At 55.9% G+C, this 46,892-nt stretch carries 38 protein-coding genes and 1 pseudogene; 20 read left to right on the top strand and 19 right to left on the bottom strand.

The window, feature by feature from the left end:
* A pseudogene (locus tag KJI95_RS18960) lies at nucleotides 1–197 on the top strand (alpha-amylase family glycosyl hydrolase); the annotation flags it as partial.
* 45 nt (nucleotides 198–242) lie between these two features.
* Nucleotides 243–692 (top strand): HNH endonuclease, encoded by a 450-nt coding sequence (locus KJI95_RS18955; protein ID WP_214508776.1) that lies wholly within the window; start codon nucleotides 243–245, stop codon nucleotides 690–692.
* Nucleotides 693–787: 95 nt separating this feature from the next.
* Here the strand turns inward: KJI95_RS18955 and KJI95_RS18950 are convergent, their stop codons facing one another.
* The 6 genes from KJI95_RS18950 to KJI95_RS18925 all read right to left on the bottom strand — a co-directional run bounded on the left by KJI95_RS18950 (nucleotide 788) and on the right by KJI95_RS18925 (nucleotide 9,626).
* Nucleotides 788–1,198, bottom strand: coding sequence for a hypothetical protein (locus KJI95_RS18950; RefSeq protein WP_214508775.1), 411 nt, complete (start codon nucleotides 1,196–1,198; stop codon nucleotides 788–790).
* A gap of 279 nt (nucleotides 1,199–1,477) precedes the next feature.
* Nucleotides 1,478–4,510: an efflux RND transporter permease subunit gene (locus tag KJI95_RS18945; RefSeq protein ID WP_214508774.1), complete on the bottom strand. Its 3,033-nt coding sequence runs from the start codon at nucleotides 4,508–4,510 to the stop codon at nucleotides 1,478–1,480.
* Complete coding sequence (locus KJI95_RS18940; RefSeq protein ID WP_214508773.1) at nucleotides 4,510–5,586, bottom strand: efflux RND transporter periplasmic adaptor subunit; 1,077 nt, start codon at nucleotides 5,584–5,586, stop codon at nucleotides 4,510–4,512. The genes KJI95_RS18945 and KJI95_RS18940 overlap by 1 nt, the downstream gene beginning before the upstream one ends.
* Nucleotides 5,587–5,954: 368 nt before the next feature.
* Complete coding sequence (locus tag KJI95_RS18935) at nucleotides 5,955–7,118, bottom strand: glycerate kinase (protein WP_214508772.1); 1,164 nt, start codon at nucleotides 7,116–7,118, stop codon at nucleotides 5,955–5,957.
* Between the two features lie 9 nt (nucleotides 7,119–7,127).
* Entirely contained in the window at nucleotides 7,128–8,390 is a 1,263-nt protein-coding gene (locus tag KJI95_RS18930) for a GntP family permease (protein ID WP_126168406.1), read from the bottom strand.
* A gap of 120 nt (nucleotides 8,391–8,510) precedes the next feature.
* On the bottom strand, nucleotides 8,511–9,626 hold the full coding sequence (locus tag KJI95_RS18925; protein WP_214508771.1) for a sugar diacid recognition domain-containing protein: 1,116 nt from the start codon (nucleotides 9,624–9,626) through the stop codon (nucleotides 8,511–8,513).
* A gap of 553 nt (nucleotides 9,627–10,179) precedes the next feature.
* Between KJI95_RS18925 and KJI95_RS18920 the strand changes: the two genes are divergently transcribed.
* The gene (locus KJI95_RS18920; RefSeq protein ID WP_214508770.1) at nucleotides 10,180–11,775 is read left to right on the top strand and encodes an outer membrane protein assembly factor BamB family protein; all 1,596 of its coding nucleotides are present in this window, start codon (nucleotides 10,180–10,182) and stop codon (nucleotides 11,773–11,775) included.
* A 186-nt stretch (nucleotides 11,776–11,961) separates the two neighbouring features.
* On the opposite strand, the gene KJI95_RS18915 is transcribed toward KJI95_RS18920, so the two are convergent.
* Nucleotides 11,962–14,280: an immune inhibitor A domain-containing protein gene (locus KJI95_RS18915; RefSeq protein ID WP_214508769.1), complete on the bottom strand. Its 2,319-nt coding sequence runs from the start codon at nucleotides 14,278–14,280 to the stop codon at nucleotides 11,962–11,964.
* A 400-nt stretch (nucleotides 14,281–14,680) separates the two neighbouring features.
* Between KJI95_RS18915 and KJI95_RS18910 the strand changes: the two genes are divergently transcribed.
* From KJI95_RS18910 to ric, 6 genes are all read left to right on the top strand, one after another.
* Nucleotides 14,681–15,424 carry a hypothetical protein gene (locus KJI95_RS18910; RefSeq protein WP_214508768.1) on the top strand — a complete coding sequence of 248 codons (744 nt, stop codon included), beginning with the start codon at nucleotides 14,681–14,683 and terminating at the stop codon, nucleotides 15,422–15,424.
* A gap of 219 nt (nucleotides 15,425–15,643) precedes the next feature.
* Nucleotides 15,644–16,057 (top strand): DUF350 domain-containing protein, encoded by a 414-nt coding sequence (locus KJI95_RS18905; protein WP_214508767.1) that lies wholly within the window; start codon nucleotides 15,644–15,646, stop codon nucleotides 16,055–16,057.
* Nucleotides 16,058–16,067: 10 nt separating this feature from the next.
* On the top strand, nucleotides 16,068–16,628 hold the full coding sequence (locus KJI95_RS18900; RefSeq protein WP_214508766.1) for a DUF1190 domain-containing protein: 561 nt from the start codon (nucleotides 16,068–16,070) through the stop codon (nucleotides 16,626–16,628).
* Nucleotide 16,629: 1 nt separating this feature from the next.
* Complete coding sequence (locus KJI95_RS18895) at nucleotides 16,630–17,787, top strand: glutathionylspermidine synthase family protein (protein ID WP_214508765.1); 1,158 nt, start codon at nucleotides 16,630–16,632, stop codon at nucleotides 17,785–17,787.
* Nucleotides 17,788–18,269: 482 nt separating this feature from the next.
* Nucleotides 18,270–18,671, top strand: a complete 402-nt coding sequence (locus KJI95_RS18890; protein WP_214508764.1) for a DUF3718 domain-containing protein — start codon at nucleotides 18,270–18,272, stop codon at nucleotides 18,669–18,671.
* A 358-nt stretch (nucleotides 18,672–19,029) separates the two neighbouring features.
* Nucleotides 19,030–19,734 (top strand): iron-sulfur cluster repair di-iron protein, encoded by a 705-nt coding sequence (gene ric, locus KJI95_RS18885; protein WP_214508763.1) that lies wholly within the window; start codon nucleotides 19,030–19,032, stop codon nucleotides 19,732–19,734.
* A 28-nt stretch (nucleotides 19,735–19,762) separates the two neighbouring features.
* On the opposite strand, the gene KJI95_RS18880 is transcribed toward ric, so the two are convergent.
* Entirely contained in the window at nucleotides 19,763–20,653 is an 891-nt protein-coding gene (locus KJI95_RS18880) for a DUF72 domain-containing protein (protein WP_432653817.1), read from the bottom strand.
* 4 nt (nucleotides 20,654–20,657) lie between these two features.
* Here KJI95_RS18880 and KJI95_RS18875 point away from each other — a divergent pair, with 4 nt between their 5' ends.
* A complete protein-coding gene (locus KJI95_RS18875) occupies nucleotides 20,658–20,816 on the top strand; it encodes a hypothetical protein (RefSeq protein ID WP_214508761.1) in 159 nt (52 codons plus the stop codon).
* Nucleotides 20,817–21,116: 300 nt separating this feature from the next.
* Here KJI95_RS18875 and KJI95_RS18870 read toward each other — a convergent pair whose 3' ends face one another.
* Together KJI95_RS18870 and KJI95_RS18865 are read right to left on the bottom strand one after the other, a co-directional pair.
* The gene (locus tag KJI95_RS18870; RefSeq protein WP_214508760.1) at nucleotides 21,117–22,133 is read right to left on the bottom strand and encodes a porin; all 1,017 of its coding nucleotides are present in this window, start codon (nucleotides 22,131–22,133) and stop codon (nucleotides 21,117–21,119) included.
* Between the two features lie 72 nt (nucleotides 22,134–22,205).
* Nucleotides 22,206–23,504 (bottom strand): MFS transporter, encoded by a 1,299-nt coding sequence (locus KJI95_RS18865; RefSeq protein WP_250885963.1) that lies wholly within the window; start codon nucleotides 23,502–23,504, stop codon nucleotides 22,206–22,208.
* 298 nt (nucleotides 23,505–23,802) lie between these two features.
* Here KJI95_RS18865 and KJI95_RS18860 point away from each other — a divergent pair, with 298 nt between their 5' ends.
* The 4 genes from KJI95_RS18860 (at nucleotide 23,803) to KJI95_RS18845 (ending at nucleotide 29,275) form a co-directional block, all read left to right on the top strand.
* Nucleotides 23,803–25,062, top strand: a complete 1,260-nt coding sequence (locus KJI95_RS18860; RefSeq protein ID WP_214508758.1) for an ABC transporter substrate-binding protein — start codon at nucleotides 23,803–23,805, stop codon at nucleotides 25,060–25,062.
* Nucleotides 25,059–27,443, top strand: coding sequence for an ATP-binding protein (locus tag KJI95_RS18855; RefSeq protein ID WP_250885962.1), 2,385 nt, complete (start codon nucleotides 25,059–25,061; stop codon nucleotides 27,441–27,443). The genes KJI95_RS18860 and KJI95_RS18855 overlap by 4 nt, the downstream gene beginning before the upstream one ends.
* Nucleotides 27,415–28,704 carry a sigma-54-dependent transcriptional regulator gene (locus KJI95_RS18850; protein ID WP_214508757.1) on the top strand — a complete coding sequence of 430 codons (1,290 nt, stop codon included), beginning with the start codon at nucleotides 27,415–27,417 and terminating at the stop codon, nucleotides 28,702–28,704. The genes KJI95_RS18855 and KJI95_RS18850 overlap by 29 nt, the downstream gene beginning before the upstream one ends.
* 79 nt (nucleotides 28,705–28,783) lie before the next feature.
* On the top strand, nucleotides 28,784–29,275 hold the full coding sequence (locus KJI95_RS18845) for an AlbA family DNA-binding domain-containing protein (RefSeq protein WP_214508756.1): 492 nt from the start codon (nucleotides 28,784–28,786) through the stop codon (nucleotides 29,273–29,275).
* A gap of 16 nt (nucleotides 29,276–29,291) precedes the next feature.
* Here the strand turns inward: KJI95_RS18845 and KJI95_RS18840 are convergent, their stop codons facing one another.
* The 7 genes from KJI95_RS18840 to lptM all read right to left on the bottom strand — a co-directional run bounded on the left by KJI95_RS18840 (nucleotide 29,292) and on the right by lptM (nucleotide 34,613).
* A complete protein-coding gene (locus tag KJI95_RS18840) occupies nucleotides 29,292–29,864 on the bottom strand; it encodes a HupE/UreJ family protein (RefSeq protein WP_349356760.1) in 573 nt (190 codons plus the stop codon).
* 162 nt (nucleotides 29,865–30,026) lie between these two features.
* A complete protein-coding gene (locus KJI95_RS18835) occupies nucleotides 30,027–30,743 on the bottom strand; it encodes an HAD-IA family hydrolase (protein WP_214508754.1) in 717 nt (238 codons plus the stop codon).
* Nucleotides 30,743–31,633 carry a tyrosine recombinase XerC gene (gene xerC, locus KJI95_RS18830; RefSeq protein WP_214508777.1) on the bottom strand — a complete coding sequence of 297 codons (891 nt, stop codon included), beginning with the start codon at nucleotides 31,631–31,633 and terminating at the stop codon, nucleotides 30,743–30,745. Before xerC ends, KJI95_RS18835 begins: the two co-directional genes overlap by 1 nt.
* A 2-nt stretch (nucleotides 31,634–31,635) precedes the next feature.
* Nucleotides 31,636–32,271 carry a DUF484 family protein gene (locus tag KJI95_RS18825; RefSeq protein ID WP_214508753.1) on the bottom strand — a complete coding sequence of 212 codons (636 nt, stop codon included), beginning with the start codon at nucleotides 32,269–32,271 and terminating at the stop codon, nucleotides 31,636–31,638.
* Entirely contained in the window at nucleotides 32,268–33,095 is an 828-nt protein-coding gene (gene dapF / locus KJI95_RS18820; protein ID WP_214508752.1) for a diaminopimelate epimerase, read from the bottom strand. The genes KJI95_RS18825 and dapF overlap by 4 nt, the downstream gene beginning before the upstream one ends.
* Before the next feature lie 62 nt (nucleotides 33,096–33,157).
* Nucleotides 33,158–34,402: a diaminopimelate decarboxylase gene (gene lysA / locus KJI95_RS18815; RefSeq protein ID WP_214508751.1), complete on the bottom strand. Its 1,245-nt coding sequence runs from the start codon at nucleotides 34,400–34,402 to the stop codon at nucleotides 33,158–33,160.
* A 28-nt stretch (nucleotides 34,403–34,430) separates the two neighbouring features.
* A complete protein-coding gene (lptM, locus tag KJI95_RS18810) occupies nucleotides 34,431–34,613 on the bottom strand; it encodes an LPS translocon maturation chaperone LptM (protein WP_214508750.1) in 183 nt (60 codons plus the stop codon).
* A gap of 80 nt (nucleotides 34,614–34,693) precedes the next feature.
* On the opposite strand from lptM, the gene cyaY reads away from it, so the two are divergent.
* Complete coding sequence (cyaY, locus tag KJI95_RS18805) at nucleotides 34,694–35,026, top strand: iron donor protein CyaY (RefSeq protein WP_214508749.1); 333 nt, start codon at nucleotides 34,694–34,696, stop codon at nucleotides 35,024–35,026.
* 13 nt (nucleotides 35,027–35,039) lie between these two features.
* On the opposite strand, the gene KJI95_RS18800 is transcribed toward cyaY, so the two are convergent.
* The gene (locus KJI95_RS18800; RefSeq protein ID WP_214508748.1) at nucleotides 35,040–37,523 is read right to left on the bottom strand and encodes a class I adenylate cyclase; all 2,484 of its coding nucleotides are present in this window, start codon (nucleotides 37,521–37,523) and stop codon (nucleotides 35,040–35,042) included.
* Between the two features lie 207 nt (nucleotides 37,524–37,730).
* Here KJI95_RS18800 and hemC point away from each other — a divergent pair, with 207 nt between their 5' ends.
* Both hemC and KJI95_RS18790 read left to right on the top strand, forming a co-directional pair.
* The gene (gene hemC, locus KJI95_RS18795) at nucleotides 37,731–38,663 is read left to right on the top strand and encodes a hydroxymethylbilane synthase (protein WP_214508747.1); all 933 of its coding nucleotides are present in this window, start codon (nucleotides 37,731–37,733) and stop codon (nucleotides 38,661–38,663) included.
* Nucleotides 38,664–38,665: 2 nt separating this feature from the next.
* The gene (locus tag KJI95_RS18790) at nucleotides 38,666–39,397 is read left to right on the top strand and encodes a uroporphyrinogen-III synthase (RefSeq protein ID WP_214508746.1); all 732 of its coding nucleotides are present in this window, start codon (nucleotides 38,666–38,668) and stop codon (nucleotides 39,395–39,397) included.
* Nucleotides 39,398–39,500: 103 nt separating this feature from the next.
* Here the strand turns inward: KJI95_RS18790 and KJI95_RS18785 are convergent, their stop codons facing one another.
* Nucleotides 39,501–39,755 (bottom strand): hypothetical protein, encoded by a 255-nt coding sequence (locus KJI95_RS18785; RefSeq protein ID WP_214508745.1) that lies wholly within the window; start codon nucleotides 39,753–39,755, stop codon nucleotides 39,501–39,503.
* Here KJI95_RS18785 and KJI95_RS18780 point away from each other — a divergent pair.
* The 3 genes from KJI95_RS18780 to KJI95_RS18770 form a co-directional block, all read left to right on the top strand.
* The gene (locus KJI95_RS18780; protein WP_214508744.1) at nucleotides 39,754–41,007 is read left to right on the top strand and encodes a uroporphyrinogen-III C-methyltransferase; all 1,254 of its coding nucleotides are present in this window, start codon (nucleotides 39,754–39,756) and stop codon (nucleotides 41,005–41,007) included. The two genes, KJI95_RS18785 and KJI95_RS18780, sit on opposite strands and share 2 nt — an antisense overlap.
* A complete protein-coding gene (locus tag KJI95_RS18775; protein ID WP_214508743.1) occupies nucleotides 41,004–42,170 on the top strand; it encodes a heme biosynthesis HemY N-terminal domain-containing protein in 1,167 nt (388 codons plus the stop codon). Before KJI95_RS18780 ends, KJI95_RS18775 begins: the two co-directional genes overlap by 4 nt.
* A 317-nt stretch (nucleotides 42,171–42,487) precedes the next feature.
* A partial coding sequence (locus KJI95_RS18770; RefSeq protein WP_214508742.1) for a beta strand repeat-containing protein occupies nucleotides 42,488–46,892 on the top strand: 4,405 nt, incomplete at its 3' end.

The following is a 46,892-nucleotide window of genomic DNA, read 5'->3' as shown; positions in this document are numbered from 1 at the left end:
TTATTGCCTCTACCAGACCAAAGCTTTTGCAAGAACTCGGCATCGCTGATGATGCCTGGATAACCTCAGCGAAAGAATTTCGTCGCCAATACAGTGGCATCAGCGGCCGGTGGGATGCCATGTGCGCGATGAAAGCCAAATGCGGTGGTAGATGGTGCAGGGGAAAGTCGCATAGCGAAGCAATTCACCCTAGCTAAAACTAACTACTAAAAAGTCGGGTGTTTTATGGGGAGAGTTTTTACATGGAATGTTTAATCGAAGTCAGATATCGGATTGGTCAATCTAACCGCACAAAAGCATACAAATCTGAAATTCGCGCCAGAAAAGGCATTTGGAAATGGCTCAAGAAAAATGAACTTGAGCCGGATATTAATGCCAGCTATTTTTCGCCTGAGACTGGACATCATTCTTATCAAAGTCATGAGCAACTTACTGACTGTGAGCCTAAGCCTGTGAATAATTTCTATCTTTCTCAAGCTTGGCGATCATTGCGACATCAAATATTAACGAGCAGACCAAAGGTGTGTGCCATATGTGGGCGTTCTCCGGAAATACACGGGGTAGCAGTGGAAGTAGATCATATCCTTCCCCGCTCCAAATACCCTGAATTGGCACTTGAACCAAACAATCTGCAAATCCTCTGTTATGACTGTAATAGAGGTAAACGCGACAAAATAGTCCCACAAACCTAACGAAAATCGTCGAGCGTGGATAAACGCTATGTCAGCCCAAGCCGCTGCGGCTCTGTGACGCACCGACGCACCAATGCAACACCACGCGCCCAATATCATTCCTGCTTGAACAGCATATTGTCCAACCTATGTTGGCATTGAAGCTCGGCATAGGCGGCTTGTTTATCTGCCATGCTGTCGGCGATGCCAATACCATAACCCTTTAAATATAAAAGCAAATAAAACGCCCGCTGACTGCCGTTATCATAGGATTTAAGGGCCGAATTCAGCCTGGCGTTTACTGCAAAGTGATCCACCGGATAGCCGAGTTGCTTTGCCAATCGGACACAGCTGATCAGCCGCACCGGCTCACTGGTGGCTGCGAAGTTTTCGGATGCGCTGACAAAGCCCGCCATCCCCAATCCACCGCGAATACCAATAATCTGCGACGCCGCAACCCACATCAGCGCAGCGCCAAGCAGCACTCCGGCGCAGGTTGCCAAAATAAGTTTGCTGATGTTGCTCACAAGCCCTCCCCATTCACAAACCCGTCGATTTTAATAGCCGGTACGCCCTTTGTCTGTGAGCCTGAGCGGCTGTTATGACTGCCCCAGACCTAAGCCGGTTTCAGTGTTAGACGCAACCATCCCACCTGCCATAACCAGCCTTTGAAAGCCGGGATAAATCGCCAACCTTATGCCTTCTAAAATGCAGTGCCACTGATAAAAAAGCGCCCCTCGTTCAAAGGGGCGCTTTAGTCAGTTATTCCGCCAATATCAGCGAATATCAGCCAATATCAGCAAATATCAACGAATGCGGAACATGGCGGCATACAGCAGTGGGATCACCACCAGCGTCAGTATGGTGGCAAACAAAAGACCAAACATAATGGTCACCGCCATGCTCTTGAAGAAGGGGTCCATCACCAATGGGGCAACCCCCAGAATCGTGGTTAAAGCCCCCAGTACTACAGGCCGCGCCCGGCTGACCGACGCCTGGATAAGTCCTTCAAGGGCGGGTAAGCCGGCGCGAATTTCGTTGTCGGCCTGGTCCACCAGCACAATGGCATTTTTCACCATCATACCGATAAGGCTCAGGAACCCGAGGATAGCCATAAACTCAAACGGCGTGTTAAAGGCAACCAGCCCCACCACAACCCCGATGATGGCAAGTGGCACAGTAAGCCAAATCACCAGTGGCTGGCGAATGGCGTTAAACATAAACACCACCGCCAATATCATCGCGGCAAAACCGTAGGGTGCCGAGCCCACCAATCCCTCGTTGGCATCCTTTGAGGCCTTGTGTTCACCGTACCAGTTAAGGGAGTAGCCAGGTGGCAACTCAATCGACTCAATCGCCCCGCGGATTTGGTTAAAAGCATCGTTGGTCAAAATCCCCGGCGCCGGATCGGCCTGCACCATGATGGTAGGCTGGCGGTCGATACGGCGGATCATGGCATCCTGCCACTCAACCCGAATATCATCGGTCAGTTCACTGATGGGGATCTGGCGTCCGGCGACAGGGCTGTATACCTGCAGGCTTTCAATGGCTCGCTGATAATTACGCTCTTCCTGCGGTGCCCGCACCACCAGCGGAATGAGTGAGTCGCCTTCCCGATATGCGCCAATAGTGGTACCGGTTAACAACTGCGCCAGCGCCTGATTGAGCTCAACGCTGGTCAGGCCCATCTGCTGGGTCAATGCCGGATTGTACACAGGCACCAATACCGGCACCTGTTGCCGCCAGTCATCCTGCACCGCAATCAGATTGGCATCGTTTAACATGGCCACCTTGGCCTGCTCGGCAAGCTGTCGCAGCACCTTAGGATCTGGGCCACTGAATCCCGCCTCAATTTTTTTACCGCCGCCACGGCCAAGCATGAATTTCCACACTTTTATCGATGCATCGGGGTAATGCGCCGACAAACCGTTTTGCAGTTTCTCAACCAGGGCGGTGATTTGCTGATAATCACTCACGTCCACCAGCAGCTGACCATAGGCAGGATTGCGCGGCTCGGGCGCATAACTCAGCATAAACCTCAGCCCGCCACCGCCGGTAAACGAGGTAATGCCGGTCACCACCGGCTCTTTACGTATGTCAGCCGAGATATCGGCCACGACCTTGTGGGTGTAGTTAATGTCCGTTCCCTGAGGCAGATAAACATCCACCACAAACTGCGGCCGCTGCGACTCCGGCATAAAGCCCGGTGGCACCGCGCCCATACCCACCACAGACAATGCCAGCAAGCCCAGCAGGCCCACGCCGGTCAGCATACGATGGGACAATACCCACAGCAGCAACCCGCGATACCACTTGAGGGTGCGGGATTCATCAGGCACAGAACCCTGCGCCTTCACTTGCAAAAACTGATGGCATAACAAGGGGGTAATAGTGATTGAAAACACCCAGCTGAGCAGCATGGAGTACAGGATCACCCAAAACAGCGAACCGGCGTATTCGCCCATATCACTGGGAGACAAACCAATGGCGCTGAAGGCAAGAATGCCCACCAGGGTACCGCCAAGCAGTGGCCACACGGTGGAATTAACCACCTCGCTGATGGCCTTATCGCGATCCTCTCCCTGCTGCAGCTTCACCAGCACACCATCGGTGACCACAATCGCGTTATCCACCAGCATCCCCAGCGCAATAATCAGCGCGCCGAGGGAAATCCGCTGCATGGCAATGTCATCCATCAGCATGATGATAAGCGTACCGGCCACCGTCAGCAGCAGTACAAAGCCGATGATGATCCCGGAGCGCACGCCCATAAACAGCAGCAGCACCACGAACACAATCACCACAGCCGCAATCAGATTATCGACAAAGCTTGCAACCGATGAGCGCACCGAATCGGACTGCATCGACACCACGTTCAGCTCCATGCCGACAGGTCGCTGCCCTTCGAGCGCAGCAAGCCGCGCCTTGACCGCATCGCCCATTTCCACCACGTTGCCGCCGGTGATATTGGAAACCCCCAATCCAATGGCGCGCTCGCCGTTGTAACTCATGATGAGCCCCATGGGCTCTTTGTAGGCGCGCACCACGTTGGCTACGTCACTGAGCAGCAAGGTTCTGCCGTTGTTGCCAAGCCCCAGGGGTAATTGTTTGAGCGCTTCAAAGCTGCTGACCGACGCCTGCGGCATTACCGCAAGGCGCATATTGCCCGCAGATAAGTCACCCGCCACTGTGACCAGATTTTGCTTTTGCAGCACCGCAAAAATTTGCTGAGCCGAAACCCCAAGCGAGGCGAGCCTTGGCGCTGAAAACTCAAGGTAAATCTCTTCCTGGCGGTTGCCGAGTATGGCTGTCTTGGCGACCCCATCCACCAGCGCCAGCTCTTTACTCAAAAAATCCACATAGTCAAACAGCTGCTTATCGCTGTATCCCTTGCCGGTGACGGCATAAAACAGCGCATATACGTCGGCAAAATCGTCATTCACTATCGCAGGCCCGGCGCCACTGGGCAGCTGGCGCTGAGCATCGCCAATCTTGCGCCTTAGCTTATCCCATACCTGATCCAGCTCGCCCTTGGTCTTGGAAAAGCGCAGGTCGATTTCGACCGTCACTTCCGACATCCCCTGCTTGGAGACCGACTTTACCTCTTTGACTTCCTGCAGTGATTGCACTGCCGACTCAATCACATCAGTCACCTCGTCAGCCACTTCTCTGGCACTGGCGCCCGGGTATGGCGTCATGATAAGCGCCTGACGGATAACAAACTCAGGGTCTTCAAACCGACCCAGCTTTTGATAACTGATGTAACCGCCAATCAGCAGCAGGAATATAATCACCCACATGCTGGTGCGTTTTTGAATGGAATAACGGGCGATATCCATCAGCGAGTTCCTTCTGCAGCCATAGGATGCACTTTCATACCCGCCGTCAGCGCCTGCACGCCAGCTACCACCACGCGATCGCCAACGCTCAGTCCTTCAAGCACTTCTATTTGGTTGCCCAGAATATTGCCGACTTTGACCGGCTTCTGCGCTACCGCATCGTCGCTGCCCACCAGCCACACAAATTGCGTGCCGGTGTTGGATGGCACCACCGCATCAATAGGCACCAAAATGGTGCTGGCTGACGCGGTTTCATCCATCACGGCAAACACCCGCGCCGACATCCCCGGCAGCAGCGCCACTCCGCTTGGGTCATCAAACCCGAGCACCACCTGATAGGTCTGGGAGACAGGGTCGGCATCCGAGGCAAAGTAGCGATAGGTCAGGTTAAAACGCTTGCCCGGTAAGCCTTCTATCTCAGCCACCGCTTTTTGACCTTTTACCGGCTCTAAAAACAATTTACCCGGCACGTTAATCAGTACTTCCATATCATCGGGGTTATGCAGCACATACACGGTCTGATTGGCCTGCACGGTCGCAAAGTTATTTTGCAGCTTTTGTGAAACTACCCCGGCAAAAGGCGCGGTTATGGCGGTGTTTTCCAGATCCTGTCTGGCCTTGGTTACCTTATTGGCCGCCAAATCACGCTTGGCCTTCAATTGCTCTAAATCGCTGCGTGAAATCGCCTGCGAGGCCTTAAAAATCTTATTGCCGCGCTCGTAGTCAGCATTGGCCTGATTAAATTCAACTTCGGCAGAGCTCAGCGCCGTTTTCAGCTCTTTGGGATCCAAGGTGGCCAGCACCTGTCCACGGCTGACCTTGTCGCCTTCCTGCACTGTCATGGTTTCAAGTTTGCCAGACTGCCTGAAAGCCAATTCGGCGCGCTCGGCACTGCGTACCACACCGGTAAAGCTGGTCTGCGACACGCCCTGCGGCTGTAAGGTGAGTATCACGGCTGGCCGCGACACGGGTGCTGCTGTCGTCTCAGTCGCCACCTTGTCGCCACAGCCGGCAAGCCAGCTGACAACAAAAATAGAAAGCGCAGATAAAGCAAACCGTGCTGATGTGGATTTCATGGGGAGTTCCCTTAATTGTCAAAATTCCCAAAAGCCTGTGGCTCAGGCAAAAACTGTCTGAGCAGCAAGCAAAGTCGGAATGAATTATTCAGAATGGCGCAGACCCGGTCTGGCAAGCGGCAAAGGATTGAAACCGCTCTGTAAAGGGAATGCACTGCATGCTCAAACAATCACCACCGCTGGGACGAGTTAAGCATATCGCGCTAAGTTTACCAATCTGCATAATCAAAGATCGGTAAACTCTCGTCATTTTCAGCCTGACATAGTAATTCTGTGACATAAATACGCTGAATTACGCACTCTGCAGGGTTCGAGCAGGTCAAAAAGCAAAGGCCGAAGCAGATGCTCCGGCCTTTTATCACGCTTAATCAGCGCTGCAAGCGGTACAGCGCGGCGACGTTGCGGGCGGTAAGTTCAAGGTTAGTGCGGGCGGTGGCGAGTGCTTCGGGCAGTGCCATGGCGCGGTTTACCACGGCAAACACCGCGTCTATGCCATGGTCGTGCACCACGCCGCAGTCGTCGGTAAGGCAACCTGCGATGCCAATCACCGGCTTGCCAAACTGCTTGGCACAGCGGGCCACGCCGATGGGGGTTTTGCCATGAATGGTCTGGCTGTCGATGCGGCCTTCGCCGGTAATCACCAAATCCGCATCGGCCACGGCATCGGCAAGCTTCAGTGCTTCAATCACAATCTGGATGCCGGGCTTAAGCTCGGCGCCAAGTAAGCCCACCAGTGCCGCACCCATGCCACCGGCAGCACCGGCGCCGGGAATGTCTTTGACCGACTTGCCAAGGGTACTTTCGATGCAGTCGGCATAACGCGCAAGGTTTGCATCAAGCTCGGCAACCATTTCAGGGGTTGCGCCCTTTTGCGGGCCAAACACCGCCGAGGCGCCCTTGGGGCCACAGAGTGGATTATTCACATCACAGGCCACTTCGATGGTCAGCCCCGCCAAACGTGGGTCGAGGCCGGATAAATCAATTTTGCTGAGCTCGGCCAGACCGCCTCCGCCAAGGGCTATCGGGCTGCCATCGGCCTTCAGCAGTTTGCCGCCAAGGGCGGTTATCATCCCCGCGCCGCCGTCATTGGTGGCGCTGCCGCCAATGCCCAGAATCAGATGGGTCACGCCCCGCTCCAGCGCCGCCAAAATCAGCTCGCCGGTGCCAAAGCTTGAGGTCAGCAGCGGATTACGCTGCTCGGGCGCCACCAGATGAATGCCCGACGCCGCTGCCATCTCGATAACGGCACGTTTGCCAGTTGCAGCGCTGTCTTGTGTATCTGAGCCAGAGCCCAGCAGCCCCAAAAAGCCCTGTACTTTATTACCCAGCGGCGCTGTTACTTCCACCGGCACTATCGCGCCGCCGGTGGCATCCACCAGCGATTGCACTGTGCCTTCGCCGCCATCGGCCATCGGCAGTTTTACATAAGTCGCATCGGGCAATACCTGTTTGAAACCGGCCTCGATAACATCGGCCACTTCCATGGCGCTCAGGCTCTCTTTAAACGAATCGGGGGCAATTACAATTTTCATATCAATTCCTTAGGCGAGGCCAAACACGCCAAACATCAGAGTAGAAACAGTGGCAATGGTCAGACCGACAGCGGTCTCGTAGGGCAGCAGCTTGAGGCGCTCGCCCACACCCATGTGCACGCTGCCGCCGGTGGCATGGAAGAATGAGCCGTGTGGCATATGGTCAAATACAGTGGCACCGGCGTGGATCATGGCAGCGCCCGCAAGCCCGCTTACGCCAAGTTCAATCAGGGTTGAGCTGAATACGTTGGAGGCCACCACGGTACCGGCTGTGGTCGAGGCCGTTGCCAGCGACATCAGCGCACCAGAGATAGGCGCCAGCAGGTAAGATGGCAAACCGGAGGCGCTCAGGCTGCTGATAAGCACATCTTTAAGCCCTGAGTTGGCGATGATGCCGGCAAGGGTTCCTGTACCCAGCAGCATAATGGCCACCGGCGCCATGCGGGCAAGGCCCGACACCGCATACTGGTTCACCTTGGAGAATTTGCCCATCATCAGCGCGCCCACCAAACCGCCCAGCGGCAATGCAATCAGCGGGTCAACCACAATGCCGGCAATGGGGCGCAGCGCCAGCAGCAAAATGGCCACCAGAGGCGCGCTGATAGCGGCGAGGAAGCGTGGCAGATTGCTTTCATCCACACTCACCACTTCTTCGGCGGCAACCTTACTACCCTTGTTATTCAAACGCTTGGCAATCCAGTAGGCCATTACCAGACCAAAGATGCCGGGGATAATGCCTGCGGCCATTACCGAGGTCAGCGGCAGGTTAAAGGCATCGGCCGCCGCAATCGCGTTGGGGTTTGGCGACATCACGTTACCCGCTTTACCGCCGCCAATCATGGCGAGCAGAATTGCCGCCTTGGAGAGGTCGGCGCGCCGGGCAATGGCAAGTGCAATCGGCGCTACTGTAATTACCGCCACGTCCACAAACACGCCCACGGCGGTCAAAATCATGGTCGCCAATGCCAGTGCCAGCAGCGCGCGGGTCTCACCAATCTTTTTCACTATGGTTTCGGCTATGGTGGTGGCCGCGCCGGATTCAATCAGCACGCCTGCGAGTACACCGGCCGCCAGAATACGCATTACCGCGGTGGTGATGCCCTGGGCACCGCCAATCATCAGCGCCACGGTTTGGGTTAAATCGGCGCCGCCAATCAGACCGCCGGCAAGGGCGCCGACTATCATGCCGTAGGCGGGCGGCACCTTTTTGAGGATAAGAAAGATAGCGATAGACAACGCCGCTATGGCGCCAAGGGCGGTTACCGAAGTCATGACAGACACCTTTATTATGTGTAATTAGTGGCCATTATGATGATTGGCAGTAAGAAAGCTTTGTTTAATCATCCAAATATCAATGCTAATTTCGGCCTTTATTTTGTTTAATCAAACAAATCAATCTTCAAGATTCAGCCCGAGGTATAGCAGCAATTTGTCATCCAGGTTATTGATATTCAAGCCAGTTATCTGCTCGATACGGCTGATGCGGTAGCGCAGGGTATTGGGGTGAACAAACAGGGCTTCGGCGCAGCGATTAAGATCACAGTTCATGGCGAAATACTGCCGCAGGGTTTTAACCAGCACGCCCTTGGTGTCGGCGCGGGTAAGGAGTTTCAGCGGCGCGCGCAGCTCATCGGCCTGCCACGAATCGGCGAGGCTGCCAAGCAGCACCGGCAGGCGGTAGTCTTCAAAAAAGTACACTTGCCTTCGCGGTGCCTGACGCATGCCCCGGCGCAGGGTGTCGCGGGCGGTTTGGTACGAGCGCGCCAGCCCATCGATACCGGCAAAATAATCGCCCACTGCAATCCGTACCTTAAAGTGCGGAATACGCGCCAACAGCTGCTTTACCCGCCCCCGCTCCTGCTCCGACTGCCACACCTCATCGACGATTTTGGCAGGCTTGAGCACCACAATTTCATCCAGCCCATGTATGGCCACCAGGTTGTCGCGCTCGGGGTTTTCAAGCTGATGCACCAGCTCCCTGAGCCGCGCCGGCTGCGCTTCTTCAAGCGAGAGCACCGCCACCACCCGGGGCTGCGCCAAATCCAGCCCCAAAAACCGCGCCGCCTGCTGAAGCTGATCCACATTGCCCTCGCCGCGAATAAGCTGCAGCACCAGCTCCTCCTTGTGGCGCTTATCCCACTGCAACTGCTCGGTCAGCGCCGCCTGCTCCAAAATCAGCTCGGCGGTCATCCGCACCAGCTCGGCATAGGAGCGCACTTCATCTGGCTCGCCCGAAATCCCGATAACCCCAATGCGCTTACCCTGATATTCAATCGGCAGATTAATGCCCGGCCGCACCCCTTTAAGCTGACGGGCGGTGGCCTCGTTTATTTCCACCACCCGATTTTCGGCCAGCGCCAGCACCGCCCCTTCGTGGCGTTGATGCAGCCGCTCCGGATTGCCGGACGCAATAATCAGCCCGTGCTCGTTCATCACGTTGACCGAGAACGACAGGATTTTCATCGCCCGGCTGACAATCTGCGCCGCCAGGGCATCATTAAGTTGCATAGGTTCTCCGAAACGTAAAGCCAAGCGGCACAGTGCACGTATAGCACTTTACCCGATACCGCCGCAGGCATAAAACCGCAATCCTTCTATTCGCCCACACCCTCACAATCGACCGCAAAATCAGTTACCTGGTTTAAGCGATAAGACTTGTGTATACAACTTGCCCGACTGTTAGTTTTGTCGTGTGCCTATGCAACTTTTGGAGTGTGGGTTTGGCGAAAACAGTATTTAAGCAATCACCAAACTGTAGCTTCAAGACGCAGTTGCTGGCTCGATTTTACAAGGCCGTAGTGGCTGGGCTTTAATAGCAAGGCTGTGAAGGCCAGTCTGTAACAGCAGGGATATAATTTGAAAACCTAATTTCCGCTTTTCATTTAAGCTCACGCCACACTCGCCATTGATGATTATCGGTGCTAATTTGCTTTGCCAGTTTTATTAAGTAGCCGAAATCCAAGTTTCAAAATTAACGCACAATATACGGCTATTATATTATCCGGCTCGGTCCTTACTGCGACCAAAAATAACCATAACAAGCCAGTAAAAAGGGATTTTTATGAAACACAAAATTTCCAGCCTTATCGCCACCTCAGTGGTACTTCTTTCGGCCTGCGGAGGTGGCGGTGATGAAAACACACCGCCACCAGAGGCCAAAGTCAGCCTGCAACTGCAAAGTACCAATTTAAGCCTCAGCGCCCATCAAGGCGATGCACTAAAGGTGGCCATCAGCGGTAATTGGTCAGGCACCAATCTCGGTACACAAAAGGTTTATCTCAAGCTTTACGATGAAGCCAACAAATATATCGTCCCGGCGGTATCCGCCCCATTGAGTGGTAATGGCTTTACCCTCGAGACGGTACTTAATTACACGCTGCCAGTGGGTGAGTATGCTCCCAAGTTATCGGTGCTGGCATGCAAAGACGCCAACTGTGCCACACCCTATTCAGGCTCAGCTGCGGTGGTAAACTTGCAACTGCAGGTGGCAAAAGTTCCCGAGTGGCAGACCCATCAGGCTAATGCAGCCCATACGGGGTATGTGCCTGTTTGGCTGAGTACCAGCAACTTTACCAAGCTGTGGGAGTGGAATCGCGGCCCTTCCGATGAACCCATTGGCGGCATTAACGCCCCGGTGGCCGGAAATGGCACTGTCTATGTTTCCACCGATGTTTATCATGGCGATGCCAGAGTGCTGGCCCTGGATGAACTGACCGGTGTTGAGCGCTGGCGAGTATCCTTTGGCGTTATGCCCGCTCTTAATCCACCAGCCATCAACGACAGTACGCTCTTCGTTGCCACCTCAGGCCATTCAGACACCAAGGTCTGGGCGATAGATCGCGCCGACGGTAAGCTAAAATTCCAGTCTAATTTCTTATCCCAATGGGGCAACTATCTGGCACCCACAGTGTACGACGATAAGGTGTATCAAACCGGTGGCTATTACGGTGGCTTTACTTATGCCTTCAATGTCGCTGATGGCGTCGAAGCCTGGTCTCAATCAGCGGGCACCTCTTGGGGCATGGACACGCCGGCAGTAGATGACAAACAAATCTATGTCCACAACGGTATAGAGCTGACCATTCTCGACAAAGACAGCGGTGACAAACTGAGTTCAATCAGCGATCCCTTTGGCAACACGGATTACAGCTATCACGGTGCACCCGTACTTGGCAGCGAAGGTCGGGTGATAGCGTTCAGTGGTGGCGCTTTTAGCGGCCGAGCCAGCAGCAACGCCGAACACTATGAGGACAGGGTGATTTCAGGCTTTGATTCCGTGAATCAAAAGCATCTATGGACGAGCCGCTTTAGCTACCGCACCTTTTTTGCCTTGGCTAACGGTGTGATATACGCCGGCAAAAACAATCCGGTTGCGCTGGATGCGATTGATGAAAAAACCGGTGAAGTACTGTGGTCATGGGTTGCCCCATCTACCGACGATACCGCATTCCATCGTAATGTGGTGGTAACCAATAACCTGTTATTTGTCAGTACCAACGCCAATGTGTATGCGGTTGATATCGCATCTCAGCAAAAGGTTTGGTCCCACAACGAACCCGGCACCATTACCCTGTCAGATAATCGTATATTGCTGATTGCCACAGGCGCCCGCGAAAGCGACGGCCGACTGCTGGCATTTGACCTGCGCAATAAATAAAGCGCCGACAGACCGTGCTGGTAAAGCCTTACGACACTGGCACGGTCTCGATTTTCGTCTAATTAACGCAAACAGACCTGACCAAAAAAGCAGAACAACCAAACTCTCCTTCACCAAACCCAATCCAAACAAAAATGCCAGTCGGTTCACCGACTGGCATTTTTCGTTCTAAGCCCTGCGAGTGGCTTATTTGTAGATCAGGATTTGACCTACAGACTTGTCGTCGCTCTGGCTGACTACGCGGATTTTCAGACCGTAGTTAGGCACGTTGCGGCCTGCATCCGGGATGTCGGCACTGATAAATGAAGTGCTGTCATCAAACACAGGGTTACGCTTGGTGAAGTTGTCGCGCAGGAACAGATCGTATGCATCTTTCAAATCCAGGGTCAGCTTGGCTGACTTGTCCAGATTAAAGGCGGCATCGTGGATCTGATAGCGGGTCGAGGCTACATCACCGCCGCTCCACAGGTTGGTCTGGCGGTCGGCATCAACCACGCCGAGGAAGCCATCACCGGGGTGTACACCCACCCAGTTGTTGTCGAACGAGGGGTCGACATACCACACCAGCAGACCTTCGTTGAACTCCATCAACTTGCCCGCCACATTGATGTGCTTGAGACCCTGGTCGACGCCCTGATGATTACGCCACTCAACCAGATAGTAGTGTGGGGTGAAGAACTTACCTGTGTCCTTGGTAAAACCGTCAAGGGTGAACAGGCCAGCACCTTCGGCATCGTCAGCACTGCTGTTTGCATCAACCGATACCTGCACATCGTCGATGTACAGACCGGGGTTGGCAACATAGCCGTCGGTCCAGTAGTAGAACATCAGGTACACCTGCTGACCGGCATAGGCCGACAGGTCAAAGCTGGCATCAACCCAACCATCTGACTGACCTGTGATGCCATTGCCAAAGCTCTGGCCATTGGGGTTGCTGTTGGTGGTGATGTTACCTGCGACGGGTTCAGTGGTGTCGGTGGCTGGGTTGTAAACCATCACATAGCCGTAATCCCAGTCGGTTTCGATATCAAACCATGCCTTGAAACTGACGCTGGCGCTGCTGGCTGAGCTCAAATCCAGCGGCATAACCATTTGATTACGAAGATTGTTACCTGAACCACCATGGTAGGCATACTGGCCACTGGTGGGGGTAACTATGATGTTTTCCTTATCGGGCAGGTCGATGCGGATGGCATCGTTGTTGGTGCCCTTGGAAACCGCCTGATCCAAAAGGCCTGTGATGCCATCGGCAGGAATATCATTGAAATGAATAGTGCTGCCAGACAGCCAGTTCAGACCCCAGCGGTTTGACAAAAACTCTTTTGCCCAGGCGCTGAAACCGGTTGGTTCGGTGCCGCCAAGCACACCGGCCCAGCTGCCGCTGGACATGATGGACCAGGACGACACCGGCTCGCCGCGACCTGTGTACTGGGTATCGTATTCATCGGGCAGGCCCAAATCGTGGCCGTATTCGTGGGCAAATACACCCACAGCGCCATCGGCTGGCTGCACTGTGTAGTCAAACGCGCCCATCTTGCCGCCCCAGTAAGGTGCAGGCGTTGCAGTACCGGGAATTTTGAACACGCTGCCGAGGTTCCAACGGTGCGACCAAATGGCATCTTCACCCAACTGACCACCACCGGCTTCTTCGCCCACGCTGGAGTGGATTATCATCACGTGATCCACCAGCCCATCAGGTTCCCACACATTGCCGTCGCCATCGAGATCGTATCTGTCTTCGATGTCGAACTGCGACATATCCACAGTCGGGTCGGCGGCTGCGGCGGCCAATGCCTCACGCACCAGCGCACGGATATTGCCGGAGGGATTGCCGCCATAGTACGCGGCATTGTGCTGCGCCATATACCAACCGGCTACCTGACCTTCGACTGAATAGCTGTTGCCCGACTGCGCTTCGTAATACTGCTTCATTGAAACGAAGTTCTGCCCGGCTGGGCCGGTCCAGCCGTTTTGGCCGAACATCAGGCTTGCGTAGTGCGCCGGGGTGTAGTCCTCGTAATACATGCCGGTTTCACCGGGCTGAATACTGTTGTGGGGAAAATCCGGAAACTCCATCAAAATGGCCAGAATTTTCGCGCTGCGCTGCTCGCCCTGATAGGTTTCGAGCATCAGTGGCGCGGGCTTGTTTTGTTTGCCAATCCCCAGTTTGTTGCCGCCGCCATGCTGCAGCGCGCCGCCAAAGTGGTTTTTATTGCCCAGACCAAACTGCTTGATGGCCTCGTCAGAAACCGAACCTGCGCGAATGCGCTCCTGCTCCTGACGCTCACGTAAATAGTTACCAAGCGCCTGCTCGGCTTCGTTCAAGGTGGCGTTCTGCGCAATTTTGCCCGACTGCTTTAACATCGCGATAAGCTTGTGCTCATCGGCAATGGCCATATCAAAGCCGCCCTGCTGATGCAGCTCAGGTTTGTCTGCTGCCAGTGCCGGCAAACCGATGCAGGCACCGGCGGCTACCGACAAGGCGATAAGAGATTTCCGAATCATTTTCTCCCCCGAAATTCTGTTGTGTCATTCCTTCGTCTTAACAAAAACATCTGCTCAAAAAACGAGCGAGGAATGACTATTGATCACATACAAAACAAGATCAACACAAAGAAGTAACAAATGGGGTAAATGAATAGAAGATCGGATGAGTAGTTACAGTACTGCGCGCCATTTAATTAATGTGACCAAGCAACAACACTCAACAACAAGCAACAATAAGCTAAACATTCAATACTCTGCCGCTTTGTAAATCATCAAAGCCTCAGTTGCTTTAGGCATTGATTCAATGTTAATTATTAACTTGCCGCCTCAGCCTGCTATTTCAGCCTGTTATTTCGGCCTGCTATGCAATACGACCAGAATTACAATAAATAGAGGATGGCATACCAATAAATAGAGGATGGCATACCAATTAATTTCAAGCTTTGATTATTTCCGCAAAATACTGAAAACACCAAAATCAGGACTGACGTTTTTGTTGAAAGCAGTTTGTTTCAAAAGCAGTTTTTTAAAAACTGCCTGTTTCAAAAAGCTGCATTTCTCAAAAGAGGCTGTAAAAGGAATTTTAATGACGTTACCACTCGCACTGCTGATTTCTATTATTTTTATCTCTATCAGTTATGCCTGGGATAAGCCGCTTAAATCGCTGATTTCATATATGCCACTCTGGATAATAGTGATGGTGTGGATATCACAGCCCTTTGACTGGCAGTCCCAAGGTTGGCACGTCGCATCCGCGGTGCTTTTTTGCGCTGTACTGCTGGGCTATACCCGCTTAATGGTGCCAGCGCAATTTAACGAACTGCTGGACACCATTGAAAAGATTAGCCTTATCATCGTGTTACTCAGCGGCGTTTTGATAGTGCTGCTGGTGCTGCTCGGTTACGCTGGCCTGTTTGAAGCGGCTGGGCTTAGGGAGCTGCTAGGTGCTATCAATGCGCCAGCCTTGCCAGGTGTCGATGTCGATACAAATCCCAGTGCTAATGCCAGTGCCGGTACCATGGCAAATGCCGAGCGCACGCCCAATTACGGCATACTGTCGCGGCCCCTTTATCTGTTTGGCCCATCTCTCGTTTGCTTTATTGGTGCCAAATTGCTGCCGCGATGCAAACCAAGCGCGGCAGAGCCTTCAGCACAAAGCTGAGCCTTCAGCCTAAACCTGAGTGGTCAGCATAAAGCCGAGCCAGCAGCACAATAAAAAATGCGGCTAAAAGCGGCCTGATAAAAGCGATAGCGACAATCAGCGCCCATGGCTGCTGCCACGGCTAAAAATGCACCCCGCGCGGGTGCATTATTGCTTGGCAATTAACCCTAATTAGCGGAATATATTCGCCTTTATTTTATCCAGGGACAGGAATACCCCATGCTCGATACTCTGTACGCCTCAGCCCAAGGGCTGCCTGCATTTGCCGCCTATTTTGGCCTTGCCGCCGCTGCGCTGCTGCTGTTTGCCCGCATTTACTCTTGGCTCACACCCCACCATGAACTGGCGCTTATCCGCGAAGGAAACAGCGCCGCTGCCATCGCCTTTGGTGGCGCGTTGATTGGTTTTGCGCTGCCACTGTCGAGCGCCATTAAAAACTCACTGTCGCTGCCCGACTGCGCCCTGTGGGCACTGGTGGCGCTGCTGGTGCAGCTGCTGACCTTTGTATGCGTACGCCTGACTCTGCGCCAGTTGCCAGCGCGCATCAGCAATGGTGATGTGGCTGCCGGGGTGTTTATGGCCAGCGTGGCCATTGCTGTGGGCCTGCTTAACGCAGCCTCTATGACTTACTGAGGAGCGGCAGATGGCCAATAGCAAACGAAGCCGCCACGTAGCCCTGATGCTGATGGCGCCCGCCGGCAGTTTTTTTATCAGCGGTTGCAGCGAAGCGCCTGAAAACGCACTGGTATTCGAAACCATTGAGCAGTGCCAAAGCTTTGGTGGCGATGAGGACGAGTGCCGTATCGCCCACGATGAAGCGGTGCAAAATCACAATGAAACAGCGCCCAAGTATTTGACCGAGCAGGAATGTGAAGCCGATTTTGGCGACGAAAAGTGCGAAGCCCGATCCAACGGCTGGGTGACGCCGCTGATGGCTGGCTTTTTGATGGGCAGCCTTATCGATATCGATGGCAAAAAGAAAAAGAAAACCCTGATGGGACGGCCACTGTATAAGTCGCGGGACGATCAGACCACGTTTCGCAGCTCAGGCAACAAGCCGATTGCCCGCAATGTCGGCCAGACCCAGGTATTCAAATCATCGCTGGCTTCCCGCTCCAATAACATAGTGTCGCGCGGCGGCTTTGGCATGCAGGCGCAAAAACGCGCCGAAAGCAGCTCAGGCGGCGGCAGCTACGGCGGCTGATATGGAACGGATTAAGATTGCCGAGCGCCCCCATTGGCGCGAGCTGGCCAAAGAGCTGGGGTTTGTTTACCACACCTTCGATGGCGAGCCCTACTGGGACGAAACCGCCTATTACCGTTTCAATCTGCGCCAGATTGAGCAGGATCTGGAAGATCCCACCGAAGAGCTGCACCAGATGGCACTGTCGCTGGTGCCGGATATTCTTGCGAGTGAACAAAAGCTTATCGCCCTCGATGTGCCTGAGTATTGCTGGCAGGCATTGAAAGACAGCTGGGATCGGCGCGATCCGCATCTCTATGGCCGGTTTGATTTGTGCTACAACGGCAAGGGGCCTGCCAAGCTTTTAGAGCTTAACTACGACACCCCGACCTCGATTTACGAGTCAGGTTTTTTCCAGTGGATTTGGCTTGAAGACATGGTTCGCACCGGCCTGTTGCCGCAAAGCGTGGATCAGTTCAACTCGCTGCAGGAAAAGCTGGAGCTGGCGCTGCTGAGTCTGCCCCATCAAAAGCCGCTGTATTTCAGCTGCATAGACGACAGATTTGAAGACAGAGGCAATGTCGATTACCTGATGGACATTGCCATGCAAGCCGGGGTAGAAAGCCGTTTTATCGACATCAGCGCCATCGGCCTTGCCGACGGCCAACTGATCGATATGGCGGGCAATCCGATTGAGTCGCTGTTCAAGCTCTATCCCTGGGAGTTTATGGTGCGGGAAGACTTTGGCCCAAGCCTGCTCACCAGCCAGACCCGCTTTATCGAGCCGCCTTGGAAAATGCTTTTGTCGAACAAAGGCTTGCTTCCGCTGCTGTGGCAAAAATTCCCGGGGCACCCCAATCTGCTCGAAGCGCACTTTGAAACCAAAGAGCAAGGCAGTACGGTCGGCAATGGCTGGGTACGCAAGCCGCTGTATTCCCGCGAAGGCGCCAACATCAGCCTGACCGACTTTAACGGCGACACCCTGACTGAACCCGGCCCTTACACCGACTCAGGCTTTATTCGCCAGGCACTGGCACCCCTGCCCTGCTTTGATGGCAACTTTACCCTGATTGGCAGCTGGGTGGTGGGCGACAGCGCCGCCGGTATCGGCCTTCGGGAAGATATGAGCCTTATCACCAAGGACAGTTCGCGCTTTTTGCCGCACATTATTCTTGATTGATTTGCTTTTGCTGCTTTTAATCGAGAGTGCCTGAGTAAGGCAAGATTACAGCCCGGCCGATGCCGGGCTTTTTTACGCCCCGGATTTGGCTATCTCAGCTGCTATGAATAACGCGGCATTTTCGCTTAAACCAGCACCTACTTTCGCCTGAGCAACCTGTGTCAAATTCTGTCAACTGACACAGTCAGTTACCCCGAGAAACCTGCCGCGACAGAATTTCCAAACTGATACAAGTCTCCTACATCTGCTTACAGCATCCCATGCCCTTTGTCGCCACAATCCCCAAGGTAAGCCAAGGCGGGTTTGCGGGCGGTCTGCGTCCACACCGCCATGGCTTATGGATACGGGCACGCCACGGGGTGCAAACAGGCTGTTGGATTGGCCCAAGGCACCGATGACATGCTCAACGACGCAACACAGGCCCGGGCTACTCATAGCGCGCCGCGGGCTTGGGCAATTTGGTCAAGACAAGGAATCTGGTTATGAACATTCGCACTCTGCTCGCCCCGGCCGCACTGATAATTGCAAGCTTTGGCACCATCCACAGCGCCAGCGCCACCGAATACCGCTTTATCGCCACCGACAACAGCCAGGAAACCCGCCTGTGTGTGGTCGCCGCCAGCAATCGGCTTGGCAAACTGAAAACCGAAGTCAATGAAAGCGCCCACAGCCCGCGTTATCAGGCCAACAGCGTGCGCTGCAATGGCGCAAGTCTCGCCCAGTTTGCGCATCAGTATGGCGCTGACAAAACCTATCGTTATCTGGCAAGCCACTCGATGGCCAAAAACAAGGCGACTGAAAACGTGACCATTCGCGACCTCAGCGCCTCGGCCGCGAGCGGCAGCGACGAGGTGGTGTACGTAAAGGTGTCGTCCAAGCAATAACGGCATTAACAGTAACAGGCTAAAACAGTAACTTGATCAAGGCGTTGGCCATGGGGTTTGATATGGCTTGCGCCTTGGCTTTTTACCCGGGTTTGTGCGCCAATCTCGCCCACCGAGCAATCTCAGCCTGTCTATACAAGTAGAACATACAAGCAGGACATACAAGCAGGACATACAAGCAGGACATACAAGCCGGGCTATACCAGCCGAGCCAGGCAAATCGGCTCATTCAAGGCCTACCCCTTTGGGCATATTATGCAGTCCGGAATGTGATTAACCCAGAAAAACACTCAAGCTTTCGTTGCAGGGCTCGAACGCCCCTCTAACATGCATCATTATTACACCTAAGGAATGCATTATGAGCGCACACACCCTGCTTCAAACTCCGGTCGGCGAATTGGTGGCACAGGATTTTCGCCGTGCCCACGTATTTTCCCGCTTCAATATCGACTTTTGCTGTGGCGGTGGCCGTATCCTGCTGGAAGCCTGTGAGCGCGCCGGCGCCGATGCCACCAAGGTGCTCGAGGCCCTGAACAGCCAGACAACCGAGGGTCAGCCCGACAATGCACTGGCACAGTTACCTCTGGCAGAGCTGATTGATTACATTGAACAAAAGCATCACAACTATGTGCGTAATACCGCGCCACTGCTGCTGGAATATGCCGAGAAGATGCTGCGCGCCCATGGCGAGCATTATGAAGTGATAAAACCGCTCACCGGCTGGATCCGCGCACTGGTCGACGACCTGATGCCGCACCTGATGAAAGAAGAGCAAATCCTGTTTCCGGCGGTGAAAGCCTTGGCGGCGGGCGAGTCAGTCAATGGCTGTTTTGGGCATATCGGCAATCCTATCCGCGCCATGGAGTACGAGCACGACGAAGCGGGTACCATACTTGCCAAGCTCAGGCAGCTCACCGACAACTACCGGGCCCCCGAATACGCCTGCACCACCTGGCGTATCTGCTATCAGACGTTGGCGGAATTTGAGGCCGATCTGCACCGCCACATTCATCTGGAAAACAACCTGCTGTTTCCAAAGACCCTCGAGCTGTCAATGAGTTAAATCACAGGGGGCTGAACCGCAAGGCGCGTCACCACAGTCCCAGCTGCGGTGGCGCGGCAAGGCCAGCCTCAAGGTCGGGCAGCTGACACACGAGTCCCTGCTGCGTAGCCACCTGCCTGAGTTCGGCCAGCAACAGCCGGGCAAGCTCGGGCGCATCGCTGTTATCCGGAGTGTGGATAAAAAGATAAGGCGAGCGGCCTTCTGCAAGCCATTGAATAAGCTTGCCAATCCAGGGCTCAAAAAACGCCTTGTTATCTTTAATCTCCTCGTTTGCGCCTATCATGCCCACGGGCTGACCGATAAAACGCACCACAGGCATAGCGGCGGTGGCGATGGCATGCACGGGCACCCGCGGCTTTTTATTGTGAGCATCGATAATGGCATCGCTGCTTGGCGGCAGGGCAAACACCGGCCGGGTATCCATGATGATGCGATTTACCCCATGCTCCATCAGCAGTCGGTTAAGTGCCTGTTCAGCCTCACCTTTGGCGAAAAAGGCGCGGTGACGCACTTCAACGCCTATTCCAAGGCCTTTGGGCAGATTATCGATAAACTCAGCGAGGAGGGGCAGCGACTCGGGACCAAAGCGGGCGGGCAGCTGGATTTTCCACAGCGCCGTTTTAGCCATCACAGGCTCCATCAGCTGAAAAAACTGATTCACTTCGTCGCGGCAGTTACCAAGTGCCAGCTCGTGGGTAATGCGGGATGGCAGCTTGAAGGTAAAGCGAAAATCCTCCGGCGTGGCAAGATTCCAACTGCTTACCGTGTGCGCCGCCGGCAGGGCATAAAAGGTGGTGTTGCCTTCAACCGTATCAAAACAGCGGGCGTAGGCGGCAAGCCGCTCCTGACTCGGACTCAGGCCTGCAGGTGAACCGGCATCCGCCGTGAGCCATGCTTTCCAGCCGCTGTGGGACCACATGGCCATGCCAAGCCGCAGCCTTGGCACTGACGAGTGCGATGACGGCTGTGCTGACGAGCGTGATGAATCGAGTGATGCCGGATGCGATGCGAAAGTCATGATAGATGGCAAAGAAATGGTGAAGCCAACCTTACCCAAGCGGGCTGCGCTTGTCACGGGCTGAGCTTGTCAGGCTTTGCGTTTGGGGAATGTGGCCGGGCTTTGACTTCGCGATAGCTGGCTTTGCACAAAGCATTGAGGACCGAGATCTGAGAGCTGAGAACTGAGAAAAAAGAGTTAAGTACTTAAAGCCGCTAAAAGGCGGCGGGATATTCGGGCTTACCCATCGAACATCCCACGCCTTGAGCAAAAAAATTGACCGCCGGTGAAGAGGCGCCCGGCGGCCATTGCCCAGGGTGAAGGACCAATCACGAGCCAATGCCCGCTTGAGATAGCAGTTTTACAGTGGAAACCGGCTTACAACTTAAAAGTCGTAGCGCACTCCCAGGGTAATCAGGTCATCGTCCAGCTCGACGCTGGTACCGGCGAGCAACAGGTCGCCATCGAATCGGGTGTAGTGGCCCCACAGCTGCGTGGTTTTGGACACCTTGTAGTTGGCGCCAACGCTGAGCTGATTCAGATCCACATTGGACACATCGGCGAGCGAGCCGCTGGTTTCGGCTTTGATAAAGCGCGACACGTATTTGCCAAGGCCGGCATCGTCGTGGCCGTATTCAAACTTAAGCCGGGTCTTGCCTATGTCCCAGGCGAGGTTAACAAACCAGGTGTCGCCATCGAGGGCGGCGTATTTGGCGTCCTGATGTTCACTTTGCTGCAGCAGGCCGCCAAGGGTCACCTCGCCGAGCTTAACCTGCGACACCAGACGGGCGGCATCCACGCCGTCTATGCCCTTGTTGTAGGCCAGCGCCACATACCAGGGCTGATTTTTAAGGCCGCTGTCACCCAGGGTGGTGGACAGGGCATAGGCGTTGTCGCCGTCGTAGTTATCGCTCATCAGGTAAGTGCCGTTAACCGTAATCAGGTCAGCGAGCTTGGGCGATTGATAGGTCAGGGAATCGCCGGCGCGGGTCTGGCCCGGCAGCAGGCGGTCGATATCCGAGTTGGTGGTGCCGAAAATATCCACCTTGCCTTCGGCGGTTTTGAATACTGTGTCGTTACGACCGACACTCAGGGCGCCAAAATCGGTTTTCACGCCAAGGAAACTGTTACGCGGTTTGAAGGTTTTACCTGAGTTGTCGAAGTTATCGACGCCAAATTCCAGCTGGTAGAACAGCTTAAGGCCGGGGCTCAGTTCTTCACCGCCTTTAAAGCCAATCCGGGAAGAGTTGTTTTCCAATACTGTGCCAGCCTTGCCGTTTTGGGCGGCAACACCCAACTCAGAATCTGTGACCGACAAATTGATGCGACCGTAGAAATCGGCAGCCGCCATGGAAGAAAAAGCAGGGAGCAGCGTTGCCATCGCGATCAGTGTTTTTTTCATAATCAAATCCTTGCGCAATCTAAAACTGTACCTGAAAACAGCCCCCGGGCCCGAACCCGGGGGCATGTCGGATTAGAAGTTCACCACTTTCTTGGCGTTCCATACGGTCAGCGCCAGCAGCAGCGACACAACCGAGGCCGCCAGCCAGAAGTACTGGGCAGTGGCAAAGTCATAGTGGGTGACACCGTTCACTTCGCTGGTCTTGATCAGCATGGATGACACCAGTTCCTGCGCCGAGGCGGCGATGTAAGAACACAGACCGATGAAGCCTTTCACGGCGCCTACAGCGGCTTTTGGCATCAGGTCACAGGCGGTCAGACCGGCCAGGAACACTACCAGACCACCGATGGCAAAGCCAATCAGACCCAGGGCAACGGCGTCCACCATACGGCTTTCAGGACCCCAGAACATCAGACACATACCGGCGATGTTGGCCACACCGTAGAGCAGAGTCGGGATATGACGGTTAGCGTTGAACAGCTTGTCGGAGATGATACCGGCCAGAATCGCACCGGCAAAACCGGCAATCGGATAAGCTGACATGGCAAAACCGGCGTCAATCAGGCTGTAACCCTTGGATTCCTGCAGGTACAGCACAGCCCATGAACTCATGGCATAACGTGAGATGTACATAGCAGCACACGCCAGCGCAATCAGCCATACTGTCGGCTGTTTGAGGATAAACAGCTGGGCGCGACGGATTTCTTTCGGGTCAGACTTTTTGGCAATCTCAGGCTCTTCACCATAGGCAACCGCTGGCTCAGGCAGACCGTAGGTTTGTGGTCTGTCTTTGAGCATCAGGTACATGGCAAACGCCGCTGCCAGAGAGGCAATACCGGCACCCACGAAACCTGCTCTCCAGCCGAAGAAGCTGACGATGGTTGCGGTCAGGATCCAGGTGATACCTTCGCCGATGTTACGTGAGCCACCCCAGATGGAGTACACAGAGCCACGCTGCTTGGGCGAGAACCACTGATAAATGGACACGCAGGAAGGCGCACTGCCCACGGACTGGAACCAACCGTTAACACCCCACAGCAGGATGAAGAAGAAGGTTGCCGTGTTCATACCCATCAGCAAACAGGTAATGGCAGACAAGCCAAGTGATATCGACATAAAGCGGCCGATATTGGCGTAATCGGACAAGAAGCCGTTGGAGAACTTACCCACCGCATAGGTGAGGAAGAACGCAGAACCAATCACCCCGAGCTCTTCGAGGGTAACGATTCCAGCATCCAACATCGGCTTTTTGGCCACGTTCAAGCTCATGCGGGCGACGTAGAACATGGCGTAACCAAACACCAGTCCAAGGAACACCTGCCATTGGTACTTCTTGTAAACAGAGCGGATTTTCTCGGGGGACCCTTCCATGAGGGGCTTGTCCGGCCGCGTTTTGAAAAATTCAAACATATGCCAATCTCCCAACCAGATTTTTTTGTTCGCCGGGATCGGGGGCTCCCGGCTTGGGGGCATCTTTTCAGTCGCAAATCCCGGAGGCAAAGTAAGGGAATTGAGTCAGAATTAACCCAAATAGAAAAATTTCCGGGTCAAAATGGGAATGGCTACACTCTTGCTGGACAGAAATTGCAGAATAATCGGCCAACTCTGGGTCAAATCCGACTCAGACAAGTGTGAAAATCGTTAAAAAATGATTAAAGAAATTTGAGCCATGACACAAAAACTGCTGCGTTCACTGCTGATCCTGCTGTGCCTTTTCCTGCCTGCAACCGCACGGGCGCAGGAGAATTGCCTGGTGATCCTGACCTCGTTTTCCGAGCTGCCATTCAAGGCGCTGGTCGATGATTTTTCGGCGCGGGAACAATGTCAGGTTCGGGTGGTGTACCGCCGCACCCTGCCCGCCATCCGCCTGCTGACCGACGATAACCAGCCCAAGGTCGACCTTATCATTTCCTCATCGCCGACCCTGTTTCAGACGCTGGCAGAGCACAAACTGCTGGCCAAACTCAACCAGCCCTTCGACATGCCGCCCTGGCTTGGCAGCCACAGCCTGCCCTCGGGCGACTACGTGCTGCCGGTGGCTTACTCCGGCATAGGGCTGATGTACAACCGCGATTACCTCAGCAAATACCAGTTGCCGCAGCCCAAAAGCTGGCAGGATCTGGCGCGGCCCGAATTCAGCGGCCATGTGATGATGAGTTCACCCGCCCATTCGGGCACTACCCATATGATGGTTGAAAATATTCTGCAATCAGAAGGTTGGGATAATGGATGGGCACTGCTGATGCGCATTGGCGGCAATTTGTCGTCGCTGTCGGCCCGAAGCTTTGGCGTGAGTGACGCCATCAGCCGCGGCCTGGTGGGCGCAGGCCCGGTTATCGACAACTACGCCAATACCGCCCGCAGCCACTTTAACTATGTCGATTTCAACTACCTGCCGGACACAGTGATTTTGCCGACCTATTGTGCCCTGTCGGCCAGTGCCAGCCACCCGGATACCGCCAAACGCTTTATCAGTTACTTACTGTCGGAAACCGGCCAGGCCAATTTAAGCCAGCCGGCGCTGTCGAAAATTCGCTTAAGCGATGCATCCCTTGCCAGCCACAGCCGCTTTGTTATCGACAAAGAGCGGCTGTTTATGCGCAACAACGTAATTAAAGCGTTGTTTGAACAGGCGATTTCACAGCAGGTGCCCAAGCTGCGCTACACCTGGGAGGCGATTATCAAGGCCGAAGGCGCCATGAAACAAACCGAAGCCAACCAGCAAACCATCGCCGCCGCCAAGGCGCTGGCAAGCAAGGTGCCCATCACCGAAGCCGAGGCCACTTCAGGCGCGATGCAGCAGCTGTTTGCCGGTTACGAGCAGGAGCCGTCGGCCGAGATGGAGCGCACCATGCAGCGCTGGCGGATGCAGGTCGCCGACCAGCTCGAGCAGGCCATGGCCAAGGTGCGCACCCTGGAGTATCCATGATCCGGCTCAAACACTCTCCCCTCGGGCGGCGGCTGTTTATTGCCTTCCTGTCGATGCTGTTTTTAACCCTGGTGCTGGGCCTGACAAGCCTTGCCATGTGGCACAAACTGGCGTCCCAGGTGAGCGGCATCATCAGCGAAAGTGTGCCGACCATCAACAACACCTACCGGCTGGAGCGGGTCAGCAACCGGCTGCTGCATCTGCTCAGTCGCCTGCCCGCCACCGAAGACGAGGTCGGCCTGCTGACACTGGAGCGGCAGGTAAACGAGGCCATGGCCGAGCTGGAAGGCATTTATCTGGTTAATTTGCACAGCGAAGAAGATAAAAGTAAGCAAATCGAGCGCTTTAACCAGCTTCAGCAACTGCTGGATGCCCAGGACCGACTGCTGCGTCACCGGCTGGCGCTGGCGCAGTCGCTGGCATCGCTGCAAAAGCAGCTCGGGCGGCTGCATCAGGATCTGATAGATGAAATGACGCCGCTGCTGCAGGAAGTGGCCTGGCACTTAAGCGCCCAGCTTGGTAACCGCACCTCGGCGGGCACCATCAACTCGGTTATCGAAGAGTTTTCGGTGCTGCAGGACATGGCCATCAAAGAAAACGAGCTGCATCAGCTGTCGGCCGAAATCATCGCCCAGCGCCATCAGCGCGAGCTGGAGCATGCCTTCTCCTTTATCGGTTTTCAGATTGATGAGCTTGGCCTGCTCAACACCCAGCTGGCGAGTTACCCTTCCACCGTGACCCACAGGCAAATTCTGCAGGAACTGATTGAACTGGTGAAACCCGAAGGCACCCTGCATCAGCTCCTGAAAGAAGATGTGGCCAATCAGCAGCAGCTGCAAGCACTCTCGCCCAAACTCAACGACCTTATCCAGCCGTATCATGCCCAGGTAGTGACCGCCGTGACTGAGGCCAATGCCAACCTCGGTGCGCTGGTCGAGGCCACCAACCAACAGGTCAGTCAGGGCAAACGCTGGCTGCTGCTGATGCTGGCAATCTCGCTGGTGCTGGGGACTTTTGTGCTTACAGCGCTGATTTCAAAGCGGTTGATTGCAAGGCTTGATCAGCTCAGCACGGATCTGGATAAGGTGTGCAACAACGACATGAACAGCCCAATACGGGTGCAGGGCAGCGATGAGATTGGTCGCCTCGGCGCCCAGTTGCAGCAGTTTCGCGAGCAGCGCCGGCTGATGGATAAAACCAATGCGCTCAACCTTATCAACAACACCGAGGCCTGCCTTATCACCTGCGCGCTGAATGGCACCATCGAGTCGGTCAACCCGCGCGCCCGCCTGTTGCTGCCCCTTGGCGATGAGCCTGAGCTGAGCTTACTGTGGCAGGCGTTTCCGCGCCGTGCGGCCGAGCAGCTGGCGCGCCAGTTCACCCGCTTAAGCCCGCTGTTCAGCGCAGGCCAGAGCCAATGTCTGGTGGAGCTTGGCGACGAAGGCGAAAGCCCGAGTTTCTGGCAATTTGATTTTCGCCGTTTCGAGCAGGCCGGTGAGCCGAGGGTAATGATCACCATCACCGACATGACCCGACAGGAGCTCAACACCCGCGAGCTGTCGGAGCGGGTCGCCGAACGCACCCTTGATTTACAACACAAAAACAACGAGCTGGAATCGGAAGTGGAGCGGCGCACCCAAGCGCAGAATGACCTGCTGCGCGCCCAGGACGAGCTGATCCAGGCCGCCAAAATGGCGGTGCTCGGTCAGGCCATGACCAGCATGGCCCACGAACTCAATCAGCCGCTGTCGGCCATTTCCACCTTCCTCTACACCAGCAAGATGGCGGCCGAGCAGGGCGAGATGGCACTGCTTGGCGAGAACCTGGACCGCATAGGGCAACTGAGCCAGCGGATGCACCGCATCATAGGCGCACTCAAAGAATTTGCCCGCAAGGCACCGCAAACCCGCCTGCGCCAGCGGGTGCCTCTGCAGGAGGTGACCGACAACGCCCTGCTGCTGCTCGCGCCGCGCATCAAGCGCGAAGATTGCCGCATCGACACCAACATAGCCCCGGATGCCGCGGTGATTGGCGATCCGGTGGAAATCGAGCAGGTGCTGATTAATCTTTTGGTCAACGCCCTCGATGCGGTGGCCGGCCTTGATGAGCGCCGCATCCGTCTGGAAGTGCTCGCCCATGACGAGCACGCCCTGCTGTTTGGCATCAGCGACTCCGGCGGCGGCTTTAGCGCCGAGGTGCTCGATAAGCTTTTCAGCCCCTTTATTACCACCAAGGAGGTCGGTCTCGGACTTGGATTGTCGATTTGCCGCACCCTGATGGAGCGCCAGGAAGGCGAGATACGACTGGCCTGTACCCTTACAGGCAATACCCTGATGTTGTTGGAGTTTAATCATGCACAGCCCACTGAAGATCAAGCCTGACCTGCTGCTCATCGACGACGATGAAGACGTGCTGGATGCCTGTCGGCAGCTGTTCAGCCTGTCCGGCTATATGGTGCGGGCAACTAGCTCGCCGCAAAAGGCGCTGGAGATCCTGAGCCGGGAATGGGATGGCGTGGTGATCAGCGACATCTATATGCCAGCCATGAACGGCCTGACGCTGCTCGAAGAGGTGCATAAAGTCGACCCGCAAATCCCGGTCATCATGATCACCGGCCACGGCGACATCCCGCTTGCGGTCAAGGCGGTGAAAATGGGTGCCTTTGATTTTATTGAAAAACCACTCGATCCGCCCACCTTCCTCGCACTGGTGAAAAAGGCAAGCACAGTGCGGCATCAGTGGATTGCGCGGCGGGAAACCATCCGCGATTCCCTCGCCGATGAACTGCTTGGCTCCAGCGCCCAAATCAATGAACTGCGGGAGCAGCTCGGGCAGCTCGCGCTCACCAGTCAGGATCTGATGCTTGAAGGCCCGCGCGGCGTCGGCCGTACTACCCTGGCAAGCCTGCTGCACCGACTTGGGCCAAGCAGCGGCGGCGCGCTCGAGCAGCTCGACTGCGCTTTGATTGAAGAGAGTGCGAGCCTTAAAGCCGCCATGGAGCGTGCCCGTGGCGGCACCCTTATCCTTCGCGGTCTTGAGCAGCTGAGCCACGAGTGCCAGCACTGGCTGGCAAGCTTTTTACTTGAAGCCGAGCGGCGCCAAACCAAGGATGTGCGCACCATCGCCATTCTCGAAACCCAGGCCGAAACCCTGGTGGAAAATCAGCAGCTGACCCCTGAGTGCTTTTACTATTTCTCCCAGGTGCGGATAAAACTGCCGCCGCTTTGCGAGCGAACCGCCGACATAGAGCCGCTGTTTATGACTTTCCTTAAAGAAAGCTGCCGGCGCCTGTCACGCAAGCTGCCTGTGGTGGAGGCGCGCTATCTGGATAACCTGCGCCAGCATCACTGGCCGGGCAATATCCGCGAGCTTCGCAATGTGGCCGAGCTTTACGCGGTTGGCATAGTCAAGCTTGCCAATGTGCAGCGCATCGCCGCATCGCCAAGCCTTAAGGGGCCGCTGGATGAACTGGTGGAAGACTATGAAAAACGCCTGATTGAGGATGCGCTGTTTCTGTTTTGCGGCCGAGTAACCGAGGCGGCCGACCACCTCAATGTACCGCGCAAAAAGCTGTATTTGCGGATGAAAAAGTACGGTCTCGACAAAGAGTGCTTTAAGCCGTCCAAGCCCGGCCGCAGTTAGCGCCCAAGGCTGCCCCGGGCGCTGGCCTTTGGTTTAACCGCGTGTTATATCAAAGGGAAATGCAGTTCAAGGACAGACCATGACCCAATTTGCCCTCGATGATATCAAGCACCTGCACGAATCGGTGCAGGTAGAATTCAAGCTTGCCGCTGGCCGCGATGGGCAGGGGCAACTGCCGGAAGACATGTGGGAAAGCTACAGCGCCTTTGCCAACACACTGGGCGGCGAAATTATTCTTGGGGTGCGCGAAGTACGCGGTGAGTTTTTTATCGAAGGCATCGCCAATCCGCTGCCCATGCTGGAGGAGATTTGGCGCATTCTGGGCGACAGGCACAGGGTGTCGTGTAATGTCCTGTCACCGACCGATGTGCAAATAATTGAACTGACAGGTAAAAAGCTTATCCGCTTACATGTGCCGCAGGCGAGTGCCAATCAAAAACCCGTCTACTTAGGCAGCGATCCCTTCGGTGGCACTTATTTTCGGGTGGATTCATCCGATATGCGCGCCAGCCGGCGTCAGGTCAGCCAACTGCTGAGAAAACAGCACCGTCCCTGCCCGCCTGAGCAGTGATCACAAAAAGCAGTGATCACAAAATCCAGAACAAAAGCCCCAGCGACGCAATCACGCCGCCAAGCCCTTTCAGCAGCGGCCGCTGTGGCTCAATCAGGCTTAAATACCAGGCCACCAGGGCACCGGTCAGCATCAGCAGGCTGCAACCCAGCATAAAGCCAAGGCTATACCAGACGGGACTGGCAAGCTCGGGGATCTCACTGCCATGGGCATGGCCATGAAACAGCGCGAAAATCCCCACCAGGGCCTGTGCAAAGGATAATGGCAGCTCGCGGCCATACAGCAGCGCCACACCAAAGATAACCGCCGACAGCGCAATGCCCTGCTCGACCCAGAGCATGGGCACATCCAGCATGCCGATAACGGCGCCAAACAGCATAAAGCCGATAAAAGCCAGGGGCACGGCAATCTTGCCGTGCTCACCAAGCTGCATGGCAAGCAAGCCAACAGCGAACATGCTCAGCAGATGGTCAAAGCCAGAAAAAGGGTGCAGCAATCCGGCACTGAAGCCCTGATTGGCATAAATATCATGGGCAAAGGCCGGCGCTGACACGCCAAGCAGCGTCAGCGTCGCCAACCCTGTCAGCACGCGCAAATATAACACCCTGAAGTTTCCCCTGTTTACCGCACGGCCGGGGCGTAAACACACCATTGGCAGTGAATTTGGCAAATAAAAACGTTCCAAACAGGATAAGGCTATCAGCTCGGCGATGTTAATTAAATGATAATTTTGTGATTTTTTGTGTGCAGATCACAACAATCCCAGCAACGACTGCAGCTGGGGAAGGCAAAGGTGCGGCAGTGGTGACTGCAAAGGAGCCGCCAAAGCCTGCCCCTGGGCGGGATTAAGCAGCGCCGCCATACAGCCCGCCCGCAGCGCCCCCGCGACATCAGCTTTGTGGCTGTCGCCGACGTGGAGCAGATTTTCAGGAAGCACCTTAAGACGCTCGCAGCCGAGGGTAAAGAGGTCGCCGTGGGGCTTCATCTTAAGTCCGTCACCGGCCTTGATCACAAAGGCAAACAGCTCGCCAAGGCCAATCCGGTCCGCATCCACATTGCCATTGGTGAGGCCAATCAGGGTAAAGCGGGAACTAAGCGCACGCAGCACCTTAATGCTCGCCTCGGGCACCGCAAAGTTGCTGCGATGATAAAGAAATTCATCCATCACAGCGCCTGCGCCGCGATTGGCGTCATCGCTTTCAAGCCCAAGACGCTTAAGACCGCTTCGCAGCGTCGCGAGCCGAAGGCGGGTCGGGTCGTGGGCAAGCAAAGGCTCTTTTGCCATCAGCTCAAGCTTGTGATGGCGCCACTCAGCGGTTCCCCAGTGGCGGCTTTCGGGAAACTGTTGATGCAAAAACGCAAGCTGCGCCGCTTCGGCGGCGAGGATTATCGGCCGGTTGTCGTAAAGAGTGTCGTCCAAATCAAAACTGATGGCATGGATGGGCTTAAGCCGCCGGAAAATCTGCATCAGTCATCCTTCTTGCGCGCCCTTGGGTGGGCTGAGTCGTACACCTTGGCCAGGTGCTGAAAATCCAGACTGGTGTAAATCTGGGTGGTGGCGAGGTTAGCGTGCCCCAGCAGCTCCTGCACCGCACGCAAATCGCCACTGGATTCAAGCATATGGGTCGCAAAGGAGTGCCTGAGCTTGTGTGGATGCACGCCCACGGCAAGCCCCTGAATTTGCGCCCACTTTTCCATGCGTACCTGAATACTGCGATGGCTTAAGCGGGTGCCGCGGCTCGAAATAAACAGCGCGTTATCCGCACAATACAGCTCAGAGCGCTTGCCAAGCCAGGCCTGAATGGCATCGATGGCGACCTTGCCCACCGGCAAAATCCGCTCCTTGCTGCCCTTACCCATAACCCGCACTTCGCGGCTTTGTAAATCAAGGTGTTGCAAATCGAGCGCCGCGAGTTCAGCAAGACGCAGGCCACAGGAGTAAAACAGCTCCATCACGGCACGGTCGCGCACCGCAATCCAGTCTTCCGGCGCGACTTCCAGCAGGTGGCTGACCGAGTCCACATCAAGGTTTTTCGGCAGGGTTTTGGGCTGTTTGGGGGCCTTGAGGGTAGCGGCGGGGTCTGCATCGAGCAGACCTTCTTTAACGAGAAACTTGCCAAATTGCTTGAGCGCAGAGGCAGTCAGCGCCAAAGAGCGCGGCCCGAGCCCCTGACGATGAAGCTTTGCCAACAGCCCCGCCAGCTCCTGACGGCTAACCTGTTGCCACGGCTTGTTATCCAGCATCGCCATGGCGCGCTCAAGTTCAAAACGGTAATTGCGCACTGTCATTGGCGACAGCTGGCGCTCGGTCGCCAAAAAGCGGGTAAAGCGTTCGAGCCAGTCGGCTTGGCCGGCCATCATTACAACCTTGGCAGCAGGTGATCGAGCAGGCGGCGCAGCTGATCCAGCAGCAGGTTATCCATTTCCGGATGGAAGTGAGCCGGATCCTGACTGGCAATGGCAAACACCACCTGACCACAATGCTCAGACAGGCGAATAAGCGCCACCGAGCCCACCTCAGCGCCAAACAGCCGCCGGGATTCAAGCGCCGTCAGCCGGCCAAAATAGTAACCACGGGACAAGCGGTTAGTGGAGATGTTGCCAAGCTCGCTGTCTTTCTCATGGACAGTGATAAGCCGCACATGGGTAAAGCCAAGCTCGCCCATCAGCGCCTCAGACAGGCACTGACGCACTTCGCCAAGGTCTTCACACTCAAGCAGTTTGAACTGAAGTTCGTTATTGAAGCGGAAGATTTTTTCGTTGCGGCGCGCCTCGGTCATCAGCGCGGTGATTTCTTCTTCCAGCTGATTTACCCGGTTTCGGAGCAATTCCTGGCGCCGCTCCACCAAAGACACGGTGCCGCGCTCGCCGTGGGGCAAGCGCATCGCCAGCAGAATTTCGGGATAGCGGGCGAAAAAATCAGGGTTATCCAACAGATATTCGCGGATAAGCAGTTCATCAAAGGGCGGCTGCGCGCTCAGTTCCACATCGCTCATAGCTGAATTTGCCCCTCATAAACCTGCTGGGCCGGGCCTGTCATCCACAGCGGCTTGCCTTCGCCTTCCCAGTTAATGCTGAGGGTGCCGCCGGGTAAATCCACTCGTACCCGCGTGCCCAGTTTGCCCTGCAGCTGGCCAACCACGGCCGCCGCACAGGCGCCGCTGCCGCAGGCAAGTGTTTCGGCCGCGCCGCGCTCGTATACCCTGAGCTTAATATGCTCTTGGTTTATCACCTGCATAAAGCCAACGTTGACGCCCTTGGGAAAACGCTCATGGCGGGTCAGCAGTGCGCCCACTTCGGCCACAGGCGCAGTGTTGATGTCGTCCACTTCCAGCACCACATGGGGGTTACCCATGGACACTGAGCCGCACAAGAAAGTCTGCTGCGCCGCCTGCAAAAGGTAAGTCTTTTCGGCCTTTTTGGCTTTAAAGGGAATTTGCGCCGGGTCGAGAATGGGCACGCCCATGTTCACCGTCACGCCGCCATCGCGCTCAAGGCGCAGGGTCATCTTGCCGGCGCTGGTGCTGACTCTGATTTTATGCTTTTGGGTCAAGCCTTTGTTTTTGACAAAGCGGGCAAAACAGCGGGCACCGTTGCCGCACTGCTCAACCTCGCTGCCATCGGCATTGAAGATACGGTAATGAAAATCCAGATCCGGATCGTAAGGCGGCTCAACCAGCAGCAGCTGGTCGAAACCAATACCGAAGTTACGGTCGGCCAAACGGCGAATTTGCTCCGGCGAAAAGAACACGTTTTGGGTCACGCCGTCGACAACCATAAAGTCGTTGCCCAGACCGTGCATCTTGGTGAAGTGGATCAAGCTATGCTTCCTTAGCGCCGAAGCCACGCTCCGGCGCCCAAAAATCGGCTACTTTCCCCAGTTTACGGCAGGAGTTGCTCTCCTTGCCAGAGTTGACTGAGTTTTTCGCGCTCGCGCACCAGATGGGCCTTGTCGCCATCCACCATCACCTCGGCGGCGCGGGGGCGGGTATTGTAGTTGGATGACATGGTAAAGCCGTAGGCACCGGCGCTGCGCACCACCAGATAATCACCGCTGCCGGCGGCAAGCTCCCTGTCTTTACCCAAAAAGTCACCGGTTTCACATACAGGGCCCACCACATCGCAGCGGGTAGTGGCGCGGTCGGTCTTCACCGCCGGAATAATGTTCTGCCATGCGCCATACAGGGATGGGCGGATAAGGTCGTTCATCGCGCCATCGACAATTACAAAGCGCTTGTCGCCGTTGTCCTTGGTGTAGAGCACCTGAGTCACAAAAACACCGGCGTTGGCGGCAATGGCACGGCCCGGCTCAAAAATCAGTTTCAGCGGACGCCCATTGAGCTTTTCAAGGATGGCGGCGGCATAGACATCCGGATGTGGCGGGGTTTCGCCGTTATAGGTCACACCAAGGCCACCGCCCACATCGAAGTGTTCAATCACAATGCCCTGCGCCGCCAGACGGTCAATCAGTGCCAGCATACGGTCCATGGCATCGAGGAATGGCTTAAGTTCAGTAAGCTGCGAGCCGATGTGGCAATCAACGCCGGTCACCTCAAGGTGTGGCAACTCGGCGGCGCGGGCAAACAGCAGCTCGGCTTCATCCATAGGGATACCGAACTTGTTTTCTTTCAAACCGGTGGAGATGTAAGGATGGGTGCCGGCATCCACGTCCGGATTCACTCGCAACGACACAGGCGCTTTTTTGCCAAGACGGCCTGCCACTTCGTTCAAAAGCTCAAGCTCGGCGCCGGACTCAAGGTTAAAACACATGATGCCGGTGTTAAGCGCAAGCTCCATTTCGGCCACGGTTTTACCCACGCCGGAAAACACCACTTTGGCCGGGTCGCCGCCCGCCGCCAACACCCGCGACAACTCGCCGCCGGACACAATATCAAAGCCGCTGCCAAGACGGGCCAGCACGTTGAGCACCGCCAGGTTGGAGTTGGCCTTTACCGCGTAGCAAATCAGGTGTGGATGGGACGATACCGCACTGTCGAAGGCATGCCAGTGGCGCTCGAGCGTCGCGCGGGAGTAGAGATACAGGGGCGTGCCATAGTCTTTGGCAAGCTGCTCGACATCGCAGTCCTCGGCAAACAAACGCTCATTACGGTAGAGGAAATGGTCCACTGGTGTACATCCTTATCGATTGTTGTTCTTAGTTGCTGTTTTTAATCGTTGCTTTTTGATTGTCTTCGACGACTGACGCCTGCCCGGCATCGGCCTTGGCAGCAGGCTCGGCCTGATTTTGCTCAGGCTCAGGAGCCTTATAAAGCGGGCCTTTCTGGCCACAACCCGAAAGCAGCAGACTAACAAGCAACAGGGATAAATACAGTCTCATTTTTCTCAACTTAAATGCATATAGCGCGGATTTGGCTTTATAATCGCACTCAAGCCCAGGATTGAAAAGGATCAACACACATGGCGATGACAGACACTGAGTTTCACCAGCTGGCCGATGACATGTTCAACATCATAGAAACGGCGATTGAGAATGCCATCGACAATGACGATGCCGATGTGGACATCGACAGCTCAGGTGGTGTGCTGCAACTGACGTTCGAAGATGGCTCCAAGATTGTCATCAACAAGCAGGAGCCCTTGCACGAAGTGTGGCTGGCGACCCGTTTTGGTGGCTATCACTTTGGTTTTAAAGAGGGTAAGTGGATTGATGAGCGCAACGGCGGCAGCGAATTTATGCCGTTTTTGAAAGACTCAATCAAGCGTCAGGCCAATCTGAACCTGTGCTGGTAATGCCTCGCGGGGGTTAGAATTCGGCCCCCAAATCCTGCCTGGCCATGCCTACCGGCTGGGCTCTGAGTTCCCCCTGCAGGCGCTCAAGCTGGAAGAATTGCGGCAAATTAAAACGGCCGCGCACCTCATAGAGCCCCTCAAACGCATACTGCTGACTGACCTTGCTCACCAGCGCCTCGACCGTGGTGCCGTGCTGCACATAGTGGCTCAGCTCGTTTTCGGCATTGAGGATAAACACGTCTATCCCCTCCTCCCGCTGGCGCAGGAAATATTGGATCACATCTTTGGTGGCGTAATCCTGAATAAGCTCTGGCACGCTGGCAAAAGGATCGTCGCCCAGTTCCGGGCGCGGCAAAGTGAGCAGATTGCCATGGCTCATCTGCCGATAAATGGCCGGGGCATCGGCCAAATCTTCAAACGCCACACCCAATGTATTGAAAAAAAGGCCGTAATTTTTATCGCCAATCCTAAGCGGCTGCACCAGCGTGGACGACACATTGGCCTGGCAGGTCAGCCGCGCCACCTGCCTGAGCAGGCTGTGCACCGCAAGCTCGAGCTGCGGCTGCAACCGCACGCTGCAGCCTATGGTACGTAAATCCACCTGGGAGCGGATATCGACAAGCTCCGGCAACGTAACACTGCTGTTGCCATCCACCCGGCCACCGGCGCGGCGGATCCCCGGGGCGACAAAGGTCATTACCTTCAGCAGTGCCTGTTCGCCTTCAAAGTGATGACAATGCCATTCACCCCAGGAGTTGTAACAGAGCACATCGACCGAGCCGAGCATATTAAGCCGCTGCCTGCCAAGGGAAAACAGGTTGGCGTTCATCATGTCTATCATGACTTCCTGGCCGTGCCAGTCCGGGGTTGGGTCTTTCTCAAGGTTTACCAGCAAAATCAGCTTGCGGTAAAACCAGGGCTGACACAGGTCCTGTTTCGAGACCCTTAAATCCACATCGGCAATCATCTCCTGCAGCTTACGGCTTGCCTGCTCAAGGCGAGCGCCGGCCTTGCGATCGCCATACCAGTGCCATTGGGTGTCGGGAGTAGAGACGCCATTTATCGCCGCCCACAAAAGCAGCGATGCCAGATGCCCCGACACAAATACCGCCGCCTCACCCTTGAATGCATTGGCCTGCGGAGCTTGTCTATACAAGTAATGAGTGCCATCGGCCTGGCTGGTGATCACCGTAAGCTGCGGCTCGCCAACCTGCTGGCTCCACAATAGATTCAGTTTTGGGATCAGATGATTATCTTCACTGAAACTGGTGTGCAGCTTACGGGTAAGCATGCCAAGGTCGGCAACTTTCAGCGCTTCGCTGATGCCGTGGCGCGATGCAAAGTGCAGCAGGGTTTGATAGCTGGCGAGCATCAGCTCGTTCAGCTGGGCGTTAAACCATTGCAGCTCGCCGCAATGCCAGCTCTCGCAGGCATCGAGGGTATCAATCAGGGTTTCGGGCCATTGCCAGTCGCTGACCAGCAGCTGCATCTTGAGGTAGCGCCAGTCTTTGGGCTGATCTTCCTGGCGCAGGCGCACGCCGCACTTAAGGTAAAAACAGCGCCGTACTATCTCCAGCCGCCTGAAATCGCCAATGGCCAGCAAGTACTCTTCAATCACTTGATAAAGCAGGAAATACGGATCGTTAGCCGCCGAGAAGTCACCTTCAACTGTGCGCTGCCACACCCGGGCGCTGAGCTGCTCGGTGTCCGGATATCGCCAGGCATAGGCTTCAAGCAGCAATACTTTGAGCAGTGCCTTATGGGGTTTGGCGAGGCCTTTATAAAGTTGCCACAGCGAGGCGCTGAAGTACTCGCTTGCCGGCAAACTTTGCACATCACCAAGCCACAGGCCTTCGCTGCCGACACGGGCACCGGGCCACCAATACAAGGGCTTGCCACCAAGGCAAATCTGGGTGCGGTAAAACTCTTCCAACAGCAGCCAATGCTGGGCGCTGCCACTGTGTTCCACCCCAAGCTGACGCTTGAGATCATCGCCGCTGGGGCGCTCACCCCTGAACTGATGGGGATGAACCAGATAAAAATTGACTTCAAAATCAAAGCTGGCAAACCACTTGGTCAGCAGTTTGAGCTTGGCCGCCAACAGCGCTATCTCATCTTCGGCGAGCTTTTGCTCGTGAATGACCCACACATCCACATCGCTTTGAGGGTTCTGGCCAAAGCTGCCGGTGCTGCCCATGGCGTACACGCCTTCAATCGCATGGGGCCAATCGGAGCGAAGACTCGGAAGCCCGAGGGACAACACCTCGGCCGCGCTGTGATGCTCGGGTTTGGGATCAAAACCGGCAATGCCGCACGGGGTGACGTGGCCGTTATAGCCGGGCAACCTCGCGCCGTGAAAATGCAGCAGCAGTGGAATAGCATGAAAAAGATGGCGTTTCAGCGGCGACAGCAGCGCCAGTGCCCGGGCCATACGCACCCGGTTCAATCGCTCAGCCAAACCGAGCGATGAGGTTGACCATCGGCTCTGCGCTATCATCTTGGTGGGGTTCGCCAATCCATGGGAGAGAGTGAAACCATGCTAACACCCGTTTTAATCACCGCCAAGTTTTGGGACCAAGATCACACTTTCATCCTCAAAACTGCCTATTGCAGAACAAAGATGCGACAGCCGTTCCTTACATAGAGCGGATTGCAATGTTAGCATTGGCGCAATTAACGCAGACCAAAAAGATGGAATATCGGCATGTCTCAAAACCTTATTCGTATCGCCACCCGCAAAAGCCCCCTCGCCATGTGGCAGGCTGAGTTTGTAAAAGCTGAGCTTGAGCGCATTCATCCCGGCCTGGTGGTAGAGCTGCTGCCCATGAGCACCAAGGGCGACGTCATCCTCGACACACCGCTGGCCAAGGTGGGCGGCAAGGGGCTGTTCGTCAAAGAGCTCGAAGTTGCCATGCTGGAAGACAGAGCCGACATCGCGGTGCACTCGATGAAAGACGTACCGGTCGAGTTTCCTGAAGGCCTGGGCCTTGAAGTGATTTGTGAGCGCGAAGATCCGCGCGATGCCTTTGTTTCCAACAGCTTCCGCAGCATCGACGAGCTGCCAAAAGGCGCCGTTGTCGGCACCTCAAGCCTGCGCCGTCAGTGCCAGCTGCGCGCCCGCCGTCCGGATCTGGTGATTAAAGATCTGCGTGGTAACGTTGGCACCCGCCTGGCCAAACTCGACTCAGGCGAATACGACGCCATCATCCTCGCCGCCGCCGGACTTATCCGCCTGAAGCTCGCCGAGCGCATCGCCAGCTTTATCAGCACTGATGAGTCGCTGCCGGCCAACGGTCAGGGCGCCGTGGGCATCGAATGCCGCACCGACGATGCAAGGGTAAAAGCCCTGCTCGCCCCGCTTGAGCACAAAGAAACCCGCCTGCGGGTACTGGCCGAGCGCGCCATGAACACCCGCCTTGAGGGTGGTTGCCAGGTACCTATCGGCGCCTTTGCCGAAATCGACGGAGACAACATGTTGCTGCGTGGTCTGGTGGGCAATCCCGATGGCAGCGAGGTCATCACCGGCCAAATCAGCGGCCATAAAAACGATGCTCTGAGCCTGGGTGAAAAGCTTGCCGACGACCTGCTCAGCCGCGGCGCCAAAACCATCCTGGACGCGGTTTACCACAGGGGCTGAGCATGAAGGTGCTGCTCACCCGCCCGGAAGGCAAAAACGGCGCCATGACGGAGGCGCTTAACGCACAAGGAATCTCCCATTTGGTTCAGCCGCTGCTGGCGGTTGAGCCGATTGCGGTCACGGATGAGCAGCTTGGGTACTTTTACGGTGCCGACATCCTTATCTTTATCAGCACCAGTGCGGTGCAGTTTGCCAGCGCCTGGCTGACAGACTCAAACGAGTGGCCAGCAGGCCTGCCACCGGTGTTTGCCGTGGGCGATGCCACCGCCGAGGCACTGCTTGCCCTTGGGGTTCCCAATCAGCGCGCCCCGGACGACAGTCAGGCCACCGAAGGCCTGCTGACCCTGCCCGGGCTTGCGGATGTTGACGACAAGTGTATTTGCATAGTTCGGGGTGTGGGCGGGCGCGAAGCCATGGCCGAAGCCCTGCAACGTCGCGGCGCTCAGGTGCAGTATCTTGAAGTGTACCGCCGCGCCTGCCCTAAACTCGATGGCGAACAGCTTTGCCGCGACTGGCAGGCCTTTGGCATAGACACCATAGTGGTCACCAGTGGCGAAGTATTGGAAAACCTGATAAATCTCGTACCGAAAGACAGTTTTGCCTGGCTTGGCAGCTGTCATATCATAGTGCCCAGCGCCCGGGTCGAACTCCGGGCAAGGGAGCTGGGACTCGACATAGTTACCAACGCCGGAGCAGCAAATCAGACCGCCGTGCTGGAAGCATTGGCCATGTGATTTGGATTGCTGCTTTGGTTTCCCTGAATTGAACGCTTTTTAGCATCAAGGACCGTTTCATGGAAAACCAACAGCAAGACGCTCAGCGCCGGGCTTTAGAGGCTCAGTCAAGCAACGACACCCCCACGACCGGCACCGCGCCAGACGCTGACAAGGACATTTCGGCGCCGGGCACCGCAGCTGAGCACAATGGCGCTGATGACAAAAGTGCTGAGCACACCAGTGCGGATACCGCCAAGCCTGCTGCGGCTGCATCTTCAGCTTCCAGCTCCTCAACTTCCAGAGCTTCGACATCCGGCGCATCGGCATCACGCACCGAGACATCTGCGCCGGTAAGCCGCTCGAGTTCCTGGAGCATGCGCCTTGCAGTGCTGCTGTCACTTTCCATGGGCGGCGCCGCGCTCGCCGGTGGCTATTATCTGTATCAGCAGTTAATAGTGCAGTTTCATCACACCAAGGCGCTGGAAGAAAACGCCGCAGTATCGCTCAAAGAGCCCGTGGCTCGTATCAATCAGCTGGAGCAGCGTCAGCAGCAGATTGCACAGCTTGAGGCGGAGCTTGGCCGCCTGACGACCGACCAAATCGCGCTTGAGCGCCGGCTTGCCAATCTGGCACAAAAAACGCCCGATGACTGGCTGATTGCCGAGGCGGATTATCTGGTGCGCATGGCCGGTCGCAAGTTGTGGCTTGAGCAGGACCCGGCCACGGCGCTGAGCCTGCTCAAGGCAGCTGATGAGCGAATTGCCGCGATGCAGGACACGGCGTTGCTGCCGCTTCGTAAAGCGCTCGCCGCCGATATAGTGCAGGTTGGCGCCATCCGCAGTATCGATATCGCCAGCAATGTGTATGCGCTCGATGAAATCATGCTGCAACTGGACGCGCTGAAGCCGGGTCGCAGTCAAAACAGCTACCAACCGGTGCGGGATGAAAACCTCAGCAGCTCTATCGACGATTGGCAAAGCAATCTTGCCAAGAGCTGGAAAGCGCTGGTGAACGATTTTATAACGGTGCGCCACCGCGCCAGTGACATCACCCCTCTTCTGTCACCGCAGCAGGAGTGGTACCTCAAAGAAAATATCCGCGCCAAACTCCTGCAGGCACAACTTGCCCTGTATCGCCACGATGAAGCGAGTTTTGGCGAAGCCATCACCATGGCCAACGGCTGGGTCAAGCAGTATTTCAGCCTCGAGCAAGGCAGCGGTGGCAGTATCAGCAGCCATCTGGACAAGCTGTCAGCGCTGCGGATTGATGCGGTGCCGGTGAGCAAGTTCAGGGCGAGCGATCTGCTGCGTGCCTTGATACAAGATGGAGTGTTACAGGACGGCGTGATGCAGGACGGCGTGATGCCAAGCCCGCACGCCGGGGAAGCGCAGGAGCAGCCGCTCGAGCAGGAAGGCGCGCAAGCACCCAATCCCAATGAGCCAAGCCCGAATGAAAGAAACCCCGATGAGTCCGGTGCTGAAGCACCAACTCCCGCAGAGCAAGAGTCCAGCGAGCCCGTTCCGGTAACTCAAGAGCCCGGAGAGCAAGAGCCCGGAAATCAAGAGCCAGGCCTGACACCCCAGCCCTCTCCTGAAGCCAATGCAGCAAGTCAGGAGATGCGCTTATGATCCGCCCCCTGATTTATCTTGGCATCGTTCTCGCTGGTCTGTGCCTGAGCCCGTACCTCATCGGCAACACAGGCTATCTTTACCTGGCTGCGGGTGATTACGAACTCGAAACAAGTCTGGTGTTCGCCGGCATCATGCTGGTTGTAGGGTATCTGCTGTTTACCCTGGCCGAGCGGCTGGTGCGATGGTTGCTCAGGGTCATTTTTGGCAGCCGCTATTTGCCGGAGCGCTGGCGCCGCAATGCTGCGAAGCGACACACTTTAAGTGGCGCGCTGGCACTGGCCGAAGAAGATTGGCCGGATGCCGAGCACTTTATGACTAAGGGCGCCAATAAAGGCGAGCTGCCTGCACTCAATTTGCTGGCCGCAGCACGTGCCGCCCAGCGCCAGGGCAAATACGCCGAGCGCGATGGCTATCTCGACAGGGCTGCCAAAGAGCCCATGGCAGAGCTCGCCGTGATGACGAGCCGCACCCGTTACCTGCTGCAGCAGGGCCAACTCGAGCGTGCCCGCGAAATCCTGGACAAACTGCAACCGTCGAGCAAGAGCAAAGCGCCTGTGGTTAAGCTTGCCCTCGATGTCTATCAGGCTCAGCAGGACTGGCCGGCACTGCGTGAGCTGCTGCCTGCCATTCGTAAGCAAGCGGTATTATCTGAGGTTCAGCTTGGTCTGCTGACACAAAAAATTAACATTAACCTGCTGCAGCGCGCTGCAAACCAAAGTCTTGAAGCGCTCGAGAAAGAGTGGCAGTGGTTGTCTCGCAGCGACAAGCAGCACAGCGCCAACCTCGCCACCTATGCACTTGGGCTTGGCAAACTTGGTAAGCGAGAAGAAGCGCTGAAGCTGCTGCTCAAAGATATAAATACCCACGCCGAAGCTGCGGTGCTGGATGCCTTGCCCCGGGTGATAAGCGCTGACGATACCCAGGCACTGACTCAGCTCGCCAAGCTTGGCGGCCGCTATGACGATGTGCCCGAATACCACAAATGCATGGCAACCCTTTGCCTGCAGAGCAGGGATTTCAAGGCCGCACACACTCATTTACAAAAGGCCTGTGAGCTGGATCCGGCCCGCGAAAACTGGCTGGCGCTGGCTACACTGAATGAGCAGCTGGGCGAAACGGCAATGGCACTTTCGCACTACCGTAAGGCGGCAATGGCCTAATCCGCACGGCATTCAACATTTAGTTAACAATATCAAGGCGCTCTCGCAGTTCATCTGTGAGGGCGCCTTCTTTTTTGTAACTTATTTGCACTATATCTAGTGTTTTCTACTGTTAATAAACACCACATAGTGATGGTCAAAATTAGTATAAAAGCGTCAAAAAACTGCAAAAAAAGCTATAGTTATTAATGGTTTTGATCTATGTCAAAAAATTGACTTAAGTGTATTTTCCGAGTAAAATTTAATTCTTAAGTTGGGATCTTTTTGTCTACTTTCAGACAAAAAATGTATCGAATATAAGCTGTTGGGAGCTTGTTATGGGTTCGTTTATCACACCGAAAAATGGGATGCTCAAGTTTGTGGATGGGCAAATCAGTATGGATACCGAAGGCAACTCCAAGCCTGTGCTTGCCGGTGACACTATTCCAGAAGGCGCAGTCCTGCTGGTCGCCGACAACACCCGCTTCGAGCTGGTTCTTGATGACGGCACTACCCTGGATGAGGCCGATGCCAAGCCGGAAGCAGACCCGCAGCAAGCGGCGCAGCCGGTTGATCCAAACGCTATCAACGATATCGATCCCAACGCAATCAACGAGATTGAAGCGTTGCAGGCTCAAATTGCCGCAGGCGGCGATCCGACAGCCGATCTGCCTGAAACCGCAGCCGGTGTTGCCACTGCCGGCAGCGAAGGCAATTCAGGCTATGTGTCACTGGCCCGTGCCGGCAGCGAAACGCTGGCGAGCTCAGGCTACGACACCACAGGCACACCGCTTGCCACCGATTCCGGACTCCAGGAGCCCCAACAACCTGGTGACTACCCGACACAGGCACTCAACGACAGCGTTACCGTGGAAGAAGGCTCAGTCGCCAGCGGTAACGTGCTTGCCAACGATACAGATATAGATTCCAGCCTCAGCGTGTTCAGCTTCGAGGTTAACGGCGGCACTTTCACCGCAGGCACTGCAGTCACCCTTGAGGGTGGCGTGCTGGTGATTAACGCCGATGGCAGCTACACATTTACCCCGAATGACAACTGGAATGGCACAGTCCCCACTGTGACCTACACCACCAATACCGGCGCCACTGCCACCCTGACCATCAACGTGACTCCGGTTGACGACCCAACCATCACAGCAGATGACTCAGTAACAGTGTCAGAAGGCACAGTTGCCAGCGGCAATGTGCTCGACAATGACTCAGACATTGATTCTGACCTCAGTGTTGCCAGCTTCACTGTCAACGGCACCACCGCCGTGGCTGGCACCAGCATCACCCTCGAAGGTGGCGTGCTGCTGATTAACGCCGATGGCAGCTACACCTTTACCCCGAATGACAACTGGAATGGCACAGTCCCTACTGTGACCTACACCACCAATACCGGCGCCACTGCCACCCTGACCATCAACGTGACTCCGGTTGACGACCCAACCATCACAGCAGATGACTCAGTAACAGTGTCAGAAGGCACAGTTGCCAGCGGCAATGTGCTCGACAATGACACAGACATTGATTCTGAACTCAGTGTTGCCAGCTTCACTGTCAACGGCACCACCGCCGTGGCTGGCACCAGCGTCACCCTCGAAGGTGGCGTGCTGGTGATTAACGCCGATGGCAGCTACACCTTTACCCCGAATGACAACTGGAATGGCACAGTCCCCACTGTAACCTACACCACCAATACCGGCGCCACTGCCACCCTGACCATCAATGTGACTCCAGTCGGCGGTGAAGGCCCTAACGTTGTTATCAACACAGACGCCGATAACGACGGCTTTATCAATAATCAGGAATTGGGCGACTCCACTACAGTCAATGTCACCATCGACATCACCCCAACCGGTGCAATCGCAGGCGATACACTGACAGTAAACGGCACACAAATCGTGCTGACACAAACCGATATCGATAACGGTTTTGTTAATCTGGATCTGCCATCACCCGGTGAAGGCCAGACCATTACCGTGGTTGCCACCGTTACCGATCAGGCAGGTAATGTATCCCCTGAAGGCAGCGACTCTGCTGTGCTGGATACCATTCCACCGGTGATTACCGTTGATGCGCCCGACAACACCAACGACACCACGCCTACTATCACAGGCACCACAGATGCCGAGCCCGGCAGCACAGTTACCATAGTCGTGACCGATGTGAATGGCGGCACCCAGACGCTGACCACCACGGTAAACCAAGACGGCACCTATGCTGTTGATGTGGTTACCCCACTGCCTGAAGGCGGTTATACCGCCGATGCCAGCGTCACCGACCCTGCCGGCAACACCGGCACCGATACCGATGACGGCAGCGTGGATGTCACCGCGCCGGTAATTACCGTTGAAGCGCCTGATAACACCACCGACGATACGCCAACTATTACCGGCACTACAGATGCAGCACCCGGCAGCACTATTACCATCGTCATCACCGACAGCAATGGTGGCACTCAAACCCTGACCACCACAGTCAATGAAGACGGCAGCTACGCAGTGGACGTGGCAAGTCCGCTGCCTGAAGGTGGCTACACCGCCGACGCTAGCGTCACCGACACTGCCGGCAACACAGGCACCGACTCAGATAATGGCGACGTGGTTTATCCCGAAGTCAGCATCAGCGCCAATCAAACTGACGTCAGCGAAGGCGATACCGCAAGCTTCACCGTTAGCCTCAGCCAAGCGGCGACTGAAGATATCACCGTTAACTTCACCTATTCCGGTACCGCAGTTGATGGCACCGATTTTACCGGTGTGGTCAGCGTGGTGATCCCCGCCGGACAAACCAGCGTCATCGTCAATATCAACACCATTGATGATGTGTACGCCGAAGGCTCTGAAGATTTCACCATTACCATCGGCAATGTCAGTGGCGGCAATGCCACTGTGGGCGGCAACAACAGTGCCACCACGAATATTGTTGATGAAGCCGTCCCCGGCGAAGAAGACACAGTCTCTGTGACCCTGACCGGCCCAGGCTCTGTCACCGAAGGCGAGACCACCGGCAGCTACACCGTGACCCTGAGTGACCCGGCTCCGGTTGGCAGCATTGTGACCCTGAGCTACAGCTACACCAGTGCCAGTGGTGAAGACATCATTGAAACCGTGCAGGCCGTGATTGGTGCCGATGGCAAGACTGCCACCTTCACCATCACCACCGTGGACGACGTCTATGCCGAAGGCGATGAAGCCTTCACAGTGTCGGTGAGCGGCATTCAGACTCCGGGCGGCAGCAACGTGTTCGAGCAGCTGGACCTGACCGGCGCCAGCGTCACCACCACCATCAAGGATGCAGCGTCTCCAACTGACCCAGAAGTCCCCGGCGAAGAAGACACAGTGACTGTCACCCTGACCGGCCCAGGCTCGGTCACCGAAGGCGAGACCACCGGCAGCTACACCGTGACCCTGAGCGAGCCTGCCCCGGCTGGCAGCATTGTGACCCTGAGCTACAGCTACACCACTGCCAGTGGTGAAGACATCATTGAAACCGTGCAGGCCGTGATTGGTGCCGATGGCAAGACTGCCACCTTCACCATCACCACCGTGGACGACGTCTATGCCGAAGGCGATGAAGCCTTCACCGTGTCGGTGAGCGGTATTCAGACCCCAGGCGGCAGCAACGTGTTCGAGCAGCTGGACCTGACCGGCGCCAGCGTCACCACCACCATCAAGGATGCAGCGTCTCCAACTGACCCAGAAGTCCCCGGCGAAGAAGACACCGTCACTGTCACCCTGACCGGCCCAGGCTCAGTCACCGAAGGCGAAGTCACCGGCAGCTACACCGTGACCCTAAGCGAGCCCGCCCCGGTTGGCAGCATTGTGACACTCAGCTACAGCTACACCACCGCCAGTGGTGAAGACATCATTGAAACCGTGCAGGCCGTGATTGGTGCCGATGGCAAGACTGCCACCTTCACCATCACCACCGTGGACGACGTCTATGCCGAAGGCGATGAAGCCTTCACCGTGTCGGTGAGCGGTATCACCGTTGGCGGCAACAACGTATTTGAGCAGCTGGACCTCACCGGCGCCAGCGTCACCACCACCATCAAGGATGCAGCGTCTCCAACTGACCCAGAAGTCCCCAGCGAAGAAGACACAGTGACTGTCACCCTGACCGGCCCAGGCTCAGTCACCGAAGGCGAAGTCACCGGCAGCTACACCGTTACCCTAAGCGAGCCCGCCCCGGTTGGCAGCATTGTCACCCTGAGCTACAGCTACACCACCGCCAGTGGTGAAGACATCATTGAAACCGTGCAGGCCGTGATTGGTGCCGATGGCAAGACTGCCACCTTCACCATCACCACCGTGGATGACGTCTACGCCGAAGGCGATGAAGCCTTCACCGTGTCGGTCAGCGGTATCACCGTTGGCGGCAACAACGTGTTTGAGCAGCTGGACCTCACCGGCGCCAGCGTCACCACCACCATTAAGGATGCAGCGTCTCCGGTTGACCCAGAAGTCCCCGGCGAAGAAGACACTGTCACTGTCACCCTCACCGGCCCAGGCTCAGTCACCGAAGGCGAGACCACCGGCAGCTACACCGTTACCCTAAGCGAGCCCGCCCCGGTTGGCAGCATTGTCACCCTGAGCTACAGCTACACCACTGCCAGTGGTGAAGACATCATTGAAACCGTGCAGGCCGTGATTGGTGCCGATGGCAAGACTGCCACCTTCACCATCACCACCGTGGACGACGTTTATGCCGAAGGTGATGAAGCCTTCACCGTGTCGG

Source organism: Shewanella jiangmenensis, from assembly GCF_018596335.1.
GTDB lineage: Bacteria > Pseudomonadota > Gammaproteobacteria > Enterobacterales > Shewanellaceae > Shewanella > Shewanella jiangmenensis.
Note: the sequence above shows the minus strand (reverse complement) of the source record. Positions and strands in the feature narration are given on the sequence as shown.

Excerpts from the sequence above, each read along its gene's own strand:
- KJI95_RS18920 (WP_214508770.1), top strand. The coding sequence starts at position 10,180 with ATGAAACACAAAATTTCCAGCCTTATCGCCACCTCAGTGGTACTTCTT.
- KJI95_RS18945 (WP_214508774.1), bottom strand. The coding sequence starts at position 4,510 with ATGGATATCGCCCGTTATTCCATTCAAAAACGCACCAGCATGTGGGTG.
- KJI95_RS18800 (WP_214508748.1), bottom strand. The coding sequence starts at position 37,523 with ATGATAGCGCAGAGCCGATGGTCAACCTCATCGCTCGGTTTGGCTGAG.
- hemC (WP_214508747.1), top strand. The coding sequence starts at position 37,731 with ATGTCTCAAAACCTTATTCGTATCGCCACCCGCAAAAGCCCCCTCGCC.
- KJI95_RS18900 (WP_214508766.1), top strand. The coding sequence starts at position 16,068 with ATGGCCAATAGCAAACGAAGCCGCCACGTAGCCCTGATGCTGATGGCG.
- KJI95_RS18775 (WP_214508743.1), top strand. The coding sequence starts at position 41,004 with ATGATCCGCCCCCTGATTTATCTTGGCATCGTTCTCGCTGGTCTGTGC.
- KJI95_RS18935 (WP_214508772.1), bottom strand. The coding sequence starts at position 7,118 with ATGAAAATTGTAATTGCCCCCGATTCGTTTAAAGAGAGCCTGAGCGCC.
- KJI95_RS18910 (WP_214508768.1), top strand. The coding sequence starts at position 14,681 with ATGGCATACCAATTAATTTCAAGCTTTGATTATTTCCGCAAAATACTG.
- cyaY (WP_214508749.1), top strand. The coding sequence starts at position 34,694 with ATGGCGATGACAGACACTGAGTTTCACCAGCTGGCCGATGACATGTTC.
- KJI95_RS18870 (WP_214508760.1), bottom strand. The coding sequence starts at position 22,133 with ATGAAAAAAACACTGATCGCGATGGCAACGCTGCTCCCTGCTTTTTCT.
- KJI95_RS18915 (WP_214508769.1), bottom strand. The coding sequence starts at position 14,280 with ATGATTCGGAAATCTCTTATCGCCTTGTCGGTAGCCGCCGGTGCCTGC.
- KJI95_RS18845 (WP_214508756.1), top strand. The coding sequence starts at position 28,784 with ATGACCCAATTTGCCCTCGATGATATCAAGCACCTGCACGAATCGGTG.
- KJI95_RS18880 (WP_432653817.1), bottom strand. The coding sequence starts at position 20,653 with ATGTGGTCCCACAGCGGCTGGAAAGCATGGCTCACGGCGGATGCCGGT.
- KJI95_RS18940 (WP_214508773.1), bottom strand. The coding sequence starts at position 5,586 with ATGAAATCCACATCAGCACGGTTTGCTTTATCTGCGCTTTCTATTTTT.
- KJI95_RS18850 (WP_214508757.1), top strand. The coding sequence starts at position 27,415 with ATGCACAGCCCACTGAAGATCAAGCCTGACCTGCTGCTCATCGACGAC.
- KJI95_RS18855 (WP_250885962.1), top strand. The coding sequence starts at position 25,059 with ATGATCCGGCTCAAACACTCTCCCCTCGGGCGGCGGCTGTTTATTGCC.
- KJI95_RS18825 (WP_214508753.1), bottom strand. The coding sequence starts at position 32,271 with ATGAGCGATGTGGAACTGAGCGCGCAGCCGCCCTTTGATGAACTGCTT.
- KJI95_RS18835 (WP_214508754.1), bottom strand. The coding sequence starts at position 30,743 with ATGCAGATTTTCCGGCGGCTTAAGCCCATCCATGCCATCAGTTTTGAT.
- KJI95_RS18865 (WP_250885963.1), bottom strand. The coding sequence starts at position 23,504 with ATGGAAGGGTCCCCCGAGAAAATCCGCTCTGTTTACAAGAAGTACCAA.
- lptM (WP_214508750.1), bottom strand. The coding sequence starts at position 34,613 with ATGAGACTGTATTTATCCCTGTTGCTTGTTAGTCTGCTGCTTTCGGGT.
- KJI95_RS18930 (WP_126168406.1), bottom strand. The coding sequence starts at position 8,390 with ATGACTTCGGTAACCGCCCTTGGCGCCATAGCGGCGTTGTCTATCGCT.
- KJI95_RS18860 (WP_214508758.1), top strand. The coding sequence starts at position 23,803 with ATGACACAAAAACTGCTGCGTTCACTGCTGATCCTGCTGTGCCTTTTC.
- KJI95_RS18925 (WP_214508771.1), bottom strand. The coding sequence starts at position 9,626 with ATGCAACTTAATGATGCCCTGGCGGCGCAGATTGTCAGCCGGGCGATG.
- KJI95_RS18890 (WP_214508764.1), top strand. The coding sequence starts at position 18,270 with ATGAACATTCGCACTCTGCTCGCCCCGGCCGCACTGATAATTGCAAGC.
- KJI95_RS18895 (WP_214508765.1), top strand. The coding sequence starts at position 16,630 with ATGGAACGGATTAAGATTGCCGAGCGCCCCCATTGGCGCGAGCTGGCC.
- KJI95_RS18785 (WP_214508745.1), bottom strand. The coding sequence starts at position 39,755 with ATGCTCCAGGAACTCGAGCGGCTTACCGGCGCAGATGTCTCGGTGCGT.
- KJI95_RS18780 (WP_214508744.1), top strand. The coding sequence starts at position 39,754 with ATGCGCCTTGCAGTGCTGCTGTCACTTTCCATGGGCGGCGCCGCGCTC.
- xerC (WP_214508777.1), bottom strand. The coding sequence starts at position 31,633 with ATGGCCGGCCAAGCCGACTGGCTCGAACGCTTTACCCGCTTTTTGGCG.
- KJI95_RS18905 (WP_214508767.1), top strand. The coding sequence starts at position 15,644 with ATGCTCGATACTCTGTACGCCTCAGCCCAAGGGCTGCCTGCATTTGCC.
- ric (WP_214508763.1), top strand. The coding sequence starts at position 19,030 with ATGAGCGCACACACCCTGCTTCAAACTCCGGTCGGCGAATTGGTGGCA.
- KJI95_RS18790 (WP_214508746.1), top strand. The coding sequence starts at position 38,666 with ATGAAGGTGCTGCTCACCCGCCCGGAAGGCAAAAACGGCGCCATGACG.
- KJI95_RS18875 (WP_214508761.1), top strand. The coding sequence starts at position 20,658 with ATGCCAAGCCGCAGCCTTGGCACTGACGAGTGCGATGACGGCTGTGCT.
- KJI95_RS18955 (WP_214508776.1), top strand. The coding sequence starts at position 243 with ATGGAATGTTTAATCGAAGTCAGATATCGGATTGGTCAATCTAACCGC.